We start from the raw sequence: 57,190 nt of genomic DNA on the forward strand, positions 1-57,190 counted from the left end.
CAGCGCGGTACTGGTCATCAAGGGCACCGGCACCAAGGTGCTCAACGAGGGTGTGGCCGGCTACTACACCCGCCCCGTGAAGTCCGCGATGCCGTGGGACAAGAAGGGCAACTTCACGCTGGCCGCACACCGCGACGGCCACGGTGCGAAGTTCCACAACATCCACAAGCTGAGGAAGGGTGACGCGGTCGTCTTCGAGACGCGCGACACCTGGTTCATATACAAGGTCTTCGCCACGCTGCCGGGGACCTCGAAGTACAACGTGGACGTGCTCGATGCCGTCCCGAAAGAGTCGGGGAAGAAGAAGCCGGGCCGCTACCTCACGCTGACGACGTGCACGCCGATGTACACCTCGAACTTCCGGTACATCGTCTGGGCGGAGCTGGAGCGTACGCAGAAGGTGGACGCCAAGCGCACCCCTCCGAAGGAGCTGCGCCAGCCGTAAGACGCCGCCGGCGGCCCGTCAGAGGCGCCGCACGCAGCAAGGAGCCCCGGCACCCGCGAGGGTGCCGGGGCTCCTTGCTGTGCCGTGCGACGGACCGGCTAGTCCCGGCTCCGGGTGGTGCCGTCGGTTCCGCCGAAGAACCCGCCGCCGTCGCCGCCGTTGTTACCACCGCCACCGGGCATGGTGGTCAGGTTGACGGTCTGGCCCTTCTGCACCTCGGTGCCGGGCTGCGGATCCGTGGCGACCACGATGGCGTCGCCCCCGGGCGCGGGCCCGACGTTGCCGACCGACAGACCGGCCTCACGGAGCGCCTTGCTGGCGTCCTTCACGGACTGGTTCCGCACGTCCGGCATCTGGATCTTCTCAGCTGCCTTGGTGACGGTCAGCGTGACGGTCGACCCCGGCTTGACCTCCTGGCCGCCGCCGGGAGTCTGATCGACCACCGTTCCCGGGGCCACGTCGGCGCGCTCGGTCTCCTGCGTGGTGACTGTCAGCCCCAGGTTCTCCAGCTGCTGCTGGGCCTGGGCGAGCTGCTGGTTCCGCACGTCCGGGACAGTGACCATGTCCGGCTTCTCCGCCACCGAGAGCACGATCGTGGCCGTCTTGGGCTTGTCCGCTCCCGCAGGCGGGTTCTGGTCGATGACGACGCCGGGGTTCCGGTCGGAGGGCACGGACTTCTTCTTGATGTTCGTGAAGCCCTTGTTCTCCAGGATCTTCCTGGCCTCCTCGTACTTCGCACCCTCGACGTCCGGGACGTTGATCAGCTTCGCGCCCGAGCACACGGTGACCCTGACGGTGCCGCCCTTGTCGATCCTGGTGCGCGGTTCCGGGGTCTGCTCGCTGATCTGGTTCTTCTCGACGTTGTCGCAGCGGGCCTCGCCGTCCTTGACAACGGTGAAGCCTCCGTTGTCGCCCTGCGCCTTGGCGCTGTCGAGCGTTTCGCCGACGAGGTTCGGCACCACCGGCCGGTCCGACGGGTTGCCGTTGCCGAACAGCTCCCGGCCGATGAAGATCGCGCCGATCAGCACCAGGATGCCCGCGACGACCAGCAGGACCGTCGACGTGCTGTTCCTGCCGCCGCCGCGGCGCCGGGCCGGGCGCTCGTCGTAGCCGTAGCCGCCGTCGTCCTCGCGCATGGGCGGCAGCATGGTGGTCTGCCCCGCCGGGCTCTGCGCGCGCAGGGCCGTGGTCGGCTGGTCGTCTCCGTACGCGCCGTAGCCGACGGCTCCCATCGCCGCGGTGGCCGCCACCGGCTGCTGGCCGTCGAGGGCCGCCTCGATGTCGGCGCGCATCTCGTCCGCCGACTGATAGCGGTAGTCCGGGTCCTTCATCAGCGCCTTGAGGACGATCGCGTCCATCTCCGGCGGAATCTCCGGATCGAACACGCTCGGCGGCTGCGGCTCCTCCCGCACGTGCTGGTAGGCGACCGCGACCGGCGAGTCGCCGACGAACGGCGGCCGTACGGTCAGCAGCTCGTACAGCAGGCAGCCGGTGGAGTACAGGTCGGACCGGGCGTCGACGGTCTCGCCCTTGGCCTGCTCGGGCGAGAGGTACTGGGCGGTGCCGATGACGGCCGCGGTCTGCGTCATGGTCATGCCGGAGTCGCCCATGGCGCGGGCGATGCCGAAATCCATGACCTTGACCTGGCCGGTGCGCGTGAGCATCACATTCGCCGGCTTGATGTCGCGGTGGACGATGCCGGCACGGTGCGAGTACTCCAGCGCCTGCAGGATGCCGACGGTCATCTCCAGCGAGCGCTCGGGCAGCAGCTTGCGGCCCGAGTGAAGCAGCTCACGCAGAGTCGACCCGTCGACGTACTCCATGACGATGTACGGGATCGAGACCCCGTCGACGTAGTCCTCGCCGGTGTCGTACACGGCGACGATCGACGGGTGGTTCAACGAGGCGGCCGACTGGGCCTCCCGGCGGAACCGGGCCTGGAACGTCGGGTCGCGCGCGAGATCCGCACGCAGTGTCTTCACCGCCACGGTGCGCCCGAGACGCGTGTCGTGGGCCAGATAGACCTCGGCCATGCCTCCTCGGCCGAGCACCGAGCCCAGCTCGTACCGGCCGCCGAGGCGACGCGGCTCTTCCATAGCTACTCCAGCCCTCTCCGTCATTCCCGACCGCACCGGTGTGGGTCCGGCGGTGTGCTGTTCCGGCCTACCGTACCCGGCACGCCACGCGGGTCCGGGCCGTGACCGTCACCTGATACCGGACCGGTACGGTCACCTGCGCGAATCGGTTCACGACGTGACCGGCGTCACTTGCTGCTGTCGAGCACCGCCTTCATCACGTTGCGTGCGATCGGCGCCGCGAGACCGCCCCCGGAGATGTCGTCGCGGTTGGCCGCACCATCCTCGACGACCACGGCGACGGCCACCGGGGAACCCTTGTCCGTCTTGGCGTACGAAACGAACCAGGCGTAAGGCTTCTCACTGTTGTCGACACCGTGCTGCGCGGTACCGGTCTTGCCACCGACAGTGACGCCCGGGATCTGGGCGTTCACGCCGGTGCCCGACTTGACGACGGTCTCCATCATCTGCTGCAGCTTCTGGGCGTTCTCCGGGGAGACAGGCTGGCTCATCTCCTTCGGCGAGTGCTGCTCGACCACGTTCAGGTTCGGGGCGCGCAGCTGGTCGACCATGTACGGCTGCATGAGCTTGCCGTCGTTGGCGATGGCGGCGCCGACCATGGCCATCTGCAACGGGGTGGTGGCGGTGTTGAACTGCCCGATGGCGGACATGGCGTTGCCCGGCCGGTCCATCTTCGTGTCGTAGATGCTCTTGTCCGCGCGGACCGGGGTGAAGACTTCCTTGTTGAAGCCGAACTTCTCCGCCTGCTTGACCATCTTGTCCCGGCCGACGTCGTCGCCGATCTTGCCGAACACGGTGTTGCAGGACACCCGCAGCGCCTCGCGGAGCGTGGCGTTCTTGCAGGGGATGTTGCCCTCGTTGTTGAGGTTCTGGGAGCTGAGCGGCAGCTTCCAGGGCAGCGGCGACTTGGTCGGCGCGTCGATGTCCGTGTAGAGGCCGTTCTCCAGGGCCGCCGCGGCGGTGACGAGCTTGAAGGTCGAGCCGGGCGGATACGTCTCGCGCAGCGCCCGGTTGAGCATCGGCTTGTCCTTGCTCTCGCCCAGCCCGACCCAGGCCTTGGAGTCCTTGTCGGAGTTGCCGGCGAACGCGGAGGGGTCGTAGCTGGGAGTGCTGGCGAGCGCGAGGATCGCACCGGTCCTCGGGTCGAGGGCGACGACGGCGCCCTTCTTGCTGCCGAGGCCGTTGTATGCGGCCCGCTGCGCCGCGGAGTCAAGGGTGGTGACGACCTGTCCGCCCTTCTGCTCCTTGCCGGTGACCATGTCGATCGTGCGGTTGAAGAACAGCCGGTCGTCGTCGCCGGTGAGGATGCCGTCGTTGATGGACTCCAGCTGGCTGGCGCCGAAGGCCTGCGAGGCATAGCCGGTGACCGGCGCCCACATCTTGCCGTTCTTGTATGTGCGCTTGTACTTGAAGTCGCTGCCGCCGGTCTCGGTGTGCCCGGTGATCGCCTTGCCGTCGACGATGATGTCGCCGCGCGGCACGCTGTAACGGGCAATGGCGACCCGGCGGTTGTGGGTGTCGGTCTTGAGCTCCTCGGCCTGGACGAACTGGACCCAGTTGACACGGATCAGCAGGGCGAGGACGAGCAGGCCGCAGAAGATCGCGACCCGGCGGAGGGGCTTGTTCACGGTCGGACCACCTGGGTCATCTCGGCATCGGTGGACGGGGCCGGGGCCGGTGCCGGCCTGCGCGCGGTGTCGCTGATGCGCAGCAGGATCGCTACGAGCGCCCAGTTGGCGATGACGGACGAACCGCCCTGCGCGAGGAACGGCATGGTCATACCGGTCAGCGGGATCAGGCCGGTGACGCCGCCGGCGACAACGAAGACCTGGAGCGCGAAGGCGCCGGAGAGGCCGACGGCCAGCAGCTTGCCGAACGGGTCACGCGCGGCGAGAGCGGTTCTCACACCGCGCTCGATCAGCAGGCCGTACAGGACGAGGATGGCCATGACTCCGGTCAGGCCGAGCTCCTCGCCGACGGTGGCGAGGATGTAGTCGCTCTTGGGGGCGATGCCGCCGATGAGGCGGGAGTAGCCCTGGCCGAGGCCGGAGCCGAGCATGCCGCCGGAGCCGAAGGCGTACATGGCCTGGGCGGTCTCGGTCACACCGCCGTTGGGCGCGAGCTCCAGCGGGTTGAGCCAGTTGTGCACACGGGCCTGGACGTGGCTCTCGAAGGAGGCCACCAGAACCGCTCCGAGCGCGCTGAGCAGCAGGCCGAAGACGATCCAGCTGGTGCGCTCGGTCGCGACGTACAGCATGATCACGAAGAGGCCGAAGAAGAGCAGCGAGGTGCCCAGGTCGGTCTCGAAGACCAGGATCATGAGGCTGAGGGCCCAGATCACCAGGATCGGGCCGAGGTCGCGTCCGCGCGGCAGGTACAGGCCCATGAAGCGGCGGCTGGCGAGCGCGAGGGCGTCGCGCTTGACCATCAGATAGCCGGCGAAGAAGACCGCGATGATGATCTTCGCGAACTCACCGGGCTGAAGGGAGCCGACGCCGGGGATGGTGATCCAGATCCGCGCGCCGAAGCGGGCGGGGAAGAACACCGGTGCGATCAGCAGGATCAGCGCGACCACCATGGAGATGTAGGTGTAGCGCTGCAGGATCCGGTGGTCCTTGAGGACGAACAGGACGCCGAGGAAGAGCGCGACACCGAGCGTGGACCACATGAGCTGGCCGGGGGCCATGGCTCCGCCGAGCTGGGGAGTGGTGATGGCCGGCTCCTGGTCGAGCCGCCAGATCAGCACCAGACCGAGGCCGTTGAGCAGCGTGGCGACCGGCAGCATCAGCGGGTCGGCGTACGGGGCGAACTTGCGCACCATCAGGTGTGCCACGCCCGCGAGGAGGCCCAGGCCCAAGCCGTAACCGAGCATGCCGGCGGGGACGCCGCCGCTCTTCGCCAAGCCGACGTTGGCGTAGGCGAAGACGGGGATCAGCACGGCGAAGATGAGCAGGGCGAGTTCGGTGTTGCGCCTGCTCGGGGCTCCTACGGCGCTGATCGTGGTGGTGTTACTGGTGCTGGTCATGACGTGTATTCGGCCCCCAGACTGCTACGGCTTGGTGCTGTCGCACTGCTTGGCCAGCTGCTGCTCCTGCTCCGACAGGGTGGGGCCGGGCGTCGGAGTGGGCTTGCTGGTGCTGGTGCTTCCGGTGGAGCGGGTGGCCGGCTTGCCGGTGGAACCGGACTGGCCCGACGGTTGCTGGGACTGTTGCTTCTCCCGGGCCTGCTGCTCGGCCTTCTGGCGTTCCTGCTCCTGCTGCTGGGCCGCCGCGGCACGCTTCTGGCACGCCGTGGCCTGCTTGCCGAGCTCTTCGACCTTGTCCCGGCCCTGGCTGAGGCTGCCGACCGCGATCGTGTCCTTGACCTGGTTCCGCTGGTAGGCGGGGAGGTACTTGAGTTCGATCTCGGGGTGGTCCTCGTCCACCTCGCTGAGGCTGATCCAGGCGAGGTCCTGGCTGATGCCGCGGTAGAGCGCGATGTGTTCGCCCTGGGTGCCCACGTAGTACTGGTTCTGGGTCCAGCGGTAGCCCTCGTACACCACTGCCCCGACAACGCCGAGGCAGAGAGCGGCAACCAGCGTGGGTTTGACCCACCGGCGGCGGCGCGGCTTGACGAAGTCCTCGTCGGAGTAGGTGCCGAAGCTGCCCTCGGGCATGGCGCCGATACCGGGGGCGCCACTGCCGGGCGGGCCGAAGCCGCCGGCCGGGGCCGCTCCGGGGGCCTGCGGCGGTACCGCGCGGCCGAGCCCGGACGCGCGGCCCGCGGGGGTCTGCATGGCGCCCCCGTCGAGCTGGTGCTGGGTCTCGGCGACGGCGCCGACGACGACGGGGGTGTCGTTGAGCTGCCCGGCGAGGGTGTCGGTGCCGTCGACGTCCAGGACATCGGCGACGATGCAGGTGATGTTGTCGGGGCCGCCGCCGCGCAGGGCGAGCTGGATGAGCTCCTGCACGGTCTCGTGCGGGCCGTGGTAGCCGGCGAGGGTGTCCTCGAGCGTCTGGTGGCTGACGACGCCGGAGAGGCCGTCGGAGCAGATCAGGTAGCGGTCGCCGGCCCGGACCTCCCGGATGGACAGGTCGGGCTCGACGTGGTCGCCGCTGCCCAGTGCCCGCATCAGCAGGGAGCGCTGGGGGTGGGTGGTGGCCTCTTCCTCGGTGATACGGCCTTCGTCGACCAGCCGCTGCACCCAGGTGTGGTCCTGGGTGATCTGGGTCAGGACGCCGTCGCGCAGCAGATAGGCGCGGGAGTCGCCGACGTGCACCAGGCCCAGGCGCTGGCCCGTCCACAGCAGGGCGGTGAGCGTGGTGCCCATGCCCTCCAGCTGGGGGTCCTCCTCGACCATGACGCGCAGCTGCTCGTTGGCGCGCTGCACGGCGGAGCCGAGGGAGGTGAGGATGTCGGAGCCCGGCACATCGTCGTCCAGCTGGACGAGGGTGGAGATCACCTCGGAGCTGGCGACCTCGCCGGCGGCCTGGCCGCCCATGCCGTCGGCGATGGCGAGGAGGCGCGGGCCGGCGTAGCCGGAGTCCTCGTTGCCTTCGCGGATCATGCCTTTGTGCGATCCGGCGGCGAAACGCAGTGAGAGACTCATGCGCACCTCGCCCGTCGGCTCGTGGTACATCCGCACGGTGCCCACCCTCCGGTCGGGAGCTTGTCCGGGCCAGTCGACGGCGCCGCCGCGGCTCGCTCGCTCCGCTCGCTCATGGTCGTACTACTTCCGCAGCTCGATGACGGTCTTGCCGATGCGGATCGGCGCGCCCAGCAGAATCGGTGTCGGGGTGGTGAGTCGGGTCCGGTCGAGATAGGTGCCATTGGTGGACCCGAGATCCTCGACGATCCACTGGCCGTCACGGTCCGGGTAGATCCTGGCATGCCGACTCGACGCGTAGTCGTCGTCCAGCACGATCGTCGAGTCGTGGGCCCGGCCGAGGGTGATGGTCTGCCCCTGCAGGGCGACCGTCGTGCCGGCCAGGCTGCCCTCGGAGACCACCAGCTTGGTGGGGGCACCGCGGCGCTGGCGGCCGCCGGACTGGCTGCGCTGCTGCGGAGGCTGGCGGCCGGCGGCGCCGGACTGCCGGGACTCGCCTCCTCGGCGCGCCGCGCGCTGGGTTACGCGCGTGCCGAACAGGTCGCTGCGAATGACCTGCACGGCGACGATGACGAACAGCCACAGTACGGCGAGAAAACCCAGCCGCATGACCGTCAGGGTCAGCTCTGACATTGCCCCCGCTTCACCCTTCGGCTTGCCGGTAAACGATGGTGGTGCTGCCCACGACGACCCGTGAGCCGTCGCGGAGCGTAGCGCGGCTGGTGTGCTGCCCGTCCACCACGATCCCGTTTGTGGACCCGAGGTCCTGGATCGTGGTGGGCGTTCCGGTGCGGATCTCGCAGTGCCGGCGGGAGACGCCGGGGTCGTCGATGCGCACGTCGGCCTCGGTGCTGCGGCCCAGCACCATGGTCGGGCGGGAGATCTGGTGGCGGGTGCCGTTGATCTCGATCCAGCGGCGGGTCTGCGTGCCGGGCAGCGGGCCCGCGCCGGGCGTCCGGCTCACAGGCGAGGGACCGGCTCCGGGGCGGGCGGCAGGCGGCGGGGAGGACGGCATGGGTGGTACGCCCGCGGGCTGCGCGGGGTAGCCGGACCGGTGGGAGGCGGCCGCCTGGCGGCGCGGTGGGCTCTGCGACTCGCTGGAGGCCAGGGTGCGGCTGCGGACGCGGTACAGGCCGGTGTCGAGGTCGTCGGCCTTCTCCAGGGTCACCTTGATCGAGCCCATGAAGGTGTAGCGCTGCTGCTTGGCGTAGTCGCGCACCATCCCGGCGAGCTCGTCGCCGAGCTGGCCGGCGTACGGGCTGAGCCGCTCGAAGTCCGGGGTGCTCAGCTCGACGATGAAGTCATTGGGAACGACGGTCCGCTCGCGGTTCCAGATCGTCGCGTTGTTGTCGCACTCCCGCTGGAGCGCTCCCGCGATCTCGACCGGCTGGACCTCGGACTTGAACACCTTGGCGAAGGTGCCGTTCACGAGACCCTCGAGACGCTGCTCGAAGCGCTTCAGTACTCCCACGGGGCACCTCCTTCCCTGATGCTCGTCTCGCAGTCGTTCTGGTACTGCTTACTGATCGTATCCACGAGCGGCAAACACACGTGGTTCCACTTCCCGCCCCTGTCGTTGGGTGTCGCCCCTCACAGATCCGGTACCGAGCGCCCTACGGGCCGGGTACCGGGGGCGCGCGGAGCCGGCTTGCTGCGCGCTGCCCACAGGGATCGTAGAGGGGGTCTTCGGACAGTGTCCCGCAACCGTCGCGGTACCTGGCCGGGTGGGGTGCTCGTGTGGGGCGGTGGGGCGGTGGGGCGGTGGGGCGGTGGGGCGGTGGGACGGTGCGGTGGCCGGGCGGCCGGATAGGCGTGTGAATCCACCCCTGACGTCGTGCTAATCTTCTCGATGTCGGAAGGCGCTCCCGCCCCGCCGGCGCCGGTAGGTCCAAGGGACGGGGAACCAGAAGACAACACCTTGCGCGGGTGGCGGAATAGGCAGACGCGCTGGATTCAGGTTCCAGTGCCCGCAAGGGCGTGGGGGTTCAACTCCCCCCTCGCGCACCATGAGGGAAACGGGCCTCTCCGAAGTGATGTATCTCACTTCGGAGAGGCCCGTTTCTGTTTGCTCTGTTGCCGGGCGCTGTTGCCTGGCGCTGCTGCCTGGCGCTGCGCGGTTCGGTTTGCGCGGTGTGCCAAGGGTCACCCGCCTCCTTGAGACCGATACCCGCTCCCGCCGCCGAGTTTCGGCGTTCGGTGGGGGCGTGGGGAAGATCGCGCCCGTTGCCCAGCGGACGGTGGGGCCCTTCGCGTCCCTGGACGACCGTATGAAGGACGTGCTGAAGGCCGCGACTCCCGGCAGCTGATCACAGCCGGCCACTCCTGCGCGCGGCCGTCTGGTACCGGGGCGGCCCCGGGAACGATGCGCACAGGGGGCGTGGAGCACTGGACTCCACGCCCCCTGTGGTGCGTTCGCGCTGCGGCCGGGCGAGTGCGGCAGGTCAGGCCGCGAGGCGGGCGGCGAGCGCCTTGGCCTTCTCGACGGCCTCCGCGTGAGCCTTCTCACGGGAGGCGTCGGCGAGTTCGATCAGCTCGGCCATCGCGGGGTTGCTGTGGGCCAGGGTCAGCTCCGGGACGATGAAGTCGACCTCAAGACCGAGCAGCCCGGTGAGCGCCTTCTCCATGTAGTTCTGGACGAACTCGAAGCCCTCGCGCGGGGTGCCCGGGGCGTACGAGCCGCCACGGCTGGCGACGACGGTCACCGGCGTTCCGGCGGCCGACGGGGAGTCGCCGGAGGTGCGGCCCATGATGATCACGTGGTCCAGCCATGCCTTGAGCGTGGAGGGAATCGTGAAGTTGTACATCGGCGCCCCGATCAGCACGGCGTCCGCCTTCTCCAGTTCCTCGGCCAGCTGCGTGCGCAGAGCGAAGGCGGCCTGCTGCTCGGCAGTGTGCTGGGCCGGGTCGCTGAAGGCCGCGGAGGCGCCGGCGACATCGAGGTGCGGCAGCGGGTCGGCGGCGAGGTCCCGGTAGATGACGGTGCCGTCGGGGTGCTGCTCCTCCCAGGCCTTGCGGAACGCGGCGGTCACGCTGCGGGAAGCCGAACCGGCCTCGGGGAAGAGGGACGAGTCGAGGTGCAGAAGCGTAGGCATGGGGCCCTCCGGTCAGTGGAAAATCCGTATGTAGCTATTGATAGCACAGTCACTTACTTTTCTACAGCCCCGAAGGGTGACGCAGTACTCTGGAGGCATGGCGGACGGGGCGGAGAGCGTGGAGAGCGTGCAGGGTGCGGGCCGCGGCGAGCAGGAGTGCCGGCAGGTCGATGGCGGGATGACGCGCGTCTTCGCGCTGTTCGGTAAGCGGTGGACAGGTCTGATCGTGTCCGTGCTGACGCAGCGGGCCGTGCACTTCGCCGAGCTGCGCAGGGCGATCCCGGGCATCAGCGAGCGGATGCTGTCCGACCGGCTGACGGAGCTGGCGGCGGCGGGCCTCGTCGTACGGGAGGTGGACGAGGGGCCGCCGCTGCGGGTCGCGTACCGGCTGACGGAGGCGGGGAAGGCGCTGGAGCCCGCGCTGAAGGAGCTGGGGCGGTGGGCGGAGCGGTATCTGCCGGACGCGGGCGGTTGCCCGGAGCAGTTCCGCCACTGAACGGTCGGCGGCCGGGCCGGGATGGATCACGGGGGATTCCGTCGTGATCTGAGTTATCCACAGGGTCTGACGGCTGTTGGCCACCGGGGGTACGGTCATGGCCAGTTGTGGTGTCGGTGCGGGGCGCTTCGGGGCTTGAGGAGGCGCTCACGGCGGGGAGGGGCGCGTCATGGCTGTGGCCGAGGGGCAGGCGCAGTGGGGGGAGCGGACGGGGCGTCAGCCGGATGGCGAGGCGCGCCGGTTGCCGTACGTGGCGGGGTTCGCGCAGTGGCCGGGCGGCTCGCGTGACCCGAAGCAGGAGGGGAAGGCGCTACGGGCCCGGGTGCCGCGGTCAGCGCACGGCGAGTTCGCGCTGCGGGCCGGGCGGCCGGACGCGGTCGCGGCGGTGGAGGAGTCCAGTGCCGGCCGGCTGCCTGAGCTGACACCGATACGCGTCGGCCGGATGGCCGCGACGCCTTTCGCGTTCCTGCGGGGCTCGGCCGGGTTGATGGCGTTCGACCTGGCGGGCGGTTCCGTCACCGGGATCGGCGCGCAGATCTGCGGGGACGCGCATGCCGCGAACTTCGGGCTCTATGGCGACGCCCGGGGCAGTCTCGTCATCGACATCAACGACTTCGACGAGACGGTGCGCGGCCCGTGGGAGTGGGACCTCAAGCGGCTCGCGGCCTCGCTGGTGCTGTCGGGCCGGGAGGCGGGGGCGGACGAGGACACCTGCCGTGAAGCCGCGTACGACGCCGTCGGGGCGTACCGCCGCACGATGCGGCTGCTGGCGAAGCTGCCGGTGCTGGATGCCTGGAACGCGATCGCGGACGAGGAGCTGGTGTCGCACACCGATGCCCGGGATCTGCTGGGCACACTCGAACGGGTCGAGGAGAAGGCCCGGCGCAACACCAGCGCGCGGTTCGCGGCCAAGTCGACCGAGGAGCTGCCGGACGGAAGCCGGCGCTTCACGGACGCACCGCCGGTGCTGCGGCGCGTGCCCGACGAGGTGGCGGCCGCGGTCGCCGCGGGGCTCGGCGGGTATCTGACGACGCTGCCGGAGGACCGGTTGCCGCTGCTGGCCCGGTACGCGGTGCATGACGTGGCGTTCCGGGTGGTCGGCACGGGCAGTGTGGGCACGCGGTCGTACGTGGTGCTGCTGCTCGACCACCGCGGCGAGCCGTTGGTGCTGCAGGTGAAGGAGGCGCGGCCGTCGGCACTGCTGCCGCATCTGGCGACGGCGGGGTCCGAGGTGCCCGAGGTGGAGCACGAAGGGCGCCGGGTGGTGCTCGGGCAGAAGCAGATGCAGGTGGTGAGCGACATCCTGCTCGGCTGGACCACGATCGAGGGGCGGCCGTATCAGGTGCGGCAGTTCCGGAACCGTAAGGGGAGCGTGGACCCGGCGGCGCTGTCCTGTGACCAGATCGACGATTACGGGCGGATGACCGGTGCGCTGCTGGCGCGGGCGCATGCGCACAGCGCCGACCCGCGGCTGATCGCCGGCTACTGCGGCAAGGGGGAGGAGCTGGACGAGGCCGTGGCGGCTTTTGCCGTGGCGTATGCGGATCGTACGGAAGCGGATCACGCGCAGCTGGTGGCGGCGGTGCGCGGCGGGCGAATAGCCGCTGAGCTCGGCGTGTGAGCCGGCGCGGCCCGGGGGGCTGTGGCGCGGGTGCGCGGGGTCCGGGCTCCCGGGGCTGGGGCTGCCGGAGCCAGTCGGCCCGCGTGGCCCGTAGGCTGGGCGGGTGACCAACTCGGAGGCCCAGCAGACGGAGCCCCAGGCCGGGGTGCAGGCTGATCAGGAAGCTGATCAGCGAACCGGTGAGGGGGCGCAGACCCAGTCGGAGGACGAGGCCACGCAGCGCCTGGAGCGGGCGGTGCTGGCCGCGGAGCAGGCGCTGATCGAGTTCGAGATCGCGGTGGAGACCTTCCGGGTGGAGGTGGAGAACTTCTCCCGGCTGCACCACCAGCGTCTCGGCCCGATGTACGCGCGGCTGGACGAGCTCGACGCGCTGATCGCCGAGGCGATCGCGGCGCGGACCGGCGATCCGGAGGACGTGCGACGGGCGCGGGAGGCGCGGGCCATGGTGCTGCCGATGCCGGGGGTCGAGGAGTTGTTCCACGGCTGGCTGGACTCCGAGGGGCTGTCGCCGGAGGCGACCGCGATGCTCAACGAGCAGCCGGTGACTCCGCCGCGCCGGGTGCGGCCGAGCGAGGAGGCCCGCCGGATCTACCGCGAGCTGGTGCGGCAGGCGCATCCGGATCTGGCGCGGGACGAGGCGGAGCAGGAACGGCGCGGCGCGTTCATTGCGCGGGTCAATGAGGCGTACGCGGCCGGTGACAAGGAAGGTTTGCGCGCTCTGGCCGAGGAGTGGGCCGCCGGGCCGAAGCAGGAGCTGCGGCCGAGCCGGAGCGAGGAGCTGTACGCCCGGCTGGAGTGGCTCGCCGACCGCAAGGAGCGGCTGGCCGCGGCCGCCGCCGAGATGGAGGCGAGCGCGATCGGCGCGATGCTGAAGATGGCGCCGGACGACCCGGACGCGCTGCTCGACGAGATCGCCGAGCAGCTGCTGGCGCAGGTCTCCGAGCGGGAGGCCCGCCTGGCGGAGCTTGTTGGGTAACGTGCGGAAAGACACCTTGCGCCCGGTTTTCCCGGATCAGAGCATTTCCCTCGGCTCCGGGCTTCCCCTGAATTCCTGGCTGAATTCCCGGCCTGTGTCGAACTGAGAGAGGTTGATCCATGCACTTCGCCCAGTTGCCCGCGGTGGACGCCGCGGCGGTACCGTCCGACGGCTTTCTGCTGGATGTCCGGGAGGACGACGAGTGGGCCGCCGGGCATGCTGACGGCGCGCTGCACATCCCGATGGGCCAGGTCGTCCAGCGGTTCGGCGAGCTGACCGAGGCGGCGGCCGATGGGCGCCGGGTGCATGTGGTGTGCCGGGTCGGCGGCCGGTCGGCGCAGGTCGCGCAGTACCTGATCGCGCAGGGGCTGGACGCGGTGAATGTGGACGGCGGGATGCTCGGCTGGGAGGCCGCGGGCCGGCCGCTGGTCACCGATGGCGAGGGCAAGCCCTTCGTGCTGTAGGCACCCGGCAGTCCTGCGGTCTCCGCAGGGCGCCACCGGCGCCGGGTTCGTCAGCTCGACAAGTGTGCGGCGAGCAGATCGCCGAGCGCCTCCTCGTGGGCCGCGGCCGGGCCGAGCGACAGCTCCAGCTGTTTGGCCCAGGCGTGGTAGCGGTGCAACGGGTAGTCGGTGTCCGCGCCGAAGCCGCCGTGCAGATGCTGGGCCGTCTGCACCACCCGGCGGACGCCCTCTGAGGCCCAGATCTTGGCGACGGCGACATCTCCCGCCGACCGCAGAGCCCCCCTGGGCCGCGCGCCGCCCTGTTGCGGCAGGGAGAGCCGCCAGGCGGGCCTGCCCAGAGGGGTGGCTTCCATCGCGCGAAGGTCGATATAGCGGTCGGCAGCCTGGACGGCGACGGCTTGGAAGGTGGCGATCGGAAGCCCGAACTGCTCGCGCTTGCCGGTGTATTCACCGGTCATGGCGAGCACACGCTCGCCCAGGCCCAGCGCGAGCACGCTGGTTCCGGTGGTGAGCAGCAGGCGCAGCCACTCCCAGGCGCCCTCGGCGCTCAGTACCTCGTCGGCCGAGAGGCGGACGGAGTCGGTCCAGTCCGGCTCCGCCGTACCTGGGGTCGAGTACCAGACCCAGCAGATCCGTGTCGGCGAGCTTGCGCCACAGCGGCCGGTCGAAGTCCTCGGAGACCGCGCCGGGAGTGAGGGCGGGACTGGGCACACCATCGGGCGCGGGCCCCGGAGAACACCGCCTTCGCCGCCTCTACGGCTGCCTGCTGCTCTTCGGCGAAGGTGAAGTCCACTGCCTGTCCTCCCGACGCCGCGACCCGACCACCACTTCCACGTCCCACTGGTGTCTGACGAGGCGTCAAGTTAGAAACAGGTCGCAGAAAATGGGGATGGGTCAGCGGTCGAAGTCCAACTCCACCTGCTCGGTCACGGGGTGGGACTGGCAGGCCAGCACATAGCCCGATTCGACCTCGTCCTGCTCCAGAGCGAAGTTCCGGTCCATGCGCACCTCGCCCGAGACCAGGAACGCCCGGCACGTCCCGCACACCCCGCCCTTGCAGGCGTACGGCGCGTCCGAGCGGTTGCGCAGCACCGTCTCCAGCAGCGGTTCACCGTCCTGCACGGGCCAGGTCCCGGACCGGCCGTCCAGTGTCGCGGTCAGGGAACTGTGCGCGGGGGAGGTGACCGGACGGGAAGCGACAGCGGAGGCGCCGTCGTCGACGTGGAAGATCTCCTCGTGGACCCGGCTACGCGGCACGTCCAGGGTGCGCAGCGCGCGGTCAGCCGCCTGCACCAGGCCGTACGGTCCGCACAGGAACCAGCCGTCCACATCGGCCACCGGCAGCAGGGCGGGCAGCAGCTCGGTGAGCCGCGCTTCGTCGAGCCGGCCCGAGGGCAGACCGGCCTGCTGCTCCTCGCGGGAGAGCACATGCACCAGCTGCAACCGGTCGGGATAGCGGTCCTTGAGGTCGGCGACTTCCTCCAGGAACATCGTCGAGGCAGCCGTGCGGTCGCTGCGGATCAGGCAGAAACGCGCCTTGGGCTCCCGGGCCAGCAGGGTGGAGACGATCGACAGCACGGGTGTGATGCCACTGCCGCCGACGACGGCGGCATAGTGCCCGGGCCTGGGCTCGAGCACGAACCGTCCGGCCGGCGCCATGACCTCCACCGTGTGGCCGACCGCCAGCTCCTTGAGCGTGTACGTCGAGAACTCCCCGCCCTCGACCAGCCGCACCCCCACCCGAAGGACCTGCGGGCCGTCCGGGTGCAGCGCGGCCCCGCAGATGGAGTACGTCCGCCGGATCTCCGCGCCTTCGACCCTGCGGCGCAGCGCCAGGTGCTGGCCGGGTGCGTAGCGGAACGTCTCGCGCAGCTCGGGCGGCACCTCGAAGGTGACGGCGACCGAGTCGTCGGTCAGCCGCTCCACCGCGGCCACCCGTAGCTGATGGAAGGCGCCATGGCGGGCCGCGGCCATCTACAACTCCTTGAAGTGGTCGAACGGTTCACGGCAGGCCTCGCAGCGGCGCAGGGCCTTGCACGCCGTGGAGGAGAAACGGCTGAGCAGCGTGGTGTCGGTCGATCCGCAGTGCGGGCAGCGGATGGACAGCTCCACCATGACCGGCCCGGAAGAGCGTGCGGCCGTCGCAGCGTCCGGGCGGGGCGGCGCTATGCCGTACTCCGCGAGCTTGCGCCGGCCTTCGGCCGTGATGGCGTCCGTTGTCCACGGCGGGGACAGCACCGTGCGGACCGCGACCTCCGGTATGCCGTGCTCGTGCAGCACCCGCTCGATGTCCGCGGCCATCGACTCCAGCGCCGGGCAGCCGGTGTAGGTCGGGGTCAGCTCCACCTCGACCCGGCCCGGGCCCAGGACCTGCAGCCCGCGCAGTACACCCAGCTCCTCCAGCGTGAGCACCGGTAGCTCCGGGTCGGGCACCGATCCGGCCAGTCTGCGCAGCTCATCCTCGAGAGCCGTCGTGGTCACCATGTCGCCCCCGGGTGGCTGCGGTGCAGATGCTGCATCTCGGCCAGCATCCGGCCGAAGGGTTCGGTGTGCAGGCCCTGCCGGCCGGCGCCTGCCGCCCAGCCCCCGCGAGTGGGCCCGTCGGGCAGGCTCAGGGTGGCCCGCTCCAGCACGGCGCTGATGGACGCGAGCCAGGCCTGACGCATCCCGTCCCAGTCCACGCCCAGCCCCTCGACCGGCTCGAACAGCTCGCCCGTGTACCGCCACAGGGCGTCAATGCCGCGCTGCATGCGCGCGTGGCTCTCGTCCGTGCCGTCGCCGAGCCGCAGCGTCCAGTGCTCGGCGTGGTCCCGGTGGTAGGCGACCTCCTTGGCCGCCTTCGCCGCCAGCGGTGCGAACTCGCTGTCCCCCGCCGCCAGCTGCCCGTACAGCAGCTCCTGGTACGTCGAGAAGTACAGCTGGCGGGCGATGGTGTGGGCGAAGTCGCCGTTGGGCTGCTCAACGAGCTGCACATTGCGGAAGGCGCGCTCTTCGCGCAGATACGCCAGCTCGTCCTCGTCACCGACGAGCGACAGCAGCACCCGGGCCTGCCCGAGCAGGTCGAGCGCGATGTTGGCGAGCGCGACCTCCTCTTCCAGGACCGGAGCGCGCCCGGCCCACTCCCCCAGCCTGTGGGAGAGCACCAGGGCGTCGTCGCCCAGCGCCAGTGCCGCGCTCACAGGTGCTTCACCCCTTCGGGGATGTCATAGAACGTCGGATGGCGATAGGGCTTGTCGGCCGCCGGAGCGAAGAACGGGTCCTTCTCGTCCGGTGACGAGGCCGTGACGGCCGCCGACGGCACCACCCAGATCGACACCCCCTCGGCCCGCCGCGTGTACAGATCGCGGGCATTGCGCAGCGCCATTTCGGCGTCCGGAGCGTGCAGACTCCCGGCGTGGGTGTGCGACAGTCCGCGCCTGCTGCGTACGAACACCTCCCACAGCGGCCAGTCAGCCCTGCTCATGCCGTCTCCTCCCCGTGTTTGGCGGCGTAGGCAGCCGCTGCCTCCCGGACCCAGGTGCCTTCCTCATGTGCCTGTCGCCGCTGGTTGATCCGTTGTTCGTTGCAGGGGCCGTTGCCCTTCAGCACATGGTGGAACTCGTCCCAGTCGATCGGTCCGAAGTCGTAGTGCCCGCGCTCCTCGTTCCACTTCAGGTCCGGGTCGGGGAGGGTCAGGCCCAGGACCTCGGCCTGGGGGACGCAGATGTCCACGAAGCGCTGCCGCAGGTCGTCGTTGGAGTGCCGCTTGATCTTCCAGGCCATGGACTGCGCGGAGTGCGCGGACTCGCCGTCCGGCGGGCCGAACATCATCAGCGACGGCCACCACCAGCGGTCGACCGCGTCCTGCGCCATCGCGTGCTGCTCTTCGGTGCCCCGGCTGAGGGTGAGCAGCAGCTCGTACCCCTGCCGCTGGTGGAAGGACTCCTCCTTGCAGATACGGATCATCGCGCGGGCGTACGGCCCGTAGCTGCAGCGGCACAGCGGCACCTGGTTGGTGATCGCCGCACCGTCCACCAGCCAGCCGATGGCTCCTACGTCGGCCCAGGTCAAGGTGGGGTAGTTGAAGATCGAGGAGTACTTCTGGCGGCCCGAGTGGAGCTTGTCGAGCAGCTCGTCGCGGCCGGTGCCCAGGGTCTCGGCGGCGCTGTAGAGGTACAGCCCGTGGCCCGCTTCGTCCTGCACCTTGGCCATCAGGATCGCCTTGCGGCGCAGCGAGGGCGCGCGGCTGATCCAGTTGGCCTCCGGCTGCATGCCGATGATCTCGGAGTGCGCGTGCTGGGCTATCTGCCGCACCAGCGTCGCGCGGTAGGCATCCGGCATCCAGTCACGCGGCTCGATCCGCTCGTCAGCCGCGATCGCCGCGTCGAACGCCGTCGCGTAAGAGTCCTCGACCGCCACCGTTGTCGTCACCAGGTCGCCCCTCACTCCCCGAACCAGCCCCGACGGACCAGCCGACCAACCAACCGCCGACCAACCAACCGCCGACCAACCAACCAACCGACCGACCGATCGTTCGGTTCAATGGTGGAGGGCGGGTCGTAGGGTGTCAAGGCTGTGGATAACTGCCAGAGCGCTGCGCCCGACGGGGCGCTCTGAGTACCGTTCCTCGGAAGAATCCGGGGACTGGGAGGGCGGCATGGAGCGTCTGGAGGACGGGACGGCGGGGCCTGACGGCGTCGCCGCTCTCTCGCTGCCCTCGCGCATAGTCGTGGCGGTGGCGGTCGCGGCTGTCGCGGCCGCCGTCGCCGTTCATCTGTCGATGGTCTTTCTGCACGTCGCCCCGTCCAACACGATCAGCAAGCAGCACGGAGCGACGGTCGACGCGTACGTCTATCCGGAGTTCGAGCAGAACTGGAAACTGTTCGCTCCCAACCCGCTGCAGCAGAACATGGCCGTCCAGGCCCGCGCCGAGGTCCGCTCGGCGGACGGCGGCACGCACACCACGGGCTGGACCGATCTCTCCGCGCAGGACGGGGCCCGCATCCGCGGCAACCTCCTGCCCAGCCACACCCAGCAGAACGAACTCCGCCGGGCCTGGGACTTCTTCGTGGGCTCGCACGACGCCCAGAACCGTCCGAGCGGACCGCGCGGGCAGCTTTCCGAGCAGTACATCCGCCGGATCGTGGTGCACCGCCTCGCCCCGGCGCACGGCACGGTGGAGCGGGTGCAGGTGCGGTCCGCGATCACGGCCGTCACCCCGCCTGCCTGGAGCGACGAGAAGATCAACACCAAGACCACGTACCGGGTCCTGCCGTGGTGGCTGGTGACCAGTGAGGACCGCCGGTGAACGCGCGTCGGATCGAGAGTGCGCTCGCCCAGGGCCTCGCCCGGATAACCGGCACTGCGCTGGGCCCCTGCCAGGCGGCCGTGGTCCGCATCGGCTTCTCCTTCACCTGGCTGGCCTTCCTGCTGCGCGAGTGGCCGCACCGCCAGGAGCTGTACGGGCCCGACGGGCCGTGGAGCTGGCAGCTGGCCCGTCGGATGATCGACGGGAACCACGCCTTCACCGCCCTGATGTGGTCCGACAGCGGGCTGTGGTTCGAGACCGTCTACGGATTCTCGATAGCCGTGAGCGCCCTTCTGCTGCTCGGCTGGCGCACCCGTACCATGTCGGTGCTCTTCATGGCCGGGGTGCTCTCGCTGCAGAACCGCAGCATCTTCATGGGCGACGGCGGGGACAACGTCGTCCATCTGATGGCGATCTATCTCGTCCTCACGCGCTGCGGCCTGGTGTGGTCCCTGGATGCCCGACGTCGCGAGCGGTCGCGGGGCGGGCTCGATGATCCCGGGCCGGCCGCCCCGGTCCGGGACGCCCCGGGCGTCGTGCTGTGGTCGGTCCTCGGCCTGGTCCTCGCCACCGTCACCCTGCTCGGCGAGCTGAGCTGGGGCTGGGCCCTGGTCTTCTGGGGCCTGTGGGGGGTCCAGGCGCTGTGGTGGGCCGTGGAGCGCTTCGCGCCCGGAGAGCCGCGCACTGTCCTCGACGTCCTCGCCAACCTCGCCCACAACGGCGCCCTGCTGGTGATCATGGCCGAGGTCTGTCTGATCTACGCGACCGCCGGCTGGTACAAGATCCAGGGCTCACGCTGGCAGGACGGCACCGCCGTCTACTACCCGCTGCACCTCGACTACTTCTCGCCCTGGCCCGCGCTGTCCGAGCTGCTCGGCAGCAGCGGCGTCATGGTGATGCTCACCACTTACGGCACCGTGATCGTCCAGGTCGCCTTTCCCTTCACGCTGTTCAACCGCCGGGTGAAGAACGTCCTGCTCGCGCTGATGATGACCGAGCACGCGGTCATCTCCGTCGCTCTTGGGCTGCCGTTCTTCTCCCTGGCGATGATCGCGGCGGACGCGGTGTTCCTCCCGACCGGCCTTTTGCGCACTGTGGGTCATGCGGTGGCGCGGGCCGGGGACCGGCTGCGGCCGCGCCGGGCGGAGGAGGCCGACGGGGACAGCAGCCGGGAGCAGGACCGTACTCTCGTCGGGTGAGCAGCGACACCCAGAGCATCGAGCCGATCCAGTACGACGACGGCTACGGTCCCGCCGAGATCGGTGTCGGCCCGCACCCGAAGCCGTGGCCCGAGGACGACCGGTACGACCCCGAACTGCTCGCGAACGGCGACCGGCGCAACGTCGTCGACCGCTACCGCTACTGGACCCGCGAGGCGATCGTCGCCGACCTCGACACCCGGCGCCACGACTTCCATGTCGCCGTGGAGAACTGGGGCCACGACTTCAACATCGGCTCCGTGGTCCGCACGGCCAACGCCTTTCTGGCCAAGGAGATCCACATCGTCGGGCGGCGGCGCTGGAACCGGCGCGGCGCCATGGTCACCGATCGCTACCAGCACGTTCGGCACCACCCCGACACGTCGGACCTGACGGCCTGGGCGGACGCCGAGGGACTGCCGATCATCGGGATCGACAACCTCCCCGGGGCCGTACCGCTGGAGACCACCGAGCTGCCGCGCCGCTGTGTGCTGCTGTTCGGGCAGGAAGGGCCGGGGCTGAGCGAGGACGCACGCAAGCACGCGACGCTGGTGTGCTCCATCGCCCAGTTCGGCTCCACCCGCTCGATCAACGCGGGCGCGGCGGCCGCGATCGCGATGCACTCCTGGATCAGCCGCCACGCCCGCATTGAGAGCTCTCAGGCCGAGTGAGGTTCCAGCCCAGGGGCCGGAGCCCTCAGGCCGGGCGGCGCACCTCCACCGTCCGGAAGCGGTTCGCCACGAACGCCCCGTCACACAGGGCGGAGTTCGCCGCGGGGTTGCCACCGGTGCCGTGGAAATCGGAGAACGCGGCCGTCTGGTTGACGTACACCCCGCCCGTCAGGTTCAACGAGAGCTGGGCGCTCTCCTCCAGGCACGCCTCCTCGACCAGCTGCTCGACCTCGGCGGACGTTGTGTACGCGCCGACTGTCATGGCGCCCTTCTCCCGGACGGTGCGGCGCAGCAGCTGGACCGCGTCCGCCACCGAGTCGACGGCGACGGCGAAGGACACCGGACCGAAGCACTCCGACATATAGGGCGCTTCGGAGTCGGCCCCCTCCCAGAGCTTGCGCGCACCGTCCATCTTGACGATCACGGGGGTGCGCACCGTGGCGTCCGGGAAGTCCGGGTGCGGCACGGCCCGCGAGGCGAGTGCGACATCGCCGAGCCTGGCAGCCGCCTCCAGGCGCTGCTGCACCTGCGGGTTGACGATCGCGCCGAGCAGGGCGTTCGCCCGGGCGTCGTCGCCGAGCAGGCCCTGCACCGCGCCGGCCAGGTCGGAGACGACCTCGTCGTACGACTTGTGCCCGGCGTCCGTGTCGATGCCGCGGCGCGGGATGAGGAGGTTCTGCGGCGTGGTGCACATCTGGCCGCTGTAGAGCGAGAGCGAGAAGGCCAGGTTGGCCAGCATGCCCTTGTAGTCGTCGGTCGATTCGACGATCACCGTGTTGACCCCGGCCTTCTCCGTGAAGACCCGTGCCTGGCGGGCGTTGGCCTCCAGCCAGTCACCGAAGGCGGTGGAGCCGGTGTAGTCGATGATCCGGATCTCCGGCCGCACGGCCAGCGTCTTGGCCAGTCCCTCGCCGGGCCGCTCCGCGGCCAGCGCGACCAGGTTCGGGTCGAAGCCCGCTTCGGCCAGCGCCTCCCGGGCGATCGCGACGGTCAGCGCCAAGGGCAGCACGGCCCTCGGGTGCGGCTTGACCAGTACCGGGTTTCCGGTGGCGAGGGAGGCGAACAGGCCGGGGTAGCCGTTCCAGGTCGGGAAGGTGTTGCAGCCGACCAGCAGCGAGATGCCGCGCGGCACGGCCGTGAACTGCTTGCGCAGATTCAGCGGCTCCCGCTTGCCCTGCGGCTTGGACCAGTCCGCGGCCTCCGGGGTACGGACCTGCTCCACGTAGGCATACGCCACGGCCTCCAGGCCGCGGTCCTGGGCGTGCGGGCCGCCCGCCTGGAACGCCATCGTGAATGCCTGGCCGCTGGTGTGCATGACGGCGTGCGCGAGCTCATGGGTGCGGGCGCTGATGCGGGAGAGGATCTCCAGACACACCAGGGCGCGCGTCTCGGGGCCCGCCTCGCGCCACGCGGGCATCGCGGCGCGCATCGCCGGGAGCAGCACATCGACGTCCGGGTGCGGATACTCCACGCCCAGCTCGATGCCGTACGGCGAGACCTCTGCGCCGACCCAGTCGTCGGTGCCCGGCTGGTCCAGGTCCAGGCGCTTGCCGCGCAGCGCCTCGAACGCCGCCTGGCCGTCACCGGCCGCGCCTTCGCCGTACGCCTTCGGGTGCTCGGGATGCGGTGACCAATACGCGCGGGTGCGGATCGCTTCCAGGGCTTGGTCGAGAGTCGAGCGATGCTTCTCGACCAGCTGGAGTGCGCTGAGATCGGCGGCCATGACGTACCAACTCCTCGTCGAGCTGGGCTGAGAACGCAACGGGCTGTGGGGGGTGTTTTGGGCCTGCGGGGTCGACCACTGCCGTCCCAGCCCCCGGGGAGATACTGTAACCGAACGATCGGTCGGGACAAGGGGGCCTGGCTAGCCTGTGGAAAACTTTCGGGCTCACCTCACAACCCTGGCCACAGCCCGTCGGGGAGGATCCGCGCCATGACCGCAATCGACCGGACCAGCACCGTCGCCGTCGTCGGCACCGGCACCATGGGACAGGGCATCGCCCAGGTCGCGCTGGTCGCCGGTCACCCCGTGCAGCTGTACGACGTCGCGCCCGGCCGCGCCGGGGCGGCCGCCGACGCGATCGTCGTACGGCTCGACCGGCTGGTGGCGAAGGGCCGGCTCACGCCCGCCGAGCGGGACGCGGCGATCGGACGGCTCGAGCCGGTCGCCGACCTCGCCGCCCTGACGGACGCCGGCCTCGTCGTCGAGGCGATCCTGGAGGACCTGGGCGCCAAGCAGCAGCTGTTCACCGCCCTGGAGACCGTCGTCTCCGACGACTGTCTGCTCGCCACCAACACCTCCTCTCTCTCCGTCACCGCCGTCGCGGGAGCGCTGCGCAACCCCGGACGGTTCGTCGGCCTGCACTTTTTCAACCCCGCTCCCCTGATGCCGCTGGTGGAGGTCGTCAGCGGCTTCGCCACGGACGAGGCGGCGGCCACGCGCGCGTACGCCACCGCGAAGGCGTGGGGCAAGACACCGGTCCGCTGCGCCGACACCCCAGGCTTCATCGTCAACCGCATCGCCCGGCCCTTCTACGCCGAAGCGTTCCGGCTGTATGAGGAGCGCGCCGCCGACCCGGCCACCATCGACGCGGTGCTGCGCGAGTCCGGCGGCTTCCGGATGGGTCCGTTCGAGCTGACCGACCTCATCGGCCAGGACGTCAACGAGGCGGTGACCCGTTCGGTGTGGGAGTCCTTCTTCCACGACCCCAAGTTCACACCCTCGCTCGCCCAGCGGCGCCTGGTCGAATCAGGCCTGCACGGGCGCAAGTCGGGTCGCGGCTGGTTCGGCTACGAAGAGGGCGCGCCGCGGCCCGAGCCGCAGACAGCCGGCCCCGCCGAGGCACCGGCCGAGGTCGTCCTCCTCGGCGACGACTTCGGTCCCGCCGCGGTCCTCCCCGAGCTGATCGCCGAGGCGAGCATCACCGTCAAGCGGGACTCCTCCGCGGGCAGCGCGGGCCTCGCGCTCCCGGGTGGCGCGGTGCTCCGGCTCACCGACGGCAAAAGCGCGACCACCGCGCGGTGGGACCACCGCACCATCCACTTCGACCTGGCACTGGACTACCGGGCCGCCACCCGTATCGCCATCGCGCCCTCCGACACGGTCGCGCCCGAATCCGTGGAGGCCGCCATCGGCCTCTTCCAGGCGCTCGGCAAGCAGGTCAGCGTCATCGACGACGTCCCCGGCATGATCGTCGCCCGCACCGTGGCGATGCTCGCCGACTTCGCCGCCGACGCCGTGGCCCGCGAGGTAGCGAGCCCCGAGGACATCGACACCGCCATGCGGCTCGGCGTGAACTACCCGCGCGGCCCGCTGGAGTGGGGCAACAGCCTCGGCGCGGACTGGCTGCGGAGCGTACTGCGCAATCTGCACGACGAGTACCCGACCGGGCGTTACGCGCCGTCCCAGTCCATCTGCCGCCGTGCCGCCACCGAACGGGAGCTGCTCTAATCATGACCATGGCCAAACGCGACACCTACACGCCCGAATCGCTCCTCGCGGTCGCCGTGGAGGTGTTCAACGAACGCGGCTACGACGGCACCTCCATGGAGCACCTGTCCCGCGCCGCCGGGATCTCCAAGTCGTCCATCTACCACCATGTGCGCGGCAAGGAGGAGCTGCTGCGGCTGGCGATATCCCGCGCCCTGGACGGGCTGTTCGGCATCCTCCAGGAGCCGGGGGCCCGGGAGGGCCGTGCGATCGACCGGCTCGAGTACGTCGCCCGGCGGACCGCCGAGGTCCTGATGGAGGAGCTGCCGTACGTCACGCTGCTGCTGCGCGTACGCGGGAACACCGACACCGAGCGGTGGGCCATGGAGCGCCGCCGGGAGTTCGACCAGCAGGTCGCCGAGCTGCTGAAGCAGGCCGCCGCCGACGGTGACCTGCGGGCCGACCTCGACGTGCGGCTCGCCACCCGGCTGCTGTTCGGGATGATCAACTCGATTGTGGAGTGGTACCGCCCGCACGGCGGCTCCTCCGGCCACTTGGACAGCGGCAGCGAGGAGGTCGCGGACGCGGTCGTGCAGATGGCCTTCGCCGGCCTGCGCACCCATTAGTCCGCGGGTCTTGAGTCCACTGGCCATTCGTCCACGGGACCACGGCCGTCACTGGTCCTCGGGCCACAGATCCGTCTCTTCGAACACCAGCAAGGTGCGGGTGCTCAGCACCTCCGGGATCGACTGGATGCGGGTCAGCACCAGCTCGCGCAGCGCCCGGTTGTCCTCGGTGTGCACCAGCAGCAGGACGTCGAAGTCCCCGCTGACCAGGGCGATATGGGCGGCCCCTGGCAGCTCCTGAAGCTTGTCGCGGACCGTGCGCCAGGAGTTCTGCACGATCTTCAGCGTGATGTACGCGGACGCGCCCTGCCCCGCGCGCTCCTGGTCGACCCGTGCGCTGAAGCCCCGTATCACACCGTCCTCGATGAGCCGGTTGATGCGGGCGTAGGCATTGGCCCGTGAGACATGCACCCGCTCGGCCACGGAGCGTACCGAGGCCCGGCCGTCCGTCTGCAGCATCCGCAGGATGTCCTGGTCGATGGCGTCGAGAGGGCGGACGGGCCGATTGTGGCCCTCGTTGGCCATCCGTTCAGCTGTCATCCCCCTCTGCCTCCCCTGCATGGACGTCCTGTCTTCATCTCAGGCTGTGGAGAACCGTTTGTCCACAGGCTGAAGCCGCCTGTAGCCAAAATGTGCCAGCGACCGAACAATCGGTAGGTGAGACGCACCACACCGCGTCTGCACTGCCGGAAAGCCCTGCCCGTCCCTGGCCCACCGGCATCGGGGAATCCCAGGAGGTGCTCGAAAAATGACGGTCCTCGAACAGCGCGGGTCCTACCACCCGGCCCCGCCGCCCTCCTGGCGGCCGCGCACCGATCCCGAGCCGCTGCTGCCCGACCCGGAGCCGTACCGCCTGCTCGGAACCCCTGACGCCCGCGACATCGACGACGCCGTCCTCCAGCGGCTGTACGCGGAGCTGGTGCGTGGCCGGCGGTACAACGCGCAGGCCACGGCCCTCACCCGGCAGGGCCGGCTCGCCGTCTACCCCTCCAGCACCGGCCAGGAAGCCTGCGAGGTCGCCGCGGCGCTCGTCCTCGAGGACCGCGACTGGCTCTTCCCCAGCTACCGCGACACCCTCGCCGCCGTCGTCCGCGGGATCGACCCCGTCCAGGCGCTCACCCTGCTGCGCGGCGACTGGCACACCGGCTACGACCCGTACGAGCACCGGGTGGCGCCGCTGTGCACCCCGCTGGCGACCCAGCTTCCGCACGCCGTCGGCCTCGCGCACGCCGCCCGCCTCAAGGGCGACGACGTGGTGGTGCTGGCCATGGTCGGCGACGGCGGCACCAGCGAGGGCGACTTCCACGAGGCGCTGAACTTCGCGGCCGTGTGGCAGGCCCCGGTGGTCTTCCTCGTCCAGAACAACGGCTTCGCGATCTCTGTGCCGCTCTCCAAGCAGACCGCGGCGCCCTCCCTCGCGCACAAGGCGGTCGGGTACGGCATGCCGGGGCGGCTGGTCGACGGCAATGACGCGGCCGCGCTTCACCAGGTCCTGGACGAGGCCGTGCGGAGCGCCCGCACGGGCGGCGGCCCCACCCTCGTCGAGGCCGTCACCTACCGGATCGACGCCCACACCAACGCTGACGACGCCACCCGCTACCGCGCCGACGCCGAGGTCGAGGAGTGGCGCGAGCACGATCCGATTGACCTGCTGGAGCGGGAGATGCGGGCCCAGGGCCTGCTCGACGACCAGGCCGTGCAGGCCGCGCGTGACGCCGCCGAGCAGCTGGCCGCCGATCTGCGCGGCCGGATGAACGAGGACCCCGTGCTGGACCCGATGGATCTGTTCACCCACGTCTACACCGAGCAGACGACGCAACTGCGCGAGCAGGCGGCCCAGTTGCGCGCCGAGCTCGACGCCGCTGACGAGCACGCGAGGGAGGAGGCGCAGTGACCACCGCACCGGCCGCCGCGACATCGGCCGCCACCGCGCGCAAACCCGCCACCATGGCGCAGGCTCTCGGCCGCGCGCTGCGCGACGCCATGGCCGAGGACCCGTCCGTGCACGTCATGGGCGAGGACGTGGGCACCCTCGGCGGCGTCTTCCGGATCACCGACGGGCTCGCGAAGGAGTTCGGCGAGGACCGCTGCACGGACACCCCGCTGGCCGAGGCCGGCATTCTGGGGACCGCCGTCGGCATGGCGATGTACGGGCTGCGTCCCGTCGTGGAGATGCAGTTCGACGCCTTCGCCTACCCGGCCTTCGAGCAGCTCATCAGCCATGTCGCGCGGATGCGCAACCGTACGCGGGGTGCGATGCCGCTGCCCATCACCGTGCGGGTGCCCTACGGCGGCGGGATCGGCGGCGTCGAGCACCACAGCGACTCCTCCGAGGCGTACTACATGGCGACGCCCGGCCTGCACGTCGTCACCCCGGCGACGGTCGCGGACGCCTACGGGCTGCTGCGGGCGGCTATCGCCTCCGACGACCCGGTCGTCTTCCTGGAGCCGAAGCGGCTGTACTGGTCGAAGGCCGACTGGTCGCCGGAGGAGCCGGAGCAGGTCGCGCCGATCGGCCGGGCCGTCGTCCGGCGGCCGGGGCGGAGCGCGACGCTCATCAGCTACGGGCCGTCGGTCCCGGTGTGCCTGGAGGCCGCCGGGGCGGCGCAGGCCGAGGGCTGGGACCTCGAGGTCCTGGACCTGCGCAGCCTGGTGCCGTTCGACGACGAGACGGTGTGCGCTTCGGTCCGCCGGACCGGCCGGGCGGTCGTCGTTCATGAGTCCACCGGCTTCGGCGGTCCCGGAGGGGAGATCGCCGCGCGGGTCATGGAGCGGTGCTTCCACCACTTGGAGGCGCCGGTGCTGCGGGTCAGCGGATTCGACATCCCGTATCCGCCGCCGATGCTGGAACGGCACCATCTGCCGGGAGTGGAGCGCATCCTCGACGCGGTGGGCCGGCTCCAGTGGGAGGCCGACTGGACGCAAGGGGAGGCGGAGCTGTGATGGCCGTGGTGCGGGAGTTCCGGCTGCCGGACCTGGGCGAGGGCCTGACAGAGGCGGAGATCGTCCGCTGGCTCGTCCAGGTCGGGGACCACGTCGCCGTCGACCAGCCGGTGGTGGAGGTCGAGACGGCGAAGGCGATGGTGGAGGTGCCGTGCCCGTATGCGGGCGTGGTGACCGCCCGCTTCGGGGACGAGGGGGAGGAACTCCCCGTCGGTGCTCCGCTGTTGACGGTGGCGGTAGGAGCGGAACCGTCCGGGACCGGGGACGAGGGGTCCGGTTCCGGAACCGTTGCCGCCTCGGGCGCCGCACCCGGCCCGGACACCGGCGGGGGCGCGGCGTCGGGGAACGTCCTCGTCGGCTACGGCACGGGTACGGAGGCGCCCACCGCGCGCCGCAGGCGTGTCCGTCCCGCAGGTGGCCTCTCTCGCCCGCTCGGCGCGACTCCGGTCGCCGAGGGTCCGGGTACGGCGGCGGGCGCGGCTCCGCCGCGGTCCAGCGGCCCCCGTCGGCGGCCGGAGCCGGCGGGCGCTGGAGCCAGGCCCTCCGCGCCCGGTTCCCGAGGCGGCTGGGCCGGGAGCGGTGAGGGCGTGGCAAGTGGGCCCGCCGTCGGCGGGCCGGTCGCGGTGATCTCACCGCTGGTGCGGCGGCTGGCGCGCGAGTATGACATCGATCTGCGGGAGGTGGCCGGGTCCGGACCCGACGGGCTGATCCTGCGGGCGGACGTCGAACGGGTCGCTCGGGCCGGAGTCGGGCGAGCCATGTCGGCCCTCGGTGAGCAGGCCCCCTACGCCCCGCTGGGGACGACCGGCCCTGCCTGGCCCGCCGCGGCACGCACGTCGGCCGCCGGCGCGGAGCGCATACCGCTGCGAGGCGTGCGCGGTGCCGTCGCCGAGAAGCTGTCGCGCAGCCGGCGGGAGATTCCGGACGCCACCTGCTGGGTCGACGCCGACGCCACCGAGCTCATGGCCGCCCGGGCCGCGATGAACGCCAGGGGGCCCAAGGTGTCGCTGCTCGGGCTTCTGGCCCGTATCTGCACCGCCGCGCTCGACCGCTATCCCGAGCTGAACGCCTGCGTCGACGTGGAGGCGCGGGAAATCGTCCGGCTGCCCGAGGTGCACCTGGGGTTCGCGGCGCAGACCGAGCGCGGCCTGGTCGTGCCCGTCGTACGGGACGCGCATGCCCGCAATGCCGTCGAGCTGACGGAGGAGTTCGCCCGGCTCACCGAGGCCGGGCGGGCGGGCAGGCTCACGCCCGCCGAGCTGACCGGCGGCACCTTCACCCTCAACAACTACGGCGTCTTCGGCGTGGACGGCTCGACGCCGATCATCAACCACCCCGAGGCGGCGATGCTCGGCGTCGGCCGCATCGTCCCCAAGCCGTGGGTGCACCAGGGTGAGTTGGCGATACGGCAGGTCGTCCAGCTGTCGCTGACCTTCGACCACCGGGTCTGCGACGGCGGTACGGCGGGCGGCTTCCTGCGCTTCGTCGCCGACTGTGTCGAGCAACCGGCGGTGCTGCTGCGCACCGTGTGAGACAGCGCGGCTGGGCGGCCGGAGCGTGTTCCGGCCTGGGCGTTCATACTCGGGTGCATGACTGTGCAGGGATACGACGCCGTGGTGCTGGCCGGAGGTGCCGCGAAGCGTCTGGGCGGGGCGGACAAGCCCGGGCTGCGAGTGGGTGGGCGACCGCTCCTCGACCGGGTGCTGTCCGCGTGCGCCGACGCCTCCGGGACCGTCGTCGTCGGCTCCCGGCGGCCGACCGTACGGCCCGTGCGGTGGGTGCGCGAGGAGCCGGTGGGGGCGGGGCCGCTGGCCGCGCTGGACGCAGGGCTGCGGCAGGTCACCGAGCCCGTGGTGCTCGCGCTCTCCGCCGATCTGCCGTTTTTGTCCGGCCAGACCGTACGAGCGCTGCTCACCGCCCTGCACGACGTGGGTGGTGACCGCGCCGGTGGCGGCACCGGCCTCGGCGCCGATGCCCCGGAGTCCGAGGTCGAGGGCGTTGTGCTTACCGACGCCGACGGCCGCGAGCAGCCGCTCGTCGCTGCCTACCGCGCTGAGCCCCTGCGCCGCGAACTCGCCCTGCTCGCCGCCGAGTACGGCGGTCTCGCCCACCTTCCGCTCCGGCTGCTCACGGCGGAACTCACCCTCAGCCGCCTGCCCGCCCCCGATGCCGGTGCCTCCTTCGACTGCGACACCTGGGAGGACGTCGCCGCGGCCCGGGCACGCATAAGGGAGCATGGGAACGTGCTGGACGAATGGATTGCCGCAGTCAAGGACGCTTTGGGCATCGAGCTGGACGTGGACACGGGGGCCCTCCTCGACCTGGCCCGCGATGCCGCCCACGGAGTGGCGCGGCCCGCCGCCCCGCTCACCACCTTTCTGGTGGGATACGCGGCGGCCCAGGCGGGCGGCGGCCCTGAGGAAGTGGCGGCCGCCGCGCGTAAGGCCGCAGCCCTAGCCGAAAGCTGGGCGGCGGAGACGCCCGAGTCCTCCGGCGGACCGGAAAAGGCCTCGGGATGACGCCCCCCGGTGTCGGAGGCGAGGCCGCGCCCGAGCCGGGCGGCAAGGCCGTATGGCAGCCCGGCCCCGCCGGCTGCCAGCCGGCCCGTGCCGGGTATGGCGAGGCCGGGCGCGCACGAGATCGCCGGTCTGCGGACGCCCGGCAAAGCGAGCCCGAGCGCGTACGAGATGGCGAGGCCGGGCGCGCGCCCGAGCCCGGGGGCGCACGCGGACCCGAGAGCGACCGCGAGCGCCGGCCTGAGCGCGCAGGGGAGTCTCAGGGCGCAGGCGACCGTGAGTCGGCTTGGGCCCGTGGACGCGACCAGGAGCGGGCGGGTGACCCCAAGCCCGGGGCTGTACGCGGGCCTGGCCCGGCGTCGGCAGCCGGCCGCGAGCCCGAGCGGGCTGGCGAAGGCGGGTCTGGGCGGGTGTCCGAGTCCGGGGGCGTACGGGAGCGCGAGGCTGAGCGCAAGCCGGAACGCGATCACGAGCGCGAGGCTGAGCGCAAGCCGGAACGCGATCACGAGCGCGACGCTGAGCGCAAGCTGGAACGCGATCACGAGCGCGAGTTGGAAGAGGCGTTGGCCCTCGCCCGGCCGGAGACAACAGCTCGTCCGGAGCGGTCTGTCGGCGCGGAGCGGTCTGTCGGCGCGGAGCGGTCTTCCGGCGCAGAGCGGACTTCCGGAGCGGAGCGGCGCCCGGAAGGGGCCGCCCGCCCCCGGCAGGCCCCCGGTCGGGCGCGCAGCCGGCATTCCGCGACTCCGTGGGCCGAGGCGCGGGCCATCGCCGCCGGGGCCGCCGGACGGCCGCTCGACCCGGGCGTGCGGACCCTTGGCGACGCCCTCGGGCACGTGCTCGCGGAGCCGCTGACCGCGCTGACCGATCTGCCCTCCTTCGACACCTCCGCCATGGACGGCTGGGCCCTCTCGGGTCCCGGCCCCTGGCGTATCGACGCGCCCGCCGGGCCCGGCATCCTCGCCGGCAACGCGGAGCCCGCGCCGCTGCCCGACGGCCACGCCGTCCGTATCGCCACCGGCGCGCGCGTACCCCCCGGCACGACGGCCGTGCTGCGCACCGAGCACGCCGAGATCCTGGACCGCGGCGGCGACCGTCCCGAAGGCGGCGGCGCCTGGCTGCACGCGCTCCCCGGCCGGCCCGTCCAGCCCGGCCAGGACATCCGCCCCCGCGGCCAGGAATGCCGCAGCGGCGACCGGCTGCTGTCCGCCGGAGCGCTCGTCACCCCCGCCGTTCTCGGCCTGGCCGCCGCGGCCGGCTACGACGAGCTGCGCACCGTCCGCCGCCCCCGCGTCGAAGTCCTCGTCCTCGGTGACGAGTTGCTGCACACCGGGCTCCCGCACGACGGCCGGATCCGCGACGCCCTCGGCCCGATGCTCGGTCCCTGGCTGCGGGCCCTAGGTGCAGATGTGCCGGCCACCCGCCGTCTCGGCGACGACGCGGACACCCTCCACAAGGCCGTTGTCGCCTCCACCGCCGACCTTGTCGTCACCACCGGTGGCACCGCAGGCGGCCCCGTCGACCACGTCCACCCGATCCTGCGCCGGGTTGGCGCCGAGCTGCTGGTGGACGGGGTTGCCGTACGCCCCGGGCACCCCATGCTGCTCGCCCGGCTCGCGCCTCCCAGTACTCCCGGACAGGACGGCGGACAGCCGGACACCCCCGCCGGCAGGCACCTTGTGGGCCTCCCCGGCAATCCGCTGGCAGCCGTCTCCGGACTGCTGACGCTCGCCGCGCCCCTGCTCCGTACACTGGCGGGCCGCGCGCCGTACGGGAGCTCCGCGTGCCCTGCCCCCCTGGCGTCCGCGGTCCACGGCCACCCCCACGACACCCGGCTCGTCCCCGTCGCCCTTCGCGCGGGCCGGGCGGTGCCGCTGCACTTCAACGGACCGGCCATGCTCCGCGGGATGGCGTCCGCCGACGCGCTCGCCGTGATCCCGCCGGGCGGCGCCGAGGCCGGGGCCGAGGCGGATCTCCTCGAACTCCCCTGGTACGAACCGGGATCCGGTGGCCCGCCGGGCGATGCCGTGTACGACCTGTACGCCCGGTAGGCCGCTCCCAGCCGTCAAGCGCCGCAGCCGCCGGACCGGTGAAATCCACGTCTGCTGGTGCGGCCTGCGATCCCAGGAACTCGGCGCATCAGAATCCGGCCCCGCCCGTGCGGCAGCCGTACGCGGGCCTGCCGCGGATCAGAGAGGCGGGCGCGGAGTAGCCTCGCGCCATGCCTATGCATGCGATCACTATTCCCGAACCCGGCGGACCCGAGGCCCTGGTGTGGGCGGAGGTCCCCCAACCCGTCCCTGGTGAAGGAGAAGTTCTGGTCGACGTCGTGGCGGCCGGCGTCAACCGCGCCGACGTGATGCAGCGTCGCGGCCTGTACGACCCGCCGCCCGGCACTCTCCCCTACCCCGGCCTGGAGTGTTCGGGCCGGATCGCCGCCCTCGGGCCCGGGGTCTCGGGCTGGTCGGTCGGCGACGAGGTGTGCGCGCTGCTGGCGGGCGGCGGGTACGCCGAGAGGGTCGTGGTTCCGGTGGGCCAGCTGCTGCCCGTACCGCAGGGCGTGGACCTGGTGGAGGCGGCCGCACTGCCCGAGGTGACGTGCACCGTCTGGTCGAACGTCTTCATGATCGCCCATCTGCGGCCGGGCGAGACGCTGCTGGTGCATGGCGGCTCGAGTGGCATCGGCACGATGGCGATCCAGCTGGCGAAGGCGGTGGGCGCGCGGGTCGCGGTTACCGCGGGCAGCGCGGAGAAGCTCGAGCGCTGCCGTGAGCTCGGCGCGGACATCCTGATCAACTACCGCGAGCAGGACTTCGTGGCGGAGCTGAAGAAGGCCACGGACGGGGCCGGCGCCGACGTCATCCTCGACATCGTCGGGGCCAAGTACCTCGAATCGAATGTGCGGGCCCTCGCCGTGAACGGGCGGCTCGCGGTCATCGGGCTGCAGGGCGGACGCAAGGGCGAGCTGGACCTCGGGGCGCTGCTCACCAAGCGGGCCGCGATCACGGCTACCTCGCTGCGGGCGCGGCCGCTGGCGGAGAAGGCGGCGATCGTGGCGGCGGTACGGGAGCACGTATGGCCGCTGATCGAGTCGGGGCGGGTCCGGCCTGTGGTGGACCGTACGTTCCCGATGCGGGAGGCGGCGGAGGCGCACCGCTTGCTGGAGGAGAGCACACATGTGGGCAAGGTCGTACTGACAGTGTGATCGCCCCGGTGGCCATGCGGCCAGTGTGATCGCCCCGGTGGTCATGCGGCGCGTTCAGGCGGGTGCTGCTGTGACCAGTGGTGCTCGAGTTGTCTGAGATGCCGGATGTTATCTGCTGTGTGACGCTGAACTCGGCACTCAGACGGCTCGGCACGGGAGGGGGTCACCGCCGTGGCTCCAGCGCTCCGCTCGCAGTACGCCATTGGACTCCTGGTGGCCGGTGCTCTGTTGCCGGCCCCTGGTGCGCTCGCCCTCGATCATGGTCACGCCGTCGGTACCGCGCAGCGGACGGTGTCCGCACCCGGTCAGTGGAACGAGACGTTCCAGAAGTCGCTCGGTGACCCCGCGGACGGGCGGCGCGCCGGTCCGCGGGCAGGGGAGGGGCGGCCGCGACCGGGGTCGGGGCCTGTGCCCGGGCCGTCCGGCCGGCCGGAGGCGACGCCTGAGGTGTCGCCTCCGCCCGCGCAGGGCGAGGTTCCGGAGCCGTCCGGTCCGGCGGAGTCCAGGGATCCGGCGGAGGTGACGGTGCCGGGGCCGTCGACCGGGCGCGGGACCGCTCCCCCAGGTCCCTCCGTTCCCTGGCCCTCCCCTGTGCCCGTCTCTCCTCCGCCGTCCGAGGGGGCCTCGAGCAGCCCGTCCGCGCCCGCCGATGGGGCGCACCCGGAGCAGCCGCGTACGAAGCTGCCGTACGAGAAGCCGCCGGCGGCGGATCCCGGCCCGTCTGGGGGGACCGGCGCGGGGCACGTCCCGGGCGTGTCGTCCCCGCCGTACGACCCGTACGGTCCGTCCGGTGGGGCCCCTGGCAGCGACTCGGAGGTGGGGCAGGACGCGGTCCAGCACCAGGCCGCGCCGCAGTCCGCGGGGCGGGTGTTGCGGATCTTGCCGATTGGGACGGGGCTGGCGCTTATCGGGCTGGGGCTGGCGTTTCTGGGGATCCGCTTGCGGCAGGGGTAGCGCGTGCGGGAGCGCCTGCGGCGGGCGTTCTCCCCTGACCCGCCCTCCCCCTGGGGGCACTCATACCCCCAGCCGGGCCCCAGGCCCAGGGGGCTACCGCTGGGAGGTGCCGCCATCCTCAAAACCCGGGCTCCAGACCCCGGTAACCAGGGCGAGCCCCGCGGTGTGGCGCTTCGGCCCTCCGGTCGAGGCTCCGCGCGGGCTGTGCCGCTCCGTCCGGGAGAACTCCACGCGTCTTGCCGCGCGCCCCGCTGCTGGGAAGTGCGGGATGGGAAGGAGGGTGGATCTTCCTTTTGCCGGGGCACAAACTCTCCAGCCACGTGTGCGAGACAATGGGCCGCATGGAGATGCCGAGGAACGAACGGTCGCAGGAGAGCCCGCAGCAGGTCCTGGTCGTCGGACCGGATGGGATGGCTCTCGGCAACGCCACCCCCGGCGGCGGGGAGGGCGACGAGGAGTCGCGCGAGGTCCCAGTGACGGAGATGGTCGAACAGCCTGCGAAGGTCATGCGCATCGGCAGCATGATCAAGCAGCTGCTGGAAGAGGTGAAGGCGGCCCCGCTCGATGAGGCGAGCCGGGTGCGTCTGAAGGAGATCCACTCCAGCTCGGTGAAGGAGCTGGAGGACGGCCTCGCGCCTGAGCTGGTGGAGGAGCTGGAGCGCCTTTCGCTGCCCTTCACCGACGACGGCGTGCCCACCGAGGCTGAGCTGCGCATCGCCCAGGCCCAGCTCGTCGGCTGGCTCGAAGGCCTCTTCCATGGCATCCAGACGGCGCTGTTCGCCCAGCAGATGGCGGCGCGGGCGCAGCTCGAGCAGATGCGCCGGGCGCTGCCGCCTGGTTTGTCGGCCGGGGAGGGCGAGGAGGAGCCCGGCGTCGGCGGCGCGCGCTCGGGCCCGTACCTCTGATACAGGCCCGGACCTCCACGGGTCGCTCCCGACCGTCTGAGCAACCCAGGCGACGAAAGGGGCTTGGCACGCATCCCGCGTGCCAAGCCCCTTCGTCGGTCAGCTGGTCAGCCGGTCAGCCGGTCACTTGACAGTCGGCGATCAGGCCGGCTTCCCGGTGGAGACGGTCAGTACGAACTTCGCATCAGGGTCATTCGGGTCGAAGGGGTCATCCGCGAGCGGCGTCTGGCGCAGCACGATGTCCTTGCCCCAGATGTTCTCGTTCTCGCGCACGACCTCGTACTTCCACCCCGCGGCCTTCAGGCACTGCTTCACCGAGGTGAGGTCGTAGTACTGGAACTGCGGGGCGCTGATCTTGCTCTTGTCGTCCCAGTACGCGGACGTGCGAGTGCACTTCTGCGGGTCGACGATCTTGGTCTTGTCGCCCGGGTTGAACCCCTTGACGTTCTCGTCCCCGCTGGAGGTCTGTGTATCGCCGCCATCGGTGTTGCCGGGCTCGGCGGTCGCCGCCTGAGAGGCCTTGTCGTTGGCCCGCTGGCCGTTGCCCTTGCTGTCGCCGAGCGCGAGCACCCAGAAGAGGCCGGTGATCGCCACCAGCACCAGCACGACCGTGCCCACGATGACCGGCGTGTTGCTCTCGCCGCGGCCGCTCGCCGGGGACGGTGCGCCCTGCGACATGTACGGCGGAGGGGTCGGGGCGCCACCGTACGGCGGAGGGGTCGGGGCGCCGCCGTACGAGGACGGCGGCGGGGTCTGGTAGCCCTGCTGCCCCAGCTGCGGTCCTGGCGGCGGCGGGGTCGACGGCCCCATCTGGGGGCTGGAGGCCGGCGGCGCGTAGCCGCCCATCTGCGCCGGGCCCGGCTGCGGCTGGTAGGGCGCGTGGACGTTCGGCGGCGGGCCGCCATGCGGTGGCGCGCTCTGCTGGTCGACCGGCGGGAACACCGCCGAGCCCACGCCCGCCCCGCTGCGCGCCGCCGGGCCGCCGCTGATGATGATCGGCGAGGCCGGGTTCTGGCCGCTGCCCACCACCCGCGCGCACTCGTCCCGCATGGCCTCGGCGGACGGGAAACGCTCATTGGGGTTCTTCTTCAGCGCCCGCGCGACCAGCGCGTCGAGGGCCGGCGGAATCGACCGGTTGATGGTCGACGGGGCGACCGGTTCCTCCTGGACATGCGCGTACGCGATGGCCAGCGGTGAGTCCGCGTCGAAAGGCAGCCGCCCGGTCAGCAGCTCGAAGAGCATGATGCCGACGGAGTACAGGTCGGAGCGGGCGTCCACACCGCGCCCGAGGGCCTGCTCCGGGGAGAGGTACTGCGGGGTGCCGACGACCATGCCGGTCTGGGTCATCGAACTCACCCCGGACTGCATGGCCCGCGCGATGCCAAAGTCCATGACCTTGACCACATTGCGCTTGGTCACCATCACATTGCCGGGCTTGATGTCCCGGTGGACCAGGCTCATTTCATGGCTGATCTCAAGCGCCGCCAGCACATCGCCGGTGATTTTCAGGGCCTTCTCGGTGGGCATCGCGCCGTACTGGGCGATGTCCGCGTCGAGCACCGACCGCAGCGGCCGGCCCTCGACGTACTCCATGACGATGTACGGCATCGGCGCGCCGCCGAGGGTGTCCTCACCGGTGTCGAAGACCGAGACGATATTGGTGTGCGTGAGTTTGGCCACGGCCTGGGCCTCGCGCCGGAACCGCTCGCGGAAGGACTGCTCGCGCCCCAGCTCGGTGTGCAGCGTCTTGATCGCGACCTGGCGGTCCAACACCGAGTCGTACGCCAGGTGCACGGACGCCATGCCGCCCTCGCCGAGCAGATCGCGCAGCTGGTAGCGGCCGCCGGCCAGCGAGCGGCCCTCATAGCGGCCTTGTGCGCCGTCCTGGCTCATCTGTGTGTTTCCCCCCTGGTGCGCGGCCCCGTGATCCGGCCCGGCGTACTCGCTGCACCACTTCTTCTTTCATGATTCTCGCGCCAAGTCTGCCCCAGGGCTTGGACACGTCAAGCCGCGTGCCCGTTCCGTGACCCGATGGGAAAGAAGAGACGGGGAAGGCGTTACAGCACCGCCACGGATTTGCGTCCGGGTGCCCGAAGCGGGTTGGATGGCCGGTCCATCACGACCAGCCCGCGGCACGGAACATGTAGCGTGCCCTTGCGAGAGACCGTAGCAACCCGTGCAAGCGGACAGACACGACGGCGAGGACTGATGGCACAGACGGAGCGCGCTCAGGGCCCGTCCGAATCCGACGCGGCCGCCGGTGGGATCCCCGATGCGCCGGAGGCGTGGGGTAACGGCGGCCTGGTCGGCGACGGTCGCTACCGCCTGACCCGCCGCCTCGGCCGGGGCGGCATGGCTGAGGTCTTCGCCGCCGAAGACGTACGTCTCGGCCGTACGGTCGCGGTGAAGCTGCTGCGGGCCGACCTCGCCGAGGATCCGGTTTCCAAGGCCCGGTTCACCCGTGAGGCGCAATCGGTCGCGGGCCTCAACCACCATGCCGTCGTCGCGGTGTACGACTCCGGTGAGGACCAAGTCGGCGGCAACGTCGTGCCGTACATCGTCATGGAGCTGGTCGAGGGCCGCACGATCCGGGATCTGCTGCTCAACGCCGAGGCCCCGCCGCCCGATCAGGCCCTGATCATCGTTTCGGGGGTGCTGGAGGCGCTGGCTTACAGTCACCACCACGGCATCGTGCACCGCGACATCAAGCCCGCGAACGTCATCATCACCAACAGCGGTGCGGTCAAGGTGATGGACTTCGGCATCGCGCGCGCCCTGCACGGAGCGCAGAGCACCATGACCCAGACCGGCATGGTCATGGGCACCCCGCAGTACCTCTCGCCCGAGCAGGCGCTGGGCAAGACGGTGGACACCCGGTCCGACCTGTACGCCACGGGCTGTCTGCTGTACGAACTCATCACCGGGCGGCCCCCGTTCGTCGGTGAGACCCCGCTCTCGGTGGTCTACCAGCACGTCCAGGACATGCCCGTACCGCCGTCCGAGGTCGCCCCCTCCGTGCCGCCGGAGCTGGACGGCCTGGTCATGCGCTCGCTCGCCAAGGACCCGGACGACCGGTTCCAGAGCGCCGAGGAGATGCGCGGCCTGGTGCAGTACGCGCTGGAGATGCTGGGGAACAGGGGCGGGCACACCGGCACTTGGGACACCGGTCCCGTGCAGCACGGCGGCGGCTCCACCCCGGCCATGGGCGTGGCCGGTACGGCCGCCCTGCCGCACCCTGGAAACGGTGACACCTCGCAGCTCGGCGCCGCGATACTTCCCGGCCCGCGAGATGACGACGGCGGCTTCGACGGCGGCCGGCGGTCCGGTGGCGGAGGCGGCCGGGGCATGGTGTGGCTGCTCGCGGCACTCGCGGTGATCGCCATCGTGGTCGGCATCTTCTACGCCCTCGGCGACACCGGTTCCAAGGGCACCCCGGACACCAACAAGCCCTCGGCACCGGCCTCCAGGAAGCACGAGCCCACGCCGTCGAAGTCGACGGAGGATCAGACCACCGAGGGCAACACGCTGCCGGGCGACAGTACGAACGGTCAGGGCGACTACACGCCTTCCGAGACGCCGACGCAGTCGGAGACCGGGACACCCTCCGACACACCGTCGCAGGCGCCGACCGAGCGGCCCACCGAGACCGCGACCGGCGGCGGCAACGCCGGTGCGAGTGAGGGCACCGGGGATACCACCCTCACCCCGAGCGACCCAGGTACGACGGACGGCGGCAACAGCGGCAGCGCGGGCCAGACCGGCATCGGTGGCGCGGACGGCGGGGGCTCCCCGGGCCCCGGTAGCGGTCTGTAGTGCCGCGTCAGCCAGGGTTTGCCCCGCTCGCCGCCCTGGCACGGCCATCTGCTGCGTTGCCCGATCGACCGAGTAGGTTCACTACGAGGCCGATCCGGCGCCTTGCAGCCGACCGCACCAGGTCACCTCGCTACCGGGCAAACCCTGGCTGACGCGGCACTAGCACGCGAGTTGGTGACCGGCCCGGCGGTCAGCCGGTGAAGGCGTCGAGCACGGCCTCGTACTCGCTCGTCCACCACACCGACAGCGCGGCCGCGGCCGGGAACTGCGGGTCCGCCCGCCGGTCGCGCAGTTGGTAGCGCCAGCGCAGCATCCAGAAGTCGTTGAGCCGCTCCCACCACACCCGGTGCACCGCCGCGGCCAGTTCGTCCGCGCCCGCGCCGGTCGCCCGCCGGTAGGCCCGGGCGTAGGAGCGCACCTTGGCCAGCTCCAGCGTGCCCCCGGGCCGTACGAAGAAGATCGCCGCGGCCCGGACCGCCTCCTCGGCGCGGGGCTGGACACCCAGCCGGTCCCAGTCCAGGATCGCGGCCGGCTCGGCGCCGCGGTACAGCAGGTTCAGCGGGTGGAAGTCGCCGTGCACCCAGCCGGTGGCGGGCTCGGCGCCCGCCTCCGGGCGCCGGTGGGCGTGCCGCTCGAGCAGGCCCCGGCGCTCCAGCAGCCGGTGCTCGGCCAGTTCGTCGAAGCTGTCGCGCGGCCGGTGGCCCCGCGCGAGGGCGAGCAGCACCTCGATCAGCGTGAAGGTGTCGGCAGGGTCGGCGCTCGCCACGGGCGCCTCGGGGACGGCGGAGTCGGGCATGACCCGCTCCAGGCAGGTGTGCACCAGGCCCAGCAGGGCGCCCAGCCGACGGGACTGGGCCGTGGTGAGCTCGGCGCCGTCCCGGTGCCGGCCCTCCACCCAGGGGTGCAGCGCGTAGCAGCGGCCGCCGATGACCGCGACCGTACGGCCGTCGGCGTCGGCGACCGGCGGGGCCACCGGCAGGCCGAGGGCGTCGAGCCGGGCCGTGGCGCCGTGCTGGCGGGCGATGGCGGCGCTGTCGCCGTCGAGGTGGTGCTTGAGAAAGTAGCGGCCGCGGGTGGTGGCCAGGCGGTAGCCGCGGTTGAGCAGCCCCTCGGCGACCGGCTCGCAGGACAGCGGCTCGCCGGCGCCCTCGTACCGGCGCAGCAGGGTGCCCAGGGTGGTCCCGTCGGGAGGAGCCGGAGGCGGAGTAAGGGCAGCAGATGAGCGCGGCACGCGCCAGATGTTAGATCACGCAGCGTACCGGTTCGGTCGCGGGGGGACGCCTCGGAGGGAGTGCACGGTGACGAACCGGGGCGCAATACGCAGATAGACCGGATCGAACGGGGCGCCGTCCGCGCTGTGTGGTATACGCCCGAAGAGTGCCCGCACCCGCGGGGCCGGCTCGACGGCATGGGCGGTGCCGACGAACTGGACGGCCCACACATCCTCGGTCCCGTGGTCGAGGTTGTCCACGCCGTACCCCACCACATGGCCGTCGCAGGCGCGGTGGTAGCCAAAGCCGCGGTGCATCCGCAGCAGTACCGTGCCGTCGGTGACGATGTGCCGCGCCGGGGTGACGAAGGGCAGGGCGCGCATGCTGACCGACAGCCGGCCGTAGGCGGCGGTGCTGAGCAGTTCGATCGCGCGGGATTCCTCGGAAGACGCGGGTGACATGTTCTCCACCCTCTCCGGGCGGGGTGACCTCAGAAAAGGGCTACCCGCCCCGAGAGATGGAGGTCCTTGGTCCCGATTCGGTCAGGCTGTTTTCAGCCTTTCCCGGCCTGTAGGCGGGCGACATAAGCGGCTGCCTGCGAACGGCGTTCCATGCCCAGTTTCGACAGCAGGCTGGAAACGTAATTCTTGATCGTTTTTTCGGCGAGGTGCAGCCTTTCACCGATGGCGCGGTTGGTCAGGCCCTCGCCGATCAGATCGAGGATCTTCCGTTCCTGCTCCGTGAGGCTCGCCAGCCGCTCATCGCCCTTGGGGGTGCTGCCGTCGCGCAGCCGCTCCAGGACCCGCGCGGTCGCCACGGGGTCCAGCAGCGACTTCCCGGTCGCCACATCCCGGACGGCGGACAGCAGCTCGCGGCCGCGGATCGCCTTGAGGACATAACCGGACGCACCGGCCATGATCGCGTCGAAGAGCGCTTCGTCATCGGCGAACGAGGTGAGCATCAGGCACTTGACGCCCTCGTCCATGGAGCGGATCTCGCGGCACACCTCGACCCCGCTGCCGTCCGGAAGGCGTACGTCGAGGATCGCGACATCGGGTCGGGTCGCGGGAATGCGGGCCAGGGCGTCGGCGGCCGTGCCGGCTTCGCCGACCACCTCGATGTCGGACTCCATCGAGAGAAGATCGTGGACCCCCCGGCGGACCACTTCGTGGTCATCGAGGAGAAATACCGTGATTTTCCCTTTTTCGCCCACGCTGACAGTCTCACATACGAACTCTTCCCGTGCTCCGGTCGAGCGGGATAACGTGCCGTTGTCCGGCCCCCCTGCAAGGCTGTGACCAGTGGAGTTTCCCCGCTTTCCTGATTTACTTGGAAATCCAAGCAAAAACGCAGGTCAGAGGGGTTTCGCAGAGATGCTCCCCACTGGGTAACGTGCCTTTTGCAGGGCACTGGCCGGGCGCTTGTCACGCCCGGTTCGGCCACGCCGCACACACCCCGTGCGCGTTCCGAAGCGGGTGAGCCTCCCCTAGCCGAGAGCATGGGGAACCCAGGCCGCCGGCGGATCCCGGGGGCCGGACAGACGGAGGAGCACACCGTGACCGTGGAGAGCACTGCCGCGCGCAAACCGCGCCGCAGCAGCAGCAAGCGCGTCAGCGCCAAGAAGCGACCGGCGGCCGACCAGCCCGAGCTCGTACAACTGCTGACGCCCGAGGGCGAGCGGGTCGAGCACCCTGACTACTCCCTCGACATCACTCCGGAGGAGCTCCGCGGTCTGTACCGCGACATGGTGCTGACCCGCCGCTTCGACGGCGAGGCCACGGCACTGCAGCGGCAGGGGGAACTGGGCCTGTGGGCCTCGCTGCTCGGCCAGGAGGCCGCCCAGATCGGGTCGGGCCGGGCGCTGCGCGACGATGACTACGTCTTCCCGACCTACCGCGAGCACGGCGTCGCCTGGTGCCGCGGGGTCGACCCGGCCAACCTGCTGGGCATGTTCCGCGGCGTGAACCACGGCGGCTGGGACCCGGGCAGCAACAACTTCCACCTCTACACGATCGTCATCGGCTCGCAGACGCTCCACGCGACCGGTTACGCGATGGGGGTGGCCAAGGACGGCGCCGACTCCGCCGTCATCGCCTACTTCGGCGACGGCGCGTCCAGCCAGGGCGACGTCGCCGAGGCGTTCACCTTCTCCGCCGTCTACAACGCCCCCGTCGTCTTCTTCTGCCAGAACAACCAGTGGGCGATCTCCGAGCCCACCGAGCGGCAGAGCCGCGTCCCGCTCTACCAGCGGGCCCAGGGCTTCGGCTTCCCCGGAGTACGGGTCGACGGCAATGACGTGCTCGCCTGCCTGGCGGTCACCCGCTCCGCCCTGGAGCGCGCCCGCAGCGGTCAGGGCCCGATGCTGATCGAGGCGTTCACCTACCGGATGGGCGCCCACACCACCTCCGACGACCCGACCCGCTACCGCCACGACGACGAGCGGGCCGACTGGGAGGCCAAGGACCCGATTCTGCGGCTGAAGACCTACCTGGAGCAGGAGGGCTTCGCCGACGAGGCGTACCTCGCCGAGGTGGAGACCGAGAGCGACGCGCTCGCCAAGCGGGTGCGCGAGGCCGTACGAGCCATGCCCGACCCGGACACCATGGCGATCTTCGAGCATGTCTACGCCGATGGGCACGCGCTCGTCGATGAGGAGCGCGCACAGTTCGCGGCGTACCAGGCGTCCTTCGCCGAGGAGGGGAACTGACCCATGGCCACCGAGAAACTTTCGCTCGCCAAGGCGATCAACGAATCCCTCCGCAAGGCCATGGAGACCGACTCCAAGGTTCTGATCATGGGAGAGGACGTCGGCAAGCTCGGCGGTGTCTTCCGGGTCACCGACGGTCTGGCGAAGGACTTCGGCGATGACCGGGTCATCGACACTCCGCTGGCCGAGTCCGGCATCATCGGCACCGCCATCGGACTGGCGCTGCGCGGCTACCGGCCGGTCGCCGAGATCCAGTTCGACGGCTTCGTCTTCCCTGCGTACGACCAGATCGTCACGCAGCTCGCCAAGATGCACGCCCGGGCGCTGGGCAAGGTCAAGCTGCCGGTCGTCATCCGGATCCCATATGGCGGCGGCATCGGCGCAGTCGAGCACCACAGCGAGTCGCCCGAGGCGCTCTTCGCGCACGTCGCCGGCCTGAAGGTGGTCTCGCCGTCCAATGCCTCGGACGCCTACTGGATGATGCAGCAGGCCATCGAGAGCGATGACCCGGTCATCTACTTCGAGCCCAAACGGCGCTACTGGGACAAGGCCGAGGTCGACACCACGGCCATCGCCGCCCCGCTGCACGCGGCCCGTGTCGTCCGGCAGGGGACGGACCTGACGCTCGCGGCGTACGGCCCGATGGTCAAGGTCTGTCTGGAGGCGGCCGCGGCGTCCGCCGAGGAGGGCAACTCCCTCGAGGTGGTGGACCTGCGCTCGATCTCGCCGATCGATTTCGACACGATCCAGCGATCGGTGGAGAAGACCAGGAGACTGGTGGTCGTGCACGAGGCTCCGGTGTTCCTGGGGTCGGGATCGGAGATCGCGGCCCGGATCACCGAGCGGTGCTTCTACCACCTGGAGGCCCCGGTGTTGCGGGTCGGCGGCATGCACGCGCCGTATCCGCCGGCCCGGCTCGAGGAGGAGTACCTGCCGGGGCTCGACCGGGTGCTGGACGCCGTCGACCGTGCGCTGGCGTACTGAGGGGCCTAGGAGATCCGTGACGATGACTGAGAGCACGACCCACGTCCGAGAGTTCAAGATGCCCGACGTGGGCGAGGGACTCACCGAGGCCGAGATCCTCAAGTGGTACGTACAGCCGGGTGACACCGTGACGGACGGTCAGGTGGTCTGCGAGGTCGAGACCGCCAAGGCCGCTGTCGAACTTCCGATCCCCTTCGACGGGGTGGTACACGATCTGCGCTTCGGCGAGGGCCAGACCGTCGATGTCGGCACCGTGATCATCACCGTGGACACCGGGGGCGGCTCCGCTGCCGCCGGGACGCCTGCCGCCGAGCCGGCGCCGAAGGCGGAGGAGGCCGCTGGACCGGCCGAGGGCGCGGAGCCCGAGGGGCGTCAGCCGGTGCTGGTCGGCTATGGCGTGTCCGCCTCGTCGACCAAGCGCCGCCCGCGCAAGCCGCAGCCGGAACAGGCCGTCCCAGCCCAGCCGACGGCCAGTGCGATTCAGGCGGAGCTGAACGGCGCCGCCGGGACCGTTGCCCCGGCGGGGCAGGCTGGGGGACCGGCCGTTGCCCCGCCGACCGCCGCCGGACGGCCGCTCGCCAAGCCGCCGGTGCGCAAGCTGGCCAAGGACCTGGGCGTTGATCTGGCGGCCGTCACGCCGACTGGCGAGGGCGGGATTGTGACCCGGGAGGACGTGTACGCGGCTGCCGGGGCCGCCGCGGCACCGGCTGCTGCTCCGGCCGCTGAGGCCCCCGCCGCCGTCGCTGCCGTGCCGCAGGTGGAGGCTCCCGCTCCCGCCGCGCGTGAGCAGCGGGTGCCGATCAAGGGCGTGCGCAAGGCCACGGCTCAGGCGATGGTGGCCAGTGCCTTCACCGCCCCGCATGTCACCGAGTTCATCACGCTGGATGTCACCCGCACCATGAAGCTGGTGCAGGAGCTGAAGGACGACCCGGAGATGGCGGGCGTGCGGGTCAACCCGCTGCTGGTGGTCGCCAAGGCATTCCTGGTCGCGATCCGGCGCAACCCGGAGATCAACGCGGCCTGGGACGAGGCCAACCAGGAGATCGTCCGCAAGGACTATGTGAACCTGGGCATCGCGGCGGCCACCCCGCGTGGCCTGATCGTCCCGAACATCAAGGACGCGCAGGACATGACCCTGCCCGAACTCGCAGCGTCGCTTGGGGACTTGGTCGCCACGGCCCGGGAGGGCAAGACCTCCCCGGCGGCGATGCAGGGCGGCACGGTCACCATCACCAACGTGGGCGTCTTTGGTGTCGACACCGGCACCCCGATCCTCAACCGGGGGGAGTCGGCCATCCTTGCGGTCGGCGCGATCAAGCTCCAGCCGTGGGTCCACAAGGGCAAGGTGAAGCCGCGTCAGGTCATGACGCTCGCCCTGTCCTTCGACCACCGTTTGGTCGACGGCGAACTCGGCTCCAAGGTCCTCGCGGATACCGCCGCCGTTCTCGAAAACCCCAGGCAGCGCCTCATCACCTGGGCGTAGCAGCCTGCCGACGGCAAGCACTCTGAGGGCCCGGACGCAAGCGTCCGGGCCCTCAGAGTGACATTGAGTGCTGCGGGTACGGGGAGTGCCTCTATGTCCTTCGTCAAGCCTGAGCTGGTCATGCGGCGGTTGCTTCGGGGGTGCGTGATTCGTAGAGGATGCCGTCGCGGGGCATGGCGGACAGGACGCTGATGCGGTGGCGGGCGAGGCGGGTAGTGGGGGCGGCAACGGGTGTGGCCAGCGATTGCCCCCTCGTGTGTCGATGGTCTGTCAGTTGGACCGGCAGCTGTGGTCCCCGCTCCGTGTCGGGCAATTGCGTGACCTGAAGCATGCTCCGGGTCATGCGTTCTGAGGGGGTAGTGAGGGGCAAAGGTCATGCCGGGCCCGGAGGCCGGGAGTCCCGACCCTCGGAGGCACGAAGAAGGTAACGGGATGTACTGAACCGCGGCAGACTGCGCCCCGCGTCCGTATCGCGGACGGACAACGCTTGTGCATACGTGTTGTATCTAAGATGTGTGCATGCCTCCCGCCCCTGCCGCCCCGGCCAAGCAGCCCCCCGCCGCCGAGCGCGTCTACACCCACGTCAAGCAAGCGGTACTCGACCGCCGTTACGAGGGCGGGACGCTGCTCACCGAGGGGGATCTCGCCGACGCCGTCGGCGTCTCCCGTACGCCCGTACGCGAGGCCCTGCTGCGGCTGGAGGTCGAAGGGCTCATCAAGCTGTACCCGAAGAAGGGCGCCCTGGTGCTGCCGGTCTCCGCACAGGAGATCGGCGATGTCGTCGAGACCCGCCTGCTCGTCGAGGAGCACGCCGCCCGCAAGGCCGCACCCGCCGGGCCGCAGCTGATCAGCCGGCTGGAGGAGCTGCTGGAGGAGCAGCGGCGGTTCGCCGCCGAGGGCGACCTGGCGGCCGTCGCCGTCGCCGACCGCTGCTTCCACGCCGCGATCGTCCGCAGCGCCGGCAACCAGATCCTCGACCGGCTCTACGACCAACTCCGCGACCGTCAGCTGCGCATGGGCGTCGCCGTCATGCACGCCCACCCCGGCCGCATCGCCAAGAACATCGCCGAACACGCCGAGATCCTCCAGGCCCTGCGCACCGGCGACGCCGAGGCCGCCGCCGCGGCAGTCCACCAGCACGTCAGCTGGGTGCGGGTGCTCGTCCGAGGGGACGAGCGGTGAGCGCACCGATACGGCTGCCGGGCGACCCGCCCGGGGGACGGCGCGCCGTCGCCGTCTGGGGCATCGGCGTCGCCGTCTACTTCGTCGCCATCACCTACCGCACCAGCCTCGGCGTGGCCGGAATCGACGCCGCCGACCGCTTCCACATCAACGCCTCGGCGCTGTCGACCTTCTCCATCCTCCAACTTCTCGTCTACGCGGGGATGCAGATCCCCGTCGGCCTCATGGTCGACCGCCTCGGCACCAAGAAGGTCCTCACCCTCGGCGCCGTCCTGTTCACCACCGGCCAGCTGGGCTTCGCCCTCTCCCACTCCTACGCCACCGCCCTCGCCTCCCGCGCCCTCCTCGGCTGCGGGGACGCGATGACGTTCATCAGCGTGCTGCGGCTCGGCTCCCGCTGGTTCCCCGCCCGCCGCGGCCCGCTGATCGGGCAGGTCGCCGCGCTGTCCGGGATAGCGGGCAACCTCGTCTCCACGATCGTGCTGTCCCGGCTGCTGCACGCCCTCGGCTGGACGCCGGCCTTCGCGGGCAGCGCCCTCGGCGGCGCGGCCGTCGTCGTGCTGGTGCTGCTGTTCCTGCGGGACCACCCCGAGGGGTATGAGCCGGAGCCCGCGCACCGCCCCCACGGCCGGGGCTTCGTACGGAAGCAGATCGCCGCCGCCTGGCGGGAGCCCGGCACCCGGCTCGGCATGTGGGTGCACTTCACCACCCAGTTCCCCGCCATGGTCTTCCTGCTGCTGTGGGGCATGCCGTTCCTGGTGCAGGCCCAGGGCACCTCCCGGGCCGCCGCCGGAGAGCTGCTGACCCTGGTGGTGCTGGCCAACATGGTGATCGGGCTGCTGTACGGCCAGCTCATCGCCCGTCACCACCGGGCCCGTACCCCGCTCGCCCTCGGCACAGTCGGCGCGACCGCCCTGGTCTGGGGTGCGGCGATCACCTGGCCTGGCGGGCACGCCCCGATGTGGCTGCTGATCACCCTGTGCGCCGTGCTCGGCGCCTGCGGCCCCGCCTCGATGATCGGCTTCGACTTCGCCCGGCCGGCCAACCCGCCCGAGCGGCAGGGTACGGCCTCCGGCATCGTCAACATGGGCGGATTCACCGCCTCCATGACCACCCTGCTCGCCATCGGCGTACTGCTCGACGCGACCGGTGACAACTACCGGGTCGCGTTCGCCTCCGTCTTCGCCCTGGAGGCCATCGGCCTCTCGCAGATCCTGCGGCTGCGGGGGCGGGCACACCGCCGCGAGCGCGAGCGGGTCGTGGCCAGCCGCGTCGAGACCGTCCACGTACCGGCCTGACCGGCCCGCCGGTCAAACGGAACCTCGGCGCACGAAGGCCACCTTGGGCGCGTACGGGGGTCCGGCAAGCGCTGGACTCGGCACATCGACGCCGGCGCTCGGCCCGGGACCCGGCCGACGGCCTGGCGCACCGACGGCTCGCCGAAGCGCTGGGACCTCACCGACTGGGCCGGATACCGCCCGGAAGGTGAGCGGAAGCCGGCGAAGGGCTGATCCGCCCCCGGCACCCCCCGTGCCCTGTCTGCGCCCGAGCAGGTGGGGCACGGGGCGCGGTGCTGCGCCACGGCCCGTGTACGCGACGGCCGTTGCGGCACGGGTCCGGCCCCGGCGCCCGGCGTTACGGCGTGACCGCGAAGTGCCGCAGGATCGCGTCCGCGAGGTGCTGGTCGCCCTCGATCTTCAGCTGCTCCTTCACCGCCGCCGGCTTCACCCGGCCGCAGGCCAGCCGGACATAGGTCTCCCAGTCCAGCGTCATCGTCACCGCGGGCCCCAGCGACGGGCTGCCGTTGATCGAGCCCTTGCCCTCGCCATCGACCCTGACGGTGCGCATGAACTCCACCGGCCCGGTCACATCGAAGACAACCGCCGAGTGCGGGGGCGCGCCCGCGTCCTTGGCGACGACCTTCGGCAGCGCCGGCAGCAGCACATCCCGGGTGATGTACGCGCCCGGCGAGTCGAGATTGCCCGGCTTGCCCAGAGCCCGGCGCAGGTCCTGCTCGTGCACCCACACATCGAAGACCCGCATCAGCAGCAGCCGTTCGAGGGGCATCTCGCGGCCCATCGCGCCGATGTTGGTGCGGACCGGCGTATCGGGGTCGCGCTTTTCGTTGCGCAGCTGCCGCGAGCGGCGAATGATCGTGTACTCCAGCTCGGCGGTCATCTCCGGTGCCGTGTGACACCTGCGCACATCCACCGGAACTTCCATATACCGGGAGTACTCGTCCTTCATATGGAACAGATCCCGCGGCAGGGTGTGGATCGGCCGCGGGTCGCCCAGCATCTCGCACTCCAATCCGATGACATGCGAGACGACATCGCGGACGGACCACGCCGGGCACTCGGTGGCGCGGTTCCACTCGCTCTCGGAGAGCGGCGTCACCAGGGCGGATATTGCCTCGATGGAGTGGGTCCAGGCGTCGATGGAGGACTGCAGGCTTGGATGGACGGTCACGTGACCCCTCGTGGCGGTTCGTACGCGGGTGGGCTGGGTGGTGGTGTGCAGTTAAGTTACGCTGCCCAAGGGCACCCCGGCAGTGCTTTCCCCACTGATCGTAGGCCGTTCGCGGGAGTGTCTCGACGGCTCGAATGCTGAGAGTGGTGATAGTGTGCGCGCCTCGTTGCTCCAGATCGACGTGAACCCGTACGAGTCGGTGCAAGCCCGGCGCGAGCGCGTCGCCTCCCTCATCCGCGAACAGGCCGGTGCGGATCTCGTCGTCCTTCCCGAGCTGTGGACCGTGGGTGCCTTCGCCTACGAGGCCTTCGACGCATACGCCGAGGCGCTCGACGGGCCGACCGTAACAGCCATGTCGGCCGCCGCGGCCGACGCCCGCGTCTGGCTGCACGCCGGCTCCATCGTCGAGCGCGCCGCCGATGGGACCCTCTACAACACCTCGCTGGTCTTCGACCCGGACGGCGGCCTCCGCCGCACCTACCGGAAGATCCACCGCTTCGGCTTCGACAAGGGCGAGGCCGTGATCATGGGCGCGGGGAACGAGATCGCCACCGTCGAACTGCCGGATGTCGTCGCGGGCCTGGCCACCTGCTACGACCTGCGCTTCCCGGAGCTGTTCCGGCGGCTGACCGACGCGGGCGCGCAACTGCTGATCGTCCCGGCCGGCTGGCCCGCCCGGCGCCGCGACCACTGGACCCTGCTGGCCCGCGCCCGCGCGGTGGAGAACCAGGCGTACGTGCTCGCCTGCTGCTCGGCCGGCACGCACGCCGGGGTCGAGCAGGCCGGGCACAGCCTGGTCGTCGACCCGTGGGGTCAGGTGCCGGCCGAGGCGGGCGAGGAGGAGCAGATCCTCACCGTCGATCTCGACCCGGCGCGGGTGGCCAAGACGCGCGAGGAGTTCCCCGCCCTGCGCGACCGCGTCCTGGGCCTGGCGGACCCGCGCTCCTAGGGCCCGCCTCCGGGGCGCCCGCGCCGCGTCGGCCGCGGCGCCTGGAGCTGTTCCTGCAGCCCCGCGGAATGGACGGACAGGCGGGTGATGTTTGATGTCGGTATGGCTTCACGTGTACGTGTCCGCGCCCCAGAGCTCATCGGCAAGGGCGGCTGGCTGAACACCGGCGGAAACGATCTGACCCTCGCCGACCTGCGAGGACGCATCGTCATTCTCGATTTTTGGACGTTTTGCTGTGTGAACTGTCTGCATGTGCTCGATGAGCTGCGGGAGCTGGAGGAGAAGCACCGCGACACCGTGGTGATCATCGGCGTGCACTCGCCGAAGTTCGTGCATGAAGCCGATCACCAGGCCGTGGCCGACGCCGTCGAGCGGTATGAGGTGCGGCACCCCGTCCTCGACGACCCCGAGCTGGCCACGTGGAAGCAGTACGCCGTACGGGCCTGGCCCACGCTCGTCGTCATCGACCCCGAGGGTTATGTCGTCGCCCAGCACGCCGGCGAGGGCCACGCCCACGCCATCGCCACGCTGGTCGAGGAGCTGGAGGCCGAGCACGCGGCCAAGGAGACCCTGCGCCGCGGCGACGGACTGGGGGCACCCCCAGCGGTAGCTGGGGGAGTGCCGCCGGAGCCCGTCGCGACCGGTCTGCGCTTCCCCGGCAAGGCGCTGCTGCTGCCTGGGGGCACCTTCCTGGTGTCGGACACCAACCGGCACCAGCTGGTCGAGCTGGACGCCGACGGCGAGACGGTCGTGCGGAGGACCGGCACCGGCGAGCGCGGGCTCGTCGACGGCGGGCCGGAGCTGGCGTGCTTCAGCGAGCCGCAGGGGCTCGCGCTGCTGCCTGGAGGAACCGTCGTCGTCGCCGACACCGTCAACCACGCCCTGCGGACGTACGACCCGGCGACCGGCGAGGTCGCGACCATCGCCGGCACCGGCCGCCAGTGGTGGCAGGGGTCGCCCACCTCCGGCCCCGCCCGCGAGGTGGACCTGTCGTCCCCGTGGGATGTGGCCTGGTGGGACGGCAAGCTGTGGATCGCGATGGCCGGTGTCCACCAGCTGTGGACGTACGACCCGGCCACGCGGACCGTCGAGGCCTCGGCCGGGACGACCAACGAAGGGCTGGTCGACGGACCGGCCGCCGAGGCCTGGTTCGCGCAGCCGTCGGGGCTCGCCGCCACCGGGGACCGGCTGTGGATCGCCGACTCCGAGACGTCCGCTCTGCGCTGGCTGGAGCGCGACGGGGAGGGCGGATACGCCGTCCGCACCGCCGTCGGCACCGGCCTGTTCGACTTCGGGCACCGCGACGGAGCGGCCGAACAGGCGCTGCTGCAGCACCCGTTGGGTGTCACCGCTCTGCCTGACGGCTCGGTCGCCGTCTGTGACACGTACAACCACGCGCTGCGCCGCTACGACCTCGCGAGCGGCGAGGTCAGCACGCTCGCCACCGATCTGCGTGAGCCGTCCGGGGCGGTGCTCGTCGACGGCGACATCGTGGTCGTCGAGTCCGCACGGCACCGGCTGACCCGGCTGCGTCTGCCCGAGGAGGCCGTACGGGTGGCCGCGGTGGCGCACCGGACCCAGCGCGCGGCGACCGACGTCGCGCCGGGGTCGCTGCGGTTGGACGTGATCTTCCAGGCGCCCGCCGGGCAGAAGCTGGACGAGCGCTACGGCCCGTCCACCCGCCTGCTGGTGAGCTCGACCCCGCCGGGGCTGCTGGCCGAGGGAGCGGGCCAGGGAACGGATCTGAGCCGGACCCTCGTGCTGGCCGACGGGATCATGGAGGGTGTGCTGCACGTCTCCGCGATGGCCGCTTCCTGCGACGACCCTGCGTCCGACAGCGGCTCCGCCGCGGGTGCCAACGAGTACCCGGCCTGCCATGTGCACCAGCAGGACTGGGGCGTTCCGATCCGGGTGACCGGCGAGGGGACATCCCGACTGCCGCTGGTGCTGGCGGGGTTGGACGGCTGACCGCCCAACCCCCAGCAACTTCTAGCGGATGCGGTGGTCCTCCTCGACCTCGACGACCGGAGCGCCCGGCCGTGGCGGCTGCACCCGCCGCCGCTTGAGGATGCTCACGTAGGTCGCGAGGCCGATCAACCCAACCGCAATCATGATCAATCCGGCGAGATCCAGGTTGATCCCGGACATGTGCCAGTCCGTCGCGAACGTGAGGATGGCCCCCACCGCGATCAGGGCAATGCACCCGCCGATACCCATGTTGTCCGCCTCCGTACATCACTTGGCTGTTCCGGGCTGGACGCTGTACGCGTACCCGGGCCCGGAATGGCCATGCCTGGGCGGTGGTTGGGGCGGCGCACATCGGCGGAGCCGTCGCGGCGTTCAGTCGGTCAGAAACGCCGTCAGGACGTTCGCGAGCAGGTACGGATCCTCGGCGCCGCACAGTTCGCGTGCGGAGTGCATGGACAGAATCGCGACGCCGATGTCGACGGTCGCGATGCCGTGCCGGGCGGCGGTGATCGGGCCGATGGTCGTGCCGCACGGCATGGAGTTGTTGGAGACGAAGGACTGCCATGGCACGCCCGCCCGGTCGCAGGCGTTCGCAAAGACCGCCCGCCCGCTGCCGTCCGTGGCGTAGCGCTGGTTGACGTTGACCTTGAGGATCGGGCCGCCGTTGGGCATCGGGTGGTGGCCGGGCTCATGGCGTTCGGCGTAGTTGGGGTGAACGGCGTGGCCGGTGTCGGAGGACAGGCAGATGGTGCCGGCGAAGGCGCGGGCCTTGTCCTCGTAGCCGCCGCCGCGGGCGAATACCGACCGCTCCAGGACATTGCCGAGCAGCGGGCCGTCGGCGCCGGTGTCGGACTGGCTGCCGTTCTCCTCGTGGTCGAACGCGGCGAGTACGGGGATGGCGGACAGCCCGGGCGTGGCCGCGGCAGCGGCGAGGGCGGCCGTACCCGCGTGGACGGACAGCAGGTTGTCCAGCCGCGGGGCGGCGAGCAGTTCGTGGTCCCGGCCGAGGTAGGCGGGCCGCTCGACGCTGTGCACCATCAGGTCCCAGCCGGCGACGTCGTCCGCCGCCACGCCCGCCTGGTCCGCGAGGAAGCGGATGAGGTCGCCCTCCTGGACCTCCCCGAGCCCCCAGATCGGTGTCATATGCCGCTGCTTGTCGAGCTTGAGGCCCTCGGCATTGACGCTGCGGTCGAGGTGGACGGCGAGTTGCGGCACGCGCAGCAGCGGGCGGTCGACGCAGACGAGATGGTGCGATCCCCCAGGGCCTCCGGCCTGGGAGGTACCCCCACGCAGGGTGAGCCGTCCGCTCAGGCCCAGGTCGCGGTCGAGCCAGGTGTTCAGGAGCGTCCCGCCGTAGATTTCGACGGCGACCTGGCGCCAGCCGTGGGCGCCGGTGTCCGGGATGGGCTTGACCCGGAGGTTGGGGGAGTCGGTGTGCGCACCGATGATGCGGAAGGGGGTCTGCGGACCCACGCCCTCCGGCACGTACCAGGCGACGATCGCACCGCCGCGCAGCACGTACTTCCCGCCGGCTGAGCCGTCCCACCGCGCGGTCTCCTCGACCCGCCGGAACCCGGCCTTCTCCAGCCGCTCGGCCGTGTTCGCCACCGCGTGGTACGGGGACGGCGAAGTGGCGAGGAAGGTGATCAGGTCGTCGGTGTGGCCGCGGTCGAAGCGGGCGTGGGCGTTCATGCGCCCAGCATAGATACGGGCCTTGATCCGGCCGGGCACCGTGGGCGGCATACGGCCGCGCCGTGCGGGCGGCAGCGGGTGCTCACCCGAAAGCGAGGTGCGGGTCGCCTGCGATGAGATCACTGCATATCGTCCGAAACGCCTTACAAGATCGTCTCCTGTGCTCTTGCTCGGCCGCTCGGCGGTCGGTGCTCACCCAAATGCGAGTACCGGTCGCCAGCGGAGAGATCGCCGCATATCTTCCGAAATGGTTCGTCGGTAAGGCGTTTCCGCGTGCTCTCGGCGCAGGCGCACCGGCCTTCGGACCTGCCCCCCACAGCGCCGCCCAGCAGGGTGGCCTTTCTCCATCTGGAGGTTATGCATGTCTTCGGCTTCCCCCTGCTCCGCGTACCGAAGGGTTTTGACGGCCGGTCTGGTCACGGTGGCGCTTCTCTCGCCCGCCGTTCCCGCCGTCGCCGCGCTACCTGGCGACCCCACCTGTTTCGGCCAGATGCCGACCATCACCGGCTCGGGAAAGATCGTTGGGACCTCTGGTGACGATGTCATCATGGGCTCCTCGGGAGACGACACCATTGACGGCGGCGGCGGCAACGACCGCATCTGCGGAAACGCCGGAAACGACACCGTCATCGGGGGTCTTGGCGACGATCTGCTCAACGGCGACGACGGCGACGACAAGGTGTACGGCGATGTCTTCAGCCCCGAGGGCAACGCTGTCGGCGGGGGTGACGACCTGTTGATCCTCGGCCGCGGCAACGATCACGGCACCGGCGACAGCTTCGCCGCGAAAGGCAACGCCTCCGGTGGCGGCAGAGACCGGATCGAGGCCGGACCGGGCGATGACAAGGTGACGGGAGACAGCGTCTCGCTCACCGGCGACGCCACAGGCGCCGGCGACGACATCCTCAACGCGGGCCCGGGCCTCGACGAACTCGTGGGCGACAGTTCCGCGGCGAAGACCGCGAGGGGGAACGGCGGCGATGACATCATTCTCTTCGGAGGGGACGGCGGACGTCTCGCCGTCGGTGACCACGCCACGGCCGAGGGCGGCACGGCGATCGGTGCGGGCGGCGACCAGATCTTCGGCGGGAACGTCGACGACACCCTCATCGGTGACAGCTCCTCGGACCATGTCTCCCAGGCCCGCAGCGACACGATCTTCGGCTACCTCGGGAACGACACCATCTTCGGTGACAACACCAACTCCGCCCGCACCAAGGTGAACGGCACCGTCGGTGGGCGGGACTGGCTCAGAGGCGACAACGGGGACGACAAGCTGTGGGGCGGGCCGGGCAGGGACCGCCTCGACGGAGGTGCGCAGAGCGACGACTGCGATGGTCGTACCAGCGGCGGCGACGCGCCCGTGAATTGCGAGAGGTACGTCAGCGCGCAGTAGGCCACCGTGCCCTCGTACCGGACCGGCCGGACAGCCGGCGGAAACACGCGAGGCCCCTGCCCGGGTTGTGCCGGGCAGGGGCCTCGCACATGAGGTGCCTGTGGGGCGAAGTGGACTAGAACGCCGCCTCGTCCAGCTCCATCAGCGACTGGTCGATGGACTCGGCGATGCCGCGCTGGACGGACACGCCCGGCAGGATGTTCTGCGCGAAGAACTTCGCCGCGGCGATCTTGCCCTCGTAGAAGGGCTTGTCCTTGGCGGAGGCGCCGGCCAGCTTCTCGGAGGCGACAGCGGCGCCCTTGAGCAGCAGGTAACCGACCACGACGTCACCGGAGGCCAGCAGCACGCGGGTGGTGTTGAGGCCGACCTTGTAGATCGACTTCACGTCCTGCTCGGTGGCCGCGAGGTCGGTCAGCATGGCGCCGACGATCGCCTCGAGGTCCACGGCGGCCTTCGCCAGCGCGTCGCGGGCCGCGGCCAGCTCCTCGCCGCCGGTGGCCTCGGCCAGGAACTTCTTGATCTCCTCGGACAGCGCCGTCAGGGCCTGGCCCTGGTTACGGACGATCTTCCGGAAGAAGAAGTCCTGGCCCTGGATGGCCGTGGTGCCCTCGTAGAGGGTGTCGATCTTGGCGTCCCGGATGTACTGCTCGATCGGGTACTCCTGCAGGTAGCCGGAGCCGCCGAAGGTCTGCAGCGACTGGGCCAGCTGCTCGTAAGACTTCTCCGAGCCGTAGCCCTTGACGATCGGCAGGAGCAGGTCGTTGAGGGCGTGCAGCTCCTTGACGTCCTCGCCCGCGGCCTCCTTGACGGCGATCTCGTCCTGGACGGAAGCGGTGTAGAGAACGAGGGCGCGCATGCCCTCCGCGTACGCCTTCTGCGTCATCAGCGAGCGGCGCACGTCCGGGTGGTGGGTGATGGTGACCTTCGGCGCGGTCTTGTCGGTGAAGCTCGCCAGGTCGGGGCCCTGCACGCGCTCCTTGGCGTACTCCAGGGCGTTGAGGTAGCCGGTCGACAGGGTGGCGATGGCCTTCGTGCCGACCATCATGCGGGCGAACTCGATGATGCGGAACATCTGGCGGATGCCGTCGTGCTTGTCGCCGATCAGCCAGCCCTTGGCGGGGTGCTTGTCGCCGAAGGTCATCTCGCACGTGTTGGACGCCTTGAGGCCCATCTTGTGCTCGACGTTGGTGGCGTAGACGCCGTTGCGCTCGCCCAGCTCGCCGGTCTCCCAGTCGAACTCGTACTTCGGCACGAGGAAGAGGGACAGGCCCTTGGTGCCCGGGCCGGCGCCCTCGGGGCGGGCGAGCACGTAGTGGAGGATGTTCTCGGCCATGTCGTGCTCACCGGAGGTGATGAAGCGCTTCACGCCCTCGATGTGCCAGGAGCCGTCCGCCTGCTGGATGGCCTTGGTACGGCCGGCGCCCACGTCCGAGCCCGCGTCCGGCTCGGTCAGCACCATGGTGGAGCCCCACTGCTTCTCCACCGCTATCTGCGCGATCTTCTTCTGCGCCTCGTTGCCCTCGCTGTAGAGGATGCCGGCGAAGGCCGGGCCGGAGGAGTACATCCAGATCGCCGGATTGGAACCGAGGATCAGCTCCGCGTACGACCAGACGAGGGTGGCCGGGGCGGTGGTGCCGCCGATCTCCTCGGGCAGGCCGAGTCGCCAGTACTCGGAGTCCATGAAGGCCTGGAAGCTCTTCTTGAACGTCTCCGGGACCGGCGCCGTGTTGGTCTCGGGGTCGAAGACGGGCGGGTTGCGGTCGGCGTCGACGAAGGACTCGGCCAGTTCGTTCTCGGCGAGACGGGCGAGCTCCCCCAGGATGCTCTT

Annotated in this window: 48 protein-coding genes, 1 tRNA gene and 1 pseudogene (2 of these 50 running past the window's edge); 27 read left to right on the top strand and 23 right to left on the bottom strand. The window is 70.9% G+C overall.

What is annotated here, in order from left to right:
• Nucleotides 1-445, top strand: the 3' portion of a protein-coding gene (locus ACY34J_RS00870) for a class E sortase (RefSeq protein ID WP_462724311.1). 302 nt of this gene lie to the left of the window's left edge; only the last 445 of its 747 coding nucleotides appear in the window; the start codon falls outside the window, past its left edge; the stop codon is at nt 443-445.
• A 98-nt stretch (nt 446-543) separates the two neighbouring features.
• Here ACY34J_RS00870 and pknB read toward each other — a convergent pair whose 3' ends face one another.
• The 6 genes from pknB to ACY34J_RS00900 all read right to left on the bottom strand — a co-directional run bounded on the left by pknB (nt 544) and on the right by ACY34J_RS00900 (nt 8,597).
• Entirely contained in the window at nt 544-2,541 is a 1,998-nt protein-coding gene (gene pknB / locus ACY34J_RS00875; protein ID WP_462724312.1) for a Stk1 family PASTA domain-containing Ser/Thr kinase, read from the bottom strand.
• A 167-nt stretch (nt 2,542-2,708) separates the two neighbouring features.
• A complete protein-coding gene (locus ACY34J_RS00880; protein ID WP_462724313.1) occupies nt 2,709-4,169 on the bottom strand; it encodes a peptidoglycan D,D-transpeptidase FtsI family protein in 1,461 nt (486 codons plus the stop codon).
• Nucleotides 4,166-5,566 carry an FtsW/RodA/SpoVE family cell cycle protein gene (locus ACY34J_RS00885; RefSeq protein ID WP_462724314.1) on the bottom strand — a complete coding sequence of 467 codons (1,401 nt, stop codon included), beginning with the start codon at nt 5,564-5,566 and terminating at the stop codon, nt 4,166-4,168. The genes ACY34J_RS00880 and ACY34J_RS00885 overlap by 4 nt, the downstream gene beginning before the upstream one ends.
• Before the next feature lie 24 nt (nt 5,567-5,590).
• The gene (locus tag ACY34J_RS00890) at nt 5,591-7,129 is read right to left on the bottom strand and encodes a PP2C family protein-serine/threonine phosphatase (protein ID WP_462724315.1); all 1,539 of its coding nucleotides are present in this window, start codon (nt 7,127-7,129) and stop codon (nt 5,591-5,593) included.
• Between the two features lie 120 nt (nt 7,130-7,249).
• Nucleotides 7,250-7,759, bottom strand: coding sequence for an FHA domain-containing protein FhaB/FipA (locus ACY34J_RS00895; RefSeq protein ID WP_462724316.1), 510 nt, complete (start codon nt 7,757-7,759; stop codon nt 7,250-7,252).
• A gap of 10 nt (nt 7,760-7,769) precedes the next feature.
• Nucleotides 7,770-8,597, bottom strand: a complete 828-nt coding sequence (locus tag ACY34J_RS00900; RefSeq protein WP_462724317.1) for an FhaA domain-containing protein — start codon at nt 8,595-8,597, stop codon at nt 7,770-7,772.
• A gap of 449 nt (nt 8,598-9,046) precedes the next feature.
• Between ACY34J_RS00900 and ACY34J_RS00905 the strand changes: the two genes are divergently transcribed.
• Nucleotides 9,047-9,133 (top strand) — tRNA-Leu (locus tag ACY34J_RS00905).
• Nucleotides 9,134-9,567: 434 nt separating this feature from the next.
• Here ACY34J_RS00905 and ACY34J_RS00910 read toward each other — a convergent pair.
• Nucleotides 9,568-10,218, bottom strand: coding sequence for an FMN-dependent NADH-azoreductase (locus ACY34J_RS00910; RefSeq protein WP_462724318.1), 651 nt, complete (start codon nt 10,216-10,218; stop codon nt 9,568-9,570).
• Between the two features lie 97 nt (nt 10,219-10,315).
• Here ACY34J_RS00910 and ACY34J_RS00915 point away from each other — a divergent pair, with 97 nt between their 5' ends.
• From ACY34J_RS00915 to ACY34J_RS00930, 4 genes are all read left to right on the top strand, one after another.
• Nucleotides 10,316-10,714: a winged helix-turn-helix transcriptional regulator gene (locus tag ACY34J_RS00915; protein WP_462724319.1), complete on the top strand. Its 399-nt coding sequence runs from the start codon at nt 10,316-10,318 to the stop codon at nt 10,712-10,714.
• A gap of 169 nt (nt 10,715-10,883) precedes the next feature.
• On the top strand, nt 10,884-12,335 hold the full coding sequence (locus ACY34J_RS00920) for a DUF2252 domain-containing protein (RefSeq protein WP_462724320.1): 1,452 nt from the start codon (nt 10,884-10,886) through the stop codon (nt 12,333-12,335).
• 223 nt (nt 12,336-12,558) lie between these two features.
• On the top strand, nt 12,559-13,311 hold the full coding sequence (locus ACY34J_RS00925) for a J domain-containing protein (protein WP_462724371.1): 753 nt from the start codon (nt 12,559-12,561) through the stop codon (nt 13,309-13,311).
• A gap of 119 nt (nt 13,312-13,430) precedes the next feature.
• Nucleotides 13,431-13,775: a rhodanese-like domain-containing protein gene (locus ACY34J_RS00930; RefSeq protein ID WP_462724321.1), complete on the top strand. Its 345-nt coding sequence runs from the start codon at nt 13,431-13,433 to the stop codon at nt 13,773-13,775.
• Between the two features lie 50 nt (nt 13,776-13,825).
• Here ACY34J_RS00930 and ACY34J_RS00935 read toward each other — a convergent pair.
• The 6 genes and pseudogenes from ACY34J_RS00935 to paaA form a co-directional block, all read right to left on the bottom strand.
• A pseudogene (locus ACY34J_RS00935) lies at nt 13,826-14,568 on the bottom strand (acyl-CoA dehydrogenase family protein).
• Nucleotides 14,569-14,669: 101 nt separating this feature from the next.
• Complete coding sequence (paaE, locus tag ACY34J_RS00940) at nt 14,670-15,749, bottom strand: 1,2-phenylacetyl-CoA epoxidase subunit PaaE (RefSeq protein WP_462724322.1); 1,080 nt, start codon at nt 15,747-15,749, stop codon at nt 14,670-14,672.
• On the bottom strand, nt 15,750-16,259 hold the full coding sequence (paaD, locus tag ACY34J_RS00945) for a 1,2-phenylacetyl-CoA epoxidase subunit PaaD (protein WP_462724323.1): 510 nt from the start codon (nt 16,257-16,259) through the stop codon (nt 15,750-15,752).
• Entirely contained in the window at nt 16,253-16,954 is a 702-nt protein-coding gene (gene paaC, locus ACY34J_RS00950) for a 1,2-phenylacetyl-CoA epoxidase subunit PaaC (protein ID WP_462724324.1), read from the bottom strand. The genes paaD and paaC overlap by 7 nt, the downstream gene beginning before the upstream one ends.
• Entirely contained in the window at nt 16,951-17,238 is a 288-nt protein-coding gene (paaB, locus tag ACY34J_RS00955) for a 1,2-phenylacetyl-CoA epoxidase subunit PaaB (protein ID WP_462724325.1), read from the bottom strand. Before paaB ends, paaC begins: the two co-directional genes overlap by 4 nt.
• Nucleotides 17,235-18,185 (bottom strand): 1,2-phenylacetyl-CoA epoxidase subunit PaaA, encoded by a 951-nt coding sequence (gene paaA, locus ACY34J_RS00960; RefSeq protein ID WP_462724326.1) that lies wholly within the window; start codon nt 18,183-18,185, stop codon nt 17,235-17,237. The genes paaB and paaA overlap by 4 nt, the downstream gene beginning before the upstream one ends.
• A gap of 226 nt (nt 18,186-18,411) precedes the next feature.
• On the opposite strand from paaA, the gene ACY34J_RS00965 reads away from it, so the two are divergent.
• From ACY34J_RS00965 to ACY34J_RS00975, 3 genes are read left to right on the top strand one after another with little or no spacing between them, the layout of a single operon-like run.
• Nucleotides 18,412-19,062, top strand: coding sequence for a DUF5819 family protein (locus ACY34J_RS00965; RefSeq protein WP_462724327.1), 651 nt, complete (start codon nt 18,412-18,414; stop codon nt 19,060-19,062).
• Nucleotides 19,059-20,261: an HTTM domain-containing protein gene (locus ACY34J_RS00970; RefSeq protein ID WP_462724328.1), complete on the top strand. Its 1,203-nt coding sequence runs from the start codon at nt 19,059-19,061 to the stop codon at nt 20,259-20,261. Before ACY34J_RS00965 ends, ACY34J_RS00970 begins: the two co-directional genes overlap by 4 nt.
• Nucleotides 20,258-20,932 carry a TrmH family RNA methyltransferase gene (locus ACY34J_RS00975; RefSeq protein ID WP_462724329.1) on the top strand — a complete coding sequence of 225 codons (675 nt, stop codon included), beginning with the start codon at nt 20,258-20,260 and terminating at the stop codon, nt 20,930-20,932. Before ACY34J_RS00970 ends, ACY34J_RS00975 begins: the two co-directional genes overlap by 4 nt.
• A gap of 25 nt (nt 20,933-20,957) precedes the next feature.
• Here the strand turns inward: ACY34J_RS00975 and paaN are convergent, their stop codons facing one another.
• Nucleotides 20,958-22,655, bottom strand: a complete 1,698-nt coding sequence (gene paaN / locus ACY34J_RS00980; RefSeq protein WP_462724330.1) for a phenylacetic acid degradation protein PaaN — start codon at nt 22,653-22,655, stop codon at nt 20,958-20,960.
• 210 nt (nt 22,656-22,865) lie between these two features.
• On the opposite strand from paaN, the gene ACY34J_RS00985 reads away from it, so the two are divergent.
• Nucleotides 22,866-24,383, top strand: coding sequence for a 3-hydroxyacyl-CoA dehydrogenase (locus ACY34J_RS00985; RefSeq protein WP_462724331.1), 1,518 nt, complete (start codon nt 22,866-22,868; stop codon nt 24,381-24,383).
• 2 nt (nt 24,384-24,385) lie between these two features.
• Entirely contained in the window at nt 24,386-24,988 is a 603-nt protein-coding gene (locus ACY34J_RS00990) for a TetR/AcrR family transcriptional regulator (RefSeq protein ID WP_462724332.1), read from the top strand.
• A 48-nt stretch (nt 24,989-25,036) separates the two neighbouring features.
• On the opposite strand, the gene ACY34J_RS00995 is transcribed toward ACY34J_RS00990, so the two are convergent.
• Complete coding sequence (locus ACY34J_RS00995) at nt 25,037-25,528, bottom strand: Lrp/AsnC family transcriptional regulator (protein ID WP_462724333.1); 492 nt, start codon at nt 25,526-25,528, stop codon at nt 25,037-25,039.
• 208 nt (nt 25,529-25,736) lie between these two features.
• Here ACY34J_RS00995 and pdhA (ACY34J_RS01000) point away from each other — a divergent pair, with 208 nt between their 5' ends.
• The 7 genes from pdhA (ACY34J_RS01000) to ACY34J_RS01030 all read left to right on the top strand — a co-directional run bounded on the left by pdhA (ACY34J_RS01000) (nt 25,737) and on the right by ACY34J_RS01030 (nt 35,508).
• A complete protein-coding gene (gene pdhA, locus ACY34J_RS01000) occupies nt 25,737-26,882 on the top strand; it encodes a pyruvate dehydrogenase (acetyl-transferring) E1 component subunit alpha (protein ID WP_462724334.1) in 1,146 nt (381 codons plus the stop codon).
• A gap of 53 nt (nt 26,883-26,935) precedes the next feature.
• The gene (locus ACY34J_RS01005; RefSeq protein WP_462724372.1) at nt 26,936-27,931 is read left to right on the top strand and encodes an alpha-ketoacid dehydrogenase subunit beta; all 996 of its coding nucleotides are present in this window, start codon (nt 26,936-26,938) and stop codon (nt 27,929-27,931) included.
• Complete coding sequence (locus ACY34J_RS01010) at nt 27,931-29,463, top strand: dihydrolipoamide acetyltransferase family protein (protein WP_462724335.1); 1,533 nt, start codon at nt 27,931-27,933, stop codon at nt 29,461-29,463. The genes ACY34J_RS01005 and ACY34J_RS01010 overlap by 1 nt, the downstream gene beginning before the upstream one ends.
• Nucleotides 29,464-29,520: 57 nt before the next feature.
• Nucleotides 29,521-30,450 carry a DUF6457 domain-containing protein gene (locus ACY34J_RS01015; RefSeq protein WP_462724336.1) on the top strand — a complete coding sequence of 310 codons (930 nt, stop codon included), beginning with the start codon at nt 29,521-29,523 and terminating at the stop codon, nt 30,448-30,450.
• A gap of 524 nt (nt 30,451-30,974) precedes the next feature.
• Nucleotides 30,975-32,495, top strand: coding sequence for a molybdopterin molybdotransferase MoeA (locus ACY34J_RS01020; protein WP_462724373.1), 1,521 nt, complete (start codon nt 30,975-30,977; stop codon nt 32,493-32,495).
• A gap of 176 nt (nt 32,496-32,671) precedes the next feature.
• On the top strand, nt 32,672-33,649 hold the full coding sequence (locus ACY34J_RS01025) for an NAD(P)H-quinone oxidoreductase (RefSeq protein WP_462724374.1): 978 nt from the start codon (nt 32,672-32,674) through the stop codon (nt 33,647-33,649).
• Between the two features lie 1,295 nt (nt 33,650-34,944).
• On the top strand, nt 34,945-35,508 hold the full coding sequence (locus ACY34J_RS01030; protein ID WP_462724337.1) for a bacterial proteasome activator family protein: 564 nt from the start codon (nt 34,945-34,947) through the stop codon (nt 35,506-35,508).
• 141 nt (nt 35,509-35,649) lie between these two features.
• Here ACY34J_RS01030 and ACY34J_RS01035 read toward each other — a convergent pair whose 3' ends face one another.
• A complete protein-coding gene (locus ACY34J_RS01035; protein ID WP_462724338.1) occupies nt 35,650-37,401 on the bottom strand; it encodes a protein kinase domain-containing protein in 1,752 nt (583 codons plus the stop codon).
• A 315-nt stretch (nt 37,402-37,716) separates the two neighbouring features.
• On the opposite strand from ACY34J_RS01035, the gene ACY34J_RS01040 reads away from it, so the two are divergent.
• Nucleotides 37,717-39,321 (top strand): protein kinase domain-containing protein, encoded by a 1,605-nt coding sequence (locus ACY34J_RS01040; protein ID WP_462724339.1) that lies wholly within the window; start codon nt 37,717-37,719, stop codon nt 39,319-39,321.
• 190 nt (nt 39,322-39,511) lie between these two features.
• On the opposite strand, the gene ACY34J_RS01045 is transcribed toward ACY34J_RS01040, so the two are convergent.
• From ACY34J_RS01045 to ACY34J_RS01055, 3 genes are all read right to left on the bottom strand, one after another.
• The gene (locus ACY34J_RS01045) at nt 39,512-40,552 is read right to left on the bottom strand and encodes a phosphotransferase (protein WP_462724340.1); all 1,041 of its coding nucleotides are present in this window, start codon (nt 40,550-40,552) and stop codon (nt 39,512-39,514) included.
• Nucleotides 40,553-40,567: 15 nt separating this feature from the next.
• On the bottom strand, nt 40,568-40,993 hold the full coding sequence (locus tag ACY34J_RS01050; protein WP_462724341.1) for a pyridoxamine 5'-phosphate oxidase family protein: 426 nt from the start codon (nt 40,991-40,993) through the stop codon (nt 40,568-40,570).
• A gap of 92 nt (nt 40,994-41,085) precedes the next feature.
• A complete protein-coding gene (locus ACY34J_RS01055; RefSeq protein ID WP_462724342.1) occupies nt 41,086-41,745 on the bottom strand; it encodes a response regulator in 660 nt (219 codons plus the stop codon).
• A 342-nt stretch (nt 41,746-42,087) separates the two neighbouring features.
• On the opposite strand from ACY34J_RS01055, the gene pdhA (ACY34J_RS01060) reads away from it, so the two are divergent.
• From pdhA (ACY34J_RS01060) to ACY34J_RS01080, 5 genes are all read left to right on the top strand, one after another.
• The gene (gene pdhA, locus ACY34J_RS01060; protein ID WP_462724343.1) at nt 42,088-43,239 is read left to right on the top strand and encodes a pyruvate dehydrogenase (acetyl-transferring) E1 component subunit alpha; all 1,152 of its coding nucleotides are present in this window, start codon (nt 42,088-42,090) and stop codon (nt 43,237-43,239) included.
• A gap of 3 nt (nt 43,240-43,242) precedes the next feature.
• Complete coding sequence (locus ACY34J_RS01065; protein WP_462724344.1) at nt 43,243-44,223, top strand: alpha-ketoacid dehydrogenase subunit beta; 981 nt, start codon at nt 43,243-43,245, stop codon at nt 44,221-44,223.
• Nucleotides 44,224-44,245: 22 nt separating this feature from the next.
• The gene (locus tag ACY34J_RS01070; protein WP_462724345.1) at nt 44,246-45,706 is read left to right on the top strand and encodes a dihydrolipoamide acetyltransferase family protein; all 1,461 of its coding nucleotides are present in this window, start codon (nt 44,246-44,248) and stop codon (nt 45,704-45,706) included.
• 519 nt (nt 45,707-46,225) lie between these two features.
• Nucleotides 46,226-46,888, top strand: a complete 663-nt coding sequence (locus ACY34J_RS01075; protein WP_462724346.1) for a GntR family transcriptional regulator — start codon at nt 46,226-46,228, stop codon at nt 46,886-46,888.
• Nucleotides 46,885-48,186, top strand: coding sequence for an MFS transporter (locus ACY34J_RS01080; RefSeq protein ID WP_462724347.1), 1,302 nt, complete (start codon nt 46,885-46,887; stop codon nt 48,184-48,186). Before ACY34J_RS01075 ends, ACY34J_RS01080 begins: the two co-directional genes overlap by 4 nt.
• A gap of 337 nt (nt 48,187-48,523) precedes the next feature.
• On the opposite strand, the gene ACY34J_RS01085 is transcribed toward ACY34J_RS01080, so the two are convergent.
• On the bottom strand, nt 48,524-49,357 hold the full coding sequence (locus tag ACY34J_RS01085) for a maleylpyruvate isomerase family mycothiol-dependent enzyme (RefSeq protein WP_462724348.1): 834 nt from the start codon (nt 49,355-49,357) through the stop codon (nt 48,524-48,526).
• 154 nt (nt 49,358-49,511) lie between these two features.
• On the opposite strand from ACY34J_RS01085, the gene ACY34J_RS01090 reads away from it, so the two are divergent.
• On the top strand, nt 49,512-50,306 hold the full coding sequence (locus tag ACY34J_RS01090; protein WP_462724349.1) for a carbon-nitrogen family hydrolase: 795 nt from the start codon (nt 49,512-49,514) through the stop codon (nt 50,304-50,306).
• Nucleotides 50,307-50,408: 102 nt separating this feature from the next.
• Nucleotides 50,409-52,274: an NHL domain-containing thioredoxin family protein gene (locus ACY34J_RS01095; protein ID WP_462724350.1), complete on the top strand. Its 1,866-nt coding sequence runs from the start codon at nt 50,409-50,411 to the stop codon at nt 52,272-52,274.
• A gap of 21 nt (nt 52,275-52,295) precedes the next feature.
• Here ACY34J_RS01095 and ACY34J_RS01100 read toward each other — a convergent pair whose 3' ends face one another.
• Both ACY34J_RS01100 and ACY34J_RS01105 read right to left on the bottom strand, forming a co-directional pair.
• A complete protein-coding gene (locus tag ACY34J_RS01100) occupies nt 52,296-52,523 on the bottom strand; it encodes a hypothetical protein (RefSeq protein ID WP_462724351.1) in 228 nt (75 codons plus the stop codon).
• Between the two features lie 123 nt (nt 52,524-52,646).
• Nucleotides 52,647-53,966 carry a M18 family aminopeptidase gene (locus ACY34J_RS01105; RefSeq protein WP_462724352.1) on the bottom strand — a complete coding sequence of 440 codons (1,320 nt, stop codon included), beginning with the start codon at nt 53,964-53,966 and terminating at the stop codon, nt 52,647-52,649.
• A gap of 400 nt (nt 53,967-54,366) precedes the next feature.
• On the opposite strand from ACY34J_RS01105, the gene ACY34J_RS01110 reads away from it, so the two are divergent.
• Nucleotides 54,367-55,362, top strand: a complete 996-nt coding sequence (locus ACY34J_RS01110; RefSeq protein WP_462724353.1) for a calcium-binding protein — start codon at nt 54,367-54,369, stop codon at nt 55,360-55,362.
• A 115-nt stretch (nt 55,363-55,477) separates the two neighbouring features.
• Here the strand turns inward: ACY34J_RS01110 and ACY34J_RS01115 are convergent, their stop codons facing one another.
• Nucleotides 55,478-57,190, bottom strand: the 3' portion of a protein-coding gene (locus ACY34J_RS01115) for an acyl-CoA dehydrogenase (RefSeq protein ID WP_462724354.1). 114 nt of this gene lie beyond the right edge of the window; the window shows 1,713 of its 1,827 coding nt (coding positions 115-1,827); the start codon falls outside the window, past its right edge — the gene reads right to left on this strand; its stop codon occupies nt 55,478-55,480.

The sequence above is a fragment of the Streptomyces sp. HSS9-12 genome, from assembly GCF_054963655.1.

Coding starts and splice junctions, on each gene's coding strand:
- ACY34J_RS01005 (WP_462724372.1), top strand. CDS start 26,936: ATGGCGCAGGCTCTCGGCCGCGCGCTGCGCGACGCCATGGCCGAGGAC.
- ACY34J_RS01035 (WP_462724338.1), bottom strand. CDS start 37,401: ATGAGCCAGGACGGCGCACAAGGCCGCTATGAGGGCCGCTCGCTGGCC.
- paaD (WP_462724323.1), bottom strand. CDS start 16,259: ATGGTGACCACGACGGCTCTCGAGGATGAGCTGCGCAGACTGGCCGGA.
- ACY34J_RS01015 (WP_462724336.1), top strand. CDS start 29,521: ATGACTGTGCAGGGATACGACGCCGTGGTGCTGGCCGGAGGTGCCGCG.
- ACY34J_RS01010 (WP_462724335.1), top strand. CDS start 27,931: ATGGCCGTGGTGCGGGAGTTCCGGCTGCCGGACCTGGGCGAGGGCCTG.
- paaB (WP_462724325.1), bottom strand. CDS start 17,238: ATGAGCAGGGCTGACTGGCCGCTGTGGGAGGTGTTCGTACGCAGCAGG.
- ACY34J_RS00890 (WP_462724315.1), bottom strand. CDS start 7,129: ATGAGTCTCTCACTGCGTTTCGCCGCCGGATCGCACAAAGGCATGATC.
- ACY34J_RS00965 (WP_462724327.1), top strand. CDS start 18,412: ATGGAGCGTCTGGAGGACGGGACGGCGGGGCCTGACGGCGTCGCCGCT.
- paaE (WP_462724322.1), bottom strand. CDS start 15,749: ATGGCCGCGGCCCGCCATGGCGCCTTCCATCAGCTACGGGTGGCCGCG.
- ACY34J_RS01030 (WP_462724337.1), top strand. CDS start 34,945: ATGGAGATGCCGAGGAACGAACGGTCGCAGGAGAGCCCGCAGCAGGTC.
- ACY34J_RS00915 (WP_462724319.1), top strand. CDS start 10,316: ATGGCGGACGGGGCGGAGAGCGTGGAGAGCGTGCAGGGTGCGGGCCGC.
- pknB (WP_462724312.1), bottom strand. CDS start 2,541: ATGGAAGAGCCGCGTCGCCTCGGCGGCCGGTACGAGCTGGGCTCGGTG.
- ACY34J_RS01065 (WP_462724344.1), top strand. CDS start 43,243: ATGGCCACCGAGAAACTTTCGCTCGCCAAGGCGATCAACGAATCCCTC.
- ACY34J_RS01100 (WP_462724351.1), bottom strand. CDS start 52,523: ATGGGTATCGGCGGGTGCATTGCCCTGATCGCGGTGGGGGCCATCCTC.
- ACY34J_RS00885 (WP_462724314.1), bottom strand. CDS start 5,566: ATGACCAGCACCAGTAACACCACCACGATCAGCGCCGTAGGAGCCCCG.
- ACY34J_RS00990 (WP_462724332.1), top strand. CDS start 24,386: ATGACCATGGCCAAACGCGACACCTACACGCCCGAATCGCTCCTCGCG.
- ACY34J_RS00895 (WP_462724316.1), bottom strand. CDS start 7,759: ATGTCAGAGCTGACCCTGACGGTCATGCGGCTGGGTTTTCTCGCCGTA.
- ACY34J_RS01050 (WP_462724341.1), bottom strand. CDS start 40,993: ATGTCACCCGCGTCTTCCGAGGAATCCCGCGCGATCGAACTGCTCAGC.
- ACY34J_RS00995 (WP_462724333.1), bottom strand. CDS start 25,528: ATGACAGCTGAACGGATGGCCAACGAGGGCCACAATCGGCCCGTCCGC.
- pdhA (WP_462724334.1), top strand. CDS start 25,737: ATGACGGTCCTCGAACAGCGCGGGTCCTACCACCCGGCCCCGCCGCCC.
- ACY34J_RS01075 (WP_462724346.1), top strand. CDS start 46,226: ATGCCTCCCGCCCCTGCCGCCCCGGCCAAGCAGCCCCCCGCCGCCGAG.
- ACY34J_RS01025 (WP_462724374.1), top strand. CDS start 32,672: ATGCATGCGATCACTATTCCCGAACCCGGCGGACCCGAGGCCCTGGTG.
- ACY34J_RS01040 (WP_462724339.1), top strand. CDS start 37,717: ATGGCACAGACGGAGCGCGCTCAGGGCCCGTCCGAATCCGACGCGGCC.
- ACY34J_RS00985 (WP_462724331.1), top strand. CDS start 22,866: ATGACCGCAATCGACCGGACCAGCACCGTCGCCGTCGTCGGCACCGGC.
- paaN (WP_462724330.1), bottom strand. CDS start 22,655: ATGGCCGCCGATCTCAGCGCACTCCAGCTGGTCGAGAAGCATCGCTCG.
- ACY34J_RS00930 (WP_462724321.1), top strand. CDS start 13,431: ATGCACTTCGCCCAGTTGCCCGCGGTGGACGCCGCGGCGGTACCGTCC.
- ACY34J_RS00910 (WP_462724318.1), bottom strand. CDS start 10,218: ATGCCTACGCTTCTGCACCTCGACTCGTCCCTCTTCCCCGAGGCCGGT.
- ACY34J_RS01070 (WP_462724345.1), top strand. CDS start 44,246: ATGACTGAGAGCACGACCCACGTCCGAGAGTTCAAGATGCCCGACGTG.
- ACY34J_RS01105 (WP_462724352.1), bottom strand. CDS start 53,966: ATGAACGCCCACGCCCGCTTCGACCGCGGCCACACCGACGACCTGATC.
- ACY34J_RS01095 (WP_462724350.1), top strand. CDS start 50,409: ATGGCTTCACGTGTACGTGTCCGCGCCCCAGAGCTCATCGGCAAGGGC.
- ACY34J_RS00920 (WP_462724320.1), top strand. CDS start 10,884: ATGGCTGTGGCCGAGGGGCAGGCGCAGTGGGGGGAGCGGACGGGGCGT.